Origin of the sequence: Vreelandella zhaodongensis, from assembly GCF_013415115.1 — a bacterium.
Classification (GTDB): Bacteria; Pseudomonadota; Gammaproteobacteria; order Pseudomonadales; family Halomonadaceae; genus Vreelandella; species Vreelandella zhaodongensis.
Genome location: NZ_JACCDD010000002.1, coordinates 115,344 through 173,014, shown reverse-complemented (window position 1 = coordinate 173,014; position 57,671 = coordinate 115,344). Strand labels below are relative to the sequence as shown.

The window sequence follows — 57,671 nt, the reverse complement described above, 5'->3', positions numbered from 1 at the left end:
GATGAATATTTGCTCGGTGACGGGAGGGGCGAAGAGAGGCTTCGCTTGCTGGCTGCAGCGGGTCAGCTCCCGTGACAGCAGGGTGAGCATACTGGTGTCTAGCCAGCAGGGTAGCGGGTCATCCAGCCGACCAGCAATAGAGTGCTGCACCGCTTCGAAAGACGTGCGCAAAAATATCAACGTTTGGCGAAGCTGGCGCTGCTCACTAGTCATCGTGCTTACCCCACCTCAAATAACGGCTACCTCAGATAAATGAGAAAAGATAGTGTTTCTCATTTGCATCTTATGTGACGATAGCGCTGGTTAATCGTACTGTCAATCCTGGGCTATTAGCGTGGTTATCTATGCGTTATTTACCCGTTACTTATCCGTTGCCTGATAGAGCTGCCAATCGTTGTTGGTGAGTGGCTCGGCGCCGTGCTGGGTAACCACTACGGTATCGCTTAGCCCTACGCCCCACTGACCAGGAACGCGCAGGCAAAGCGGCAGGTGAAAGACCATGTTCTCTTCGAATGGACGATGCAGACCTTGGGCAATATAGCCGGTGCCTTCAACCCAGCTAGGGGGAAACTGTGCGCCCACGGCGTAGCCAAACACCCCCGAGAAGAAGAGCTGATCGCGGGTGGGTGCCAGCAGTGCATCTGCCGCCTTAGCGGCATCATCAAAGGTGTTGCCCGGTTTCATATAGCTGCACAGCGACTCGAACAGCGAACGGCACAGGTCGCGGGTAGCGGTTAATTCAGCACTAGGTTTTCCAGTCACGGCGGTACGCATCATCGGGGCGGTATAGCGCTGGTAAGCGGCACCGAATTCTAAAAATATCGGTTCATTGGGCTGTATGACGCGGCGCTTATGGTTAACGTGAATCACCCCGATGCGGTGCCCGCTGGTCACGATAGGCTGCAAACTCATGAACTCGCTGCCGTTCTCGAGCAGTGCTTTAGCACCGATGGCAGCAATATCGTTATCGGTCATGCCTGGGCGAATAGCGGCCATCGCAGCCTCTAAACCTGCAGCAGTGATTCGTGCACTTTCGCTGAGCATTTCAAGTTCGGCGCTACTTTTCACAATGCGAACCGTATCCAGTAGGTCACCTGCTTCGCAGAAGTGTTCTTTGCCCACTGAGGTGGTTAGTGCGTCCATCACGCCAACACGCAGGCCGCTGCTCCAGCCATCGATGCCAATGTGCTTGCAAGAGGTGAGTAAGTCCGCTAGCGGCGTGATGATCTCATCCAGGTTTTCCCATCGGTAACCGATGATCTCATCCACTCGGGCAGTGACCACCGCCGCCCCTGTTTCAATAGATGCCACCTGCAACACCAACTGTGTAGGTGTGCACACTAAGCAGGCGTGTACCGATACCTCAAAGGTGTGATAGCCGGTCAGGTAGTTAATATCGGCAGGGTCAGTCAGCAGCAATGCATCTAACCCGCGCTGCGCCATGGCATGGCGCACCTTGTCGAGGCGTGTTTGGTATTCGGTGGGCGCAAAGGGCAGTTCACTTTGAGCCAGGGTCTCGGCAAGGGCGGTGCGGTAGTGTTGATAATCCATAGCGGCCTCCAGCATTCGTTAAGGCCAGTATAGGCGCCCATTTGCGTAGGGAGTCGGCTGTCTTCCTCAACGCAAGCCATAAATCTAAGTCGTTTCAGAATGGTATTTGATAGGCTCGCTAAACCGGCCTTGGTTGGGTGCCCTTTAATTGATTAGTGTTGCGTTTTAAGCAACATTGTTTTTTTGAAAATGCCGCGGGTTGCGAATTCATGCGGTGATAGATATGATCGATTGTTTAAAATAATCAACAATAGGAGCGGAGAATGCAATCTCAAGTGTCTTCTGGCCATGTGGCCTCTTACTACGCGGCATCGGCTAATGCTGGGCCGCAAAGGCCAGCGCTGAGTGGCGATGTTGAATGTGATGTCTGTGTGGTGGGGGCTGGATTTACGGGGATCTCAGCAGCGCTGCATTTGGCGGAGCGCGGCCATCGAGTGGTAGTGCTAGAAAGCGTGGCGATTGGTTTCGGGGCATCTGGTCGCAACGGGGGGCAGATCGTTAATAGCTATAGCCGTGATATGGATGTTATCGAGAAACAAAATGGCGCTGATACCGCTCGGGCGCTGGGTGCCATGGCATTTGAGGGTAACCAGATTATCCGTCAGCGCATTGAAAAGTATCAGATCGACTGCGACCTAAAAGAAGGCAACCTGTTTGCTGCCTGCAACAAGAAACAGTGGGAAGGCTTAAAGGAGCAAAAAGCTTTGTGGGAGCGCTACGGCCATCAGCAGCTGGAGCTTCTGGAAGGCAAAGAGGTCAGGCGAGAGATCGGCAGCGAACGCTATGTGGGGGCGTTGGTGGATCACTCTGGTGGGCATCTTCACCCTCTTAATCTGGTGCTAGGGCAGGCGGCAGCGTTGGAGGCGTTGGGTGGCAAGATTTTTGAACACTCGCCCGTGACACAAGTGGAACATGGCGAGCCGGTAACGCTGCATACCCCCAAGGGACGAGTAACCGCCCAGCGGGTCGTAATGGCGGGTAATGCCTATATGCAAGGGCTGCTGCCTAAGCTGGAGCAAAAATCCATGCCGTGTGGTACTCAGATCATTACCACTGAGCCACTGTCTTCAGAGTTAGCCGCGCGCTTGCTGCCTCAGGATAAAGCGGTAGAAGATTGTAATTATCTACTGGATTACTATCGCCTGACCGCTGATAACCGGCTGCTGTATGGCGGTGGTGTTAACTATGGTGGGCAGCAATCCGCCAGTATTGAGGCGGCTATTCGGTCTAAAATGCTGACGACTTTCCCTGAGCTTGGCGATGTCCGCGTTGATTACGCCTGGAGCGGTAATTTTCTGCTGACGCTCAACCGCTTGCCCCAGTTCGGGCGTATTAACAGCAATGTTTACTATGCCCAGGGTTACTCTGGCCACGGGGTGACTTGCTCTCATCTGGCGGGCAAGTTGGTAGCTGAAACGATTAGCGGCGAAGAGGCGCGTTTTGAAGCCTTTGCGCAGATTTCCCACCTGCCAATGCCTGGTGGACGTTTGCTACGCGTGCCACTTTCCGCGATGGGGGCTTGGTTCTACGCCATGCGTGACCGGCTGGCGGTGTAGCGCCGGTTAATTGGATGGTTGCTTGGAAGCGGGGGGCATAAGTGTGTCTGCCCGTTTTTATTTGCCACAGACGCTTACGGGGCACACGGAATAAAAAACGCATCGAAAGGCGAAATGCCAGGGCAAGGCAGCTAGAGATGACGAGAGAGATGACGAGAGAGAGATGACGAGAGAGAGATGACGAGAGAGAGATGACGAGAGAGAGATGACGAGAGAGAGAGGCGTGCGCCTCCCTCTTTTCTATCAACGGTCTGGCTGCTTATACGTGACGCAGGTACCAGTCGTATTCCATGGTGCTGACTTCACGCATAGCTTCCGCACGTTCGGCGTGGCGGTTGGCGGTGAATACATGGATGAAGTCAGTACCAAGTAGTTCGCCGAGTACGTGGCTGGTGTCCAAAAGATGCAGTGCTTGAGTCCAGCTATTGGTTAACTGGGGGGGGATCTGGTCATAGGCATTGCCGATAATAGGGGCGGCGGGCTGGCGTTGTTGGGTCAGGCCGTAGTGGATGGATGCCAGCACAGTCGCTAGTAGTAGGTAGGGGTTAACGTCCGCCCCAGCCACGCGATGTTCGACGCGCCGTGCGTCTTTCGAGCCGGCGGGAACGCGCACTGCCACGGAGCGGTTGTCATACCCCCAGGTAGGTGCCATAGGTACGTAGAGCCCTTCCTGAAAACGGCGGAATGAATTGAGGTTGGGTGCCAGGAGCGCCATGGAGTCCGGCATCAATTCGAGCAATCCGCCCACTGCGTGTTGCAGCGCTTTGCTTTCCAGTGGGTCATCACCGTTTTCGGCAAAGATATTTTTCCCGTTCTCATCCAGCAGGCTGACGTGAACATGGGTGCCGCTACCGGCTTCCTGGCCGTAAGGCTTGGCCATAAAGGTAGCTTCAAAGCCATGCTGCAATGCCACCCCCTTGATCAGCCGCTTAAGCAGCACCGAATAGTCACAGGCGCTCAGGGCGTCATCCGTGTGAATTAGGTTAGCTTCAAACTGACCCGGTGCGCACTCCTTAAGAATGGTATCCAGCGGCAGCCCCTGCGCCTGGGCGGCACTCTGCAAATCACCGATAAACTCGGCGTACTCGTCCAGCTCTAACACCGAATAAAGCTGGCTTTGAGTGGCCCTTTCTCCGCTACACGGGGAGTGCGGTGGCTGGATCAAGTTGCCTTCGCACCGCTGCCGATCGACCAGATAAAATTCCAGCTCTAGAGCAACGACTGGGGTTAAGCCAAGCGCTGAAAACTGTCCGAGAATACGCCGCAAAATTTGTCGCGGATCGGCAAAAAAAGGTGTGCCATCCATTTCTTCCATGGTCATTAAGAGCTGGCCGTAGTGCTTGTTATTTAACCAAGGAACCGCGTGAAGTGTGCCGGGAATAGCGTGACAAAGGCGGTCGCCATCGCCGCTGGATAGCCCCAACCCGGTTTCCTCTACGGTGTTGCCGTTGATATCCAGTGCAAACACAGAGGCAGGCAGGTAGATGCCTTTTTCGAATACCTTGCTGAGGTTGTCGATCGGGATGCGTTTACCACGAATGACGCCATTTAGGTCGCTGATCAACAGGTCAATGCTGGTGATATCTGGGTGGCGATCTAGAAAAGCGCAGGCTTCATTATGAGCATTATGGGCGGAAGACATACGTTAACCCTTGTTTTTGTGCTGTGTTGGTTGTGACTCAATGGTAGTGATTTCGCTAACAGTATCCTTGCCTCGGTTGTTGGAAGTGTCAAATATTTAATAACAAAAATGTTGTGTTTTTTCTTTCTTCATTTTTTGTAGATATTTTATATCTATATTTATCAACGTCTTGTTGTTTTTTTTCTACAAAAAACACGTTTTGGTGTTGGAAAATAAAACAAGCCGCGCTATGTTGAGGTGAGCGTTGAATAAAACATAACAACCGACAAAGTGTATTTACTATGCAAGCAATTCATTCTCCACGCCCATTGGTGGGTGTTATCGCCTGTTGTCGAGAAGTGGAAGGCCACTCCGCTCAGATGGTAACCGACAAATACCTGGAGGCGCTCTACCAGTACGGCGTCACGCCGGTGATTCTTCCTGTGTTAGCCGCCGATATGTTGACGCCTGAGCAGCGTGCCGAGCAGGCCGTCGCTCTGTTGGGCAGCTTGGATGGCTTGATGTTAACCGGCAGCTACACCAACGTTGCTCCTGGCCGCTATGGTGCCGAACGCGCACCAGAAAATACCCGTGACGATGCACGACGTGATGAAGTAGCACTTGGCTGGGTGCATGAGGCGATACGCCAGGCGTTGCCCCTATTTGGCATTTGCCGCGGGTTTCAGGAAATGAACGTTGCCTTTGGAGGCACGCTGCACCAAGCCGTACAAACGCTACCAGGTATGCTCGACCACCGTGAACCGACCGCTGACGATAAAGCGGGCCATTATGCACCTTCCCACAAAGTGACACTTCGCTCGGGTGGCGCTCTGGCGGCGCTGTATAGCGGTGAGCATACCGAGGTGAACTCGTTGCACCAGCAGGGTATTGACCAGCTCGCGCCAGGTTTGGAGGCAGAAGCTTGGGCGCCAGATGGGTTGGTTGAAGCGGTTTCCGTGCGCGATGCTGCAGCGTTCGCGCTGGCTGTTCAGTGGCATCCGGAGTGGCGCCCCAAAGAACACCCCTTTTATGACGCACTGTTTCAGGGCTTTGCGACGGCCTGTCGTCAGCACCGCACCCAACGCGACGCACAGTTTGCTGCCTGCTGAATGCTTGCGGCAACGACTTGATCAGGAACTGACCTATGCAGACCCAAGATTACCAAATGCTGGATCGCCAGCACCACCTCCACCCGTTTACTGATTTTAAATCACTCAGTGAAGAAGGGACACGTATCATCACCCACGCTGACGGGGTGTACATTCACGACAGCCAGGGCAATCGCATTCTTGATGGTATGGCAGGCTTGTGGTGTGTGAATCTCGGTTATGGTCGACAGGAGTTGATCGATGCCGCTACTGCGCAGATGCAGGAACTTCCGTACTACAACAACTTTTTCAAGACCACTCACCCGCCTGCAGTAAAGCTGGCTGCTAAGCTGAGTGAGCTGGCCCCTGAACATATTAACCATGTGTTCTTTACAGGGTCGGGTTCTGAAGCTAACGACACTGTGCTGCGTATGGTGCGTCGCTATTGGGCGATCAAGGGCAAGCCAGACAAGCAGTGGATCATCTCGCGGGAAAATGGCTATCACGGCTCTACGGTGGCAGGCATGAGTCTTGGCGGCATGACGCCCATGCATGACCAAGGGGGACCCTGCGTGCCGGGAATTACGCATATTTCCCAGCCTTACTGGTTTGGCGAAGGGCGTGATATAAGTCAGGAAGCCTTTGGCAAGCAGTGTGCTCAAGCGTTGGAAGAGCAAATTCTGGCGTTGGGTGAAGATAAGGTAGCTGCCTTTATTGCGGAACCGGTGCAGGGCGCAGGCGGTGCAATCATTCCGCCGGACAGCTATTGGCCCGCAGTGAAAGACGTGCTGGCCAAGTACGATATTTTGCTGATTGCTGACGAAGTCATTTGCGGCTTCGGCCGTTTAGGCGAGTGGTTTGGCAGTAATCACTATGGACTCAAGCCAGATTTGATGCCGATTGCTAAGGGATTGTCGTCGGGCTATCTGCCCATTGGCGCCGTGCTGGTAGGGGATCGTGTGGCTGATACATTGATCGAAGACGGTGGTGAGTTCTTTCACGGCTTTACCTATTCCGGTCACCCCGTTTGCGCAGCCGTAGCACTTAAAAACCTGGAACTGCTAGAAAATGAACGGGTGGTCGAAAACGTCCGCGATGAACTGGGGCCTTACCTGGCTAAACGCTGGCAGGAGCTAGCTGAACATCCGCTGGTGGGGGAGGCTCGTTCGCTGGGCCTGATTGGCGCGCTGGAGCTGGTGGCCAACAAGGCTACTGGCGAGCGCTTCGACAAATCCCTTGCCGCAGGCAATGTGTGCCGTGACTTGTGCTTTGACAACGGCTTAGTGATGCGTTCAGTGGGCGATACCATGGTGATCTCTCCACCGTTGATTATCACCCGCAATGAAATCGACGAATTGATCAGCAAAGCGCGCTTGGCGCTTGATAAAACCGCTGAAAAGCTGGCGATAACACACCCTATGGAGAGTGCATAATGGCGGCAGATACACCGAACACCCTGGCCGACTGGCAATCAAAAGCAGCGTCGCTGAGCTTTGAAACGCGCGCTTTCATTAATGGTGAGTTTGTCGCAGCCGCAGATGGCAGCACGCTGACCAGCATCAACCCCGCCACGGGCGAAACGCTAGCAGAAGTGGCTAGCTGCGATGCACCAGATGCCGAACGAGCCATCCAGGCGGCTCGCGCAGCGTTTGAAGGGGGGAGCTGGTCGCGTTGTGAGCCTGGCAAGCGCAAGCGTGTACTGCTGCGTTTGGCGGAGTTGGTGAGTGCTCACCGTCACGAACTGGCACTCTTGGACACCCTGGATATGGGAAAGCCGATTTCCAGCTCGCTTGGCGATTTAGCGGGCACCGTTGCCTGCTTGCGCTATCAGGCAGAGTGTATCGATAAGCTTTACGGCGAGGTGGCACCGACTGGCGATACTACGCTAGGGCTGGTGCTACGTGAGCCGATGGGCGTAGTGGCGGCCATTGTGCCATGGAATTTCCCGCTCATGATGACCTCCTGGAAGATTGCTCCAGCGCTGGCCGCGGGCAACAGCGTCATCCTTAAACCCTCAGAAAAATCTCCTTTGTCAGCGCTGCGCTTGGCGCACCTTGCCCAGGAAGCGGGTATTCCCGATGGTGTCTTCCAGGTGCTGCCGGGGTATGGCCATACGGTGGGCAAAGCGCTGGCACTGTCCATGGACGTGGATTGTTTGGCCTTTACCGGCTCCACTGGTGTGGGTAAACAGTTGATGCAATACGCTGGGCAATCCAACCTGAAACGGGTGTTTCTGGAGTGCGGTGGTAAAAGTCCCAACATCGTTTTTGCCGACTGCCAACAGCTTGATGCGGTGGCCAAAAATGCTGCCGTCGCGATCTTCCACAACCAGGGTGAAGTCTGTATCGCCGGTTCACGTTTGCTAGTGGAAAACAGCATTCGTGAGGACTTTGTCGCCCGTGTCGTAAAAGCCGCCGAGCAAATGCAGCCGGGTGACCCTCTCGACCCGGACAGCTTTATGGGCGCCATGGTCGATGAGGCGCAATACCAGCGTGTACTCGACTATATTCGCCAGGGAGTAAGCGAAGGCGCGACATTAAAACTGGGCGGTGAAGCCAGTGCCTCCAAGGGGTATTTCCTACCACCCACCATATTTGACGATGTTACCCCTGAGATGTGTATCGGTCGTGAAGAGATTTTTGGGCCGGTGTTAAGTGTGTTTGGCTTCGACAGTGAAGAACAGGCGATTGCCCTGGCCAACGACAGCGACTATGGCCTGGCAGCGGGCGTCTGGAGCCAGGATATCGACCGGATTATGCGTGTTTCTAGGCGTCTTCAGTCCGGTCAGGTGTATGTGAACAACTGGGCCGGAGTCGATCAAACGGTACCTTTTGGTGGCGTCAAACAGTCGGGCAACGGGCGCGATAAATCGCTTCATGCGCAGGAGAAGTACTGCGAAGTGAAAACGGTGTGGATGTCGCTGAACGCCTGATATGCCTGAGCTCGGGGCGAAGAGCAACGCCTTAACGTAACGTCTTCTGGATTTGATTCAACAGCTACGCCAAGCGTCACAGCAGAGCTGTGGGGCCTGGCGGTGGTATCCCCTTGTCTAAAAACCGTTGAGCAACACGCAAACAATAACAGCACAAATAGCATCGACAGCATCAATAACAAGCCAACATTAAGTGAGGACACTATGTCGACCGATAGTACCGCTAAGGAAGACCACGAAACACCACGCCCTAGCCTAAAAGCAGCCATGATACCCATTGTGTTTATGGCAGCATCACTGGGATTGCTTATCGGCTATTTCGAAACTGATCCGCACTTACCGCTATTTCTGAGTGCGGTGGTTGCGGCCGGTGTTGCACTGGCGACAGGCTGTCGCTGGAAACAACTTGAAACAGGCATCATGCGCTCGATTGGACTGACCACCCAAGCGATAGTGATCCTGCTGATTATTGGCACGATTATAGGCTACTGGATTGCAGGTGGGGTTGTACCCACCATGATCTATTATGGTCTCAGCATTTTGGCTCCAGGCTACTTTCTCGTGGCAGCCTGTTTGATATGTTGCGTGGTATCGCTGGCGGGTGGTAACGCCTGGACAGCTGCAGGCACCATTGGTATCGCGTTGATGGGGGTCGGTGAAGGGCTGGGTATTAACCCTGCCATGGTGGCTGGGGCGGTGATCTCAGGGGTGTATTTCGGCGATAAGATTTCTCCTCTTTCGGAAACCACTAACATGGCGTCGGGTGTTGTCGGTGTCGATCTCTTTGAACATATTCGGTACATGCTCTATACCACTGTTCCGGCAATCTCCGTGGCGCTGGTGCTGTACACCATTATCGGCCTGAACATGGCACCCTCCGGCGACGGAGTTACGCAAGTGGTCGAGTTGCAGCAGAACTTGAATGAGCTATTTATCATCAGCCCCTGGCTACTGCTAGTACCAGCGTTGGTGATTGTGATGATGGTGAAGAAGGTGCCAGCTATCCCCGCACTGTCAGTCGGCTCATTGATGGGGTTTATCTGCGCGATTGTGATTCAGGGCGTACCACTGAGCGATAGCTTCGCTATTTTTGTGGATGGTTACGCGGTAGATACTGGCAATGAAGCGGTGGATGAGCTGCTGACCAACGGCGGCGTTAGCGCCATGATGTGGACGGTTTCGCTGATCATTATTGCGATGAGTTTTGGTGGCATTCTTGAGTCAGCAGGCTTTTTCCGCACGATTGTAGAAAGTCTGCTCAAGCTGGCCAAGACCACTGGGAGCCTGATTGCAACGACGGTGACAACGGCCATGGCTGCCAATGTGGTCGGGTGCGATCAGTATTTGAGCATTATTTTGCCTGCGCGCATGTACGCCAGCGAGTTCAAACGTCGCTCGCTCAAACTGAAGAACCTATCGCGCACGGTGGAAGATGCGGGCACCATGACATCACCGCTGGTGCCCTGGAATACCTGTGGTGCCTTTATGTTTGCCACCCTTGGGGTCAGCGCTTTCAGCTACGCGCCCTATGCGTTTCTAGCATTGTTAAGCCCGCTGTTTGCCATCCTTTACGGCTTTACCGGTTTCCGGATCGCTTACGAAGATGAGCCCGAGCAGGATGTACCAGCTGCCGAGTTGACTGCCTCCAGAGCTTGATTAACCGTCAATGTGTGAAGGGGCATTGATTGAAAGCCTGTAGAGTGTGTTCGGATTGAAAGTTTGCCCCACCATGGTGGGGCTTTTTTTGCGCTATGATAGGCGCCGTTTTATCGATACATTGCATTGTCGGCAAATCGAATCATCGAATACTCACTGTAGGGGGTTAATCAGGCATGACGGATGACGTAGGCGAGCGACTGCGCTCCTTGCGCAAGCTGCGTGGGATTTCACAGCGTGAGCTGGCAAAGCAGTGTGGAGTAACGCACTCCAGTTTGTCGTTGATTGAACAGGGCAAGGTAAGCCCGTCTGTTAGCTCCCTGAAGAAAATTCTCAATGCCTTTGCGATTAGCGTCGGGGATTTCTTCACCATGGATCTTGATAATCAGGAGCAGATTTTCTACACCGCTGACGAGTTGGTGGATATTGGTTCAGGTGATGTCACTTTAAAGCTGGTAGGCGCTAATCGGCCTAACCGAGGGCTGGCATTTTTGATCGAGTGCTACCCACCAGGAACGGATACCGGCAAAGAAATGATCGCCCATTACGGTGAGGAAGCTGGTGTTGTGCTGGAGGGGGAAATCGAGCTGACGGTAGGTTCCTCGGTGCGGTGTCTGGGGGTGGGGGAGTCGTACTATTTCAAAACCAACGTACCGCACCGCTTTCGTAATATTGGCGACGTAGATTGCAAAATTGTGAGTTGTGCGACACCTGGTGAGGCGTTCTGACAGCGTTGGTTTGGTTATCGCTGCTCAAGCTGAAAGTGGCTGCACTTATTGCTTGTCTGATGTTGAGTGCAGCCTTGCGCTATAAAGCGGCTCCTTGCCAAGGCTTTATACAAAAAATAGTTTATTCAGTGTCAAGATGGCAGTTCAATTACTACGACAAAATGGCCAGACTTGATAAAACCTGGGGCACTGGAACTCAGCTTCGCAGCTATTGAGCTGTGCCTGGTAGCGATTGGCACGACTAGTGACTTGATTGGCGGCACGCAGTACATGAGGTTTGTTGCGATAGGTGCCCCGTTGATAGCCGCCTGCACCTTCATGGTAAGCGTAGTAGAGGTGTTCAGGGTTGCTGAGCGAGATGCCGGCCTGCTGCTGAGAGCGGCGGTTATACCAGCCAATAAAGTCAGTGGCATGTTTCATATGAGAGCGGCGTGCAAACATGCTGCCTGCTTGGTCACGATATTCGCCCCATACGGGGTCTTGTGCCTGGGCGTAGCCTCTCGCGGATGAGGGGCGGGGGCCGGGAATAAAGCCTAGGTAGTATTTGCGGTCTGGGCGCGCATGGCTGCGAAAGGAAGACTCCTGTTGGATAAACGACATCTGGGTAGCGATAGGCGTTCCCCACTTTTCCTCTGACTCCCGCGCGTAGCCGTACCAACTTGGCTGCTCACGAAAGATTTCACAAATATTACTTTGGTCTTCAGGTGGGCTTGGCGAGAACGTGGCGCAACCCGACAGCAGTAGCACGATGCCCAGCACCGTCCACAGGCGCAACGCTCTCAAGCTGGAAACCTTCAAGTGGGCAGAAACAGTAAAGCCATTAACAGGGCGGAACATGAAAAAGTCCTTGCGAATAGATTGTTGTAAGCCAATGGGTGGTTATGAATAGCGCTTAACGTAGCAGCCTTTCTAAGCAGCGACGCAGCCGCTGGGCTTCACGTACCAACGTTTCCCCTGAGAGCATGCCGACGCCCATCACCAAGCCAACTCGTGGATCTGTCTCAGTGCATACCGTGCTGAGTGGCCGCACTATCAGGTGCTCTTTGAGCAGCGCCTGGGCCAACGCCACATCATTAACCCCTGATTCAAACTCAACGCACAGGCTGATCGCGCTAGTCGGGGGTGACACACTCTGTACGTTGGGCAGTGAACTAAGCTGGTCGTGCAGCACCTGCTGCCGACCTAAATAGTCGCGCTGAATGCGGCGGCACCATACATCTAGGTCGCCATCAAAAATAAACTGCGCCAGTACAGCTTGGTCCAGCATACGGCCTTCGCGAAATAGCTCGCTGCGTAGGCGGTTCATTGGGCCTGCCAAATGGCGTGGCACCACCAAATAGCCAAGCCGCAGCCCAGGAAACATCATCTTCGAGAATGAGCCTACCAGCAAGTGGCGCTCCGAGTGTGGATCAAACAGCAGGTTGGGGTGATCGTCGCGGGTGAATTCATAATCGTCTTCAACGATGTAGGTGGGTGATAACGCATCGCAAAACTGCTGCTTATGGGCAGCGCGCGTAGGTACGCTGAGCGGGTAGTGATGAGAGCCGGTCAAATAAGTGAGGGAAATGTTGCCAGCTACCTTCGGTAAAGCATGTCCCTTATCAGGAAACCAAGGCACCATCTCAATCGTTAAGCCCGCGGCGGTAAACACATTGCGTGCCCCCCAATAGCAGGGCGACTCCATGGCTACGGTATCTCCTACATCGGCCAGTGCCATGGCACATAGCTCAATGCCGTTATGGGTGCCGTCGGTGATGATGATCTGTTCAGTATCACAATGGATGTTGCGCCAATGCGCTAGAAATTCACGAATAGCGCGCTTAAGCGGCCCATAACCGCCGGTGGAATAAGACAGCAACAAAGCATTTTGCGGCACGGTGACGCTAGCATAGAGCTGACGCCACTTGCGCATTGGAAACTGGGCAATATCCGGTATGCCAGGTACAAAGGCTCCGCTTTGCACAGTACTCGCCCCTGGCCAGCGCAACACTTGTTGGGCGCGTTTTGAAAGTTGAACGCTGGTTGATGTGGTCGCGACAGACGCCTCTTTCTTACAGCTCCAAGTGCCCTTGCCATGAAACGTCGTTAGTAGGCCTTCCTCAATAAGCGAGGCTATGGCACGGGACAGTGTGTGTCGCGCAACACCCAACGTTAATGCCAGCTGGCGGTGTGATGGCAGGCGAGTTTGGTTCGGCCACGCCTGGGTGACCGATTGCCTCAAGGCTTGCTCTAACCGCACCTGCTTACTCAAACGCTCAGGTTGCTGAGCATAGCGTTTTACAAGCTGTTGTAACACGTCCTGGCAATCCATTCGTATCCTCTTACCGTCACGATGCTCCCCGTTTAGCTAGTAAAACAGAAAAGTGGTCTGGTTGAACGTAAAAGTGGTGCATTCGCCTGCCAACACATTACTGCTAGCGTGCATGTCATGTTGTCAACCAGGAGAAGATGATGAGCTTTATCGAAAAGTGGTTACACGATGCAGTACCCACCCTGGTGGGTGGCGAGTGGCGCAAGGGCCAACAGACCTTTGCCGTCGATAACCCCGCTACCGGCGAGACGATTGCCCGCGTTGCCGATTTAGGTGCTGATGACACTCGCGACGCAGTGGCTGCGGCATATGCCGCTGGGCCAGCCTGGCGAGCAACGCCAGTAAAACAGCGCTCGGCATTGCTGCGCCGCTGGTTTGATCTGATCAATGAACACGCCGACGACCTCGCCCGCTTGATGACTCTAGAGCAGGGCAAGCCGCTGGCGGAAGCCAAAGGTGAAGTGACTTACGGCGCCTCATTTATTGAGTTTTTCGCTGAAGAAGCCAAGCGTATGGCCGGGGAAACCCTGCCCAGCCACGGCGCGGACAAGCGCCTAATGGTGCTGCGTGAGCCGGTCGGCGTAGTGGCAGCAATTACCCCGTGGAACTTCCCGCTAGCGATGATTACTCGCAAGTGCGCCCCGGCCTTGGCCGCAGGCTGCACCGTGGTGATTAAGCCCGCCGAAGCCACGCCGTTAACCGCGTTGGCAACGGCTTACTTGGCGCTTGAAGCGGGCTTGCCAGCCGGCACCATTAACGTGATTACCGCCTCAAAACCGGCAGCGGTGGGTGAAGTGCTCACCACCGACGCTCGGGTGCGTAAAGTCTCGTTTACTGGCTCGACCCCGGTGGGTAAACACCTGCTCGCTCAGTGCGCTAGCACAGTGAAGAAAACCGCTATGGAGCTGGGCGGCAACGCGCCGTTTATCGTCTTTGATGACGCTGATGTGGACGCCGCCGTAGAAGGGGCGATTGCCTCAAAATTCCGTAACGCCGGGCAAACCTGCGTGTGTACCAACCGCTTCCTGGTACAGGACGGTGTTTACGACGCGTTCGTCAGCAAACTGACCGAGCGAGTTAGCGCGCTGAAGGTCGGCGATGGTTTAACACAAGGCAGCACCATCGGCCCGCTGATTAACCAAGCGGCGGTGGAGAAAGTGCAGCGCCACGTAGACGACGCGGTGAATCAAGGCGCGCGACTGCTCTGCGGTGGTAAGCCCCACGCCGCAGGTGAGCGCTTCTTTACGCCCACGGTGCTTGCTGACGTAACCACCCGGATGGCGGTGGCCGATGAAGAAACTTTCGGGCCCGTCGCGCCGGTGTTCCGTTTCCAGCGTGATGAAGAAGCGATTGCCATGGCCAACGATACGCCGTTTGGCTTGGCGGCCTACTTCTACGCCACGGGTTATCGCCGTATCTGGCACACCATGGAGCAGTTGGAGTACGGCATGGTTGGCGTTAATGAAGGACTGATTTCTACCGAACTAGCGCCGTTTGGCGGCGTAAAAGAGTCCGGATTGGGGCGTGAAGGTTCCCATCACGGGTTGGATGAGTTTACTGAGCTGAAGTACGTCTGCGTTGGCGGTCTATAAGGAAAACGATGATGAATAACCAAGAATTGAACGAACTGAAAAATCGCTATGTGGCTAACGGTGCCGCCACGCCTACCACCCAGTTTGCCGAGCGCGCTGAAAACGCCGAGTTATGGGATGCCGATGGCAACCGTTGGATCGACTTCGCGGGCGGCATTGGTGTGCTCAACCTGGGCCATCGCCATCCAAAAATTGTTGCCGCCGTTGAAGCGCAGCTGAAAAAAGTCATGCACACCAGCGCGGCAGTGATCTCCTACGCCCCTTACGTGCAGCTGTGCCAAAAACTTTGTGAACTGACGCCGGTGCGTGGCCCCGAGCGTAAAGCAATGCTGGTGAATACCGGTGCTGAAGCGCTGGAAAACGCCGTGAAGATCGCCCGCGCGGCGACTGGCCGTACAGGCATTATCACATTCGATGGTGCTTTCCACGGCCGTACCATGATGACGCTGGCCATGACCGGCAAGGTACTGCCCTATAAGAATGACTTCGGCCCGATGCCGGGTGATGTGTTCCGCGCGCCGTTCCCCAACCCGCTGCACGGTATCAGCGAAGAAGCATCGCTAGACGCTATTCGCACGCTGTTCAAAACCGATATTGCCCCGCACCGTACAGCGGCCATCGTGATTGAGCCGGTACAGGGCGAGGGCGGTTTCTACATCGCCTCACCGGATTACCTGAAAGCGCTACGTGCGCTGTGTGACGAGCACGGCATTCTGCTGATCGCCGATGAAGTGCAGTCTGGCTTTGCCCGTACCGGCAAGCTGTTTGCGCTCGAACATAGCGGTATTGAAGCGGACATCCTCACCACCGCCAAGAGCCTGGCGAACGGCATGCCGCTATCGGCGGTTGTGGGTAGTGCCAAAGTGATGGACGCCTCTGGCCCCAACTCCCTGGGTGGCACCTACAGCGGCAACCCGCTCTCCTGCGCAGCGGCGCTGGCGGTCATCGAGGTGATCGAAGAAGAAGATATCCTGGCGCGCAGCGAACAGATGGGCAAAATGCTGGCCGAACGTTTCGCGGTATGGGAAGAACGCTTCCCTGCCGTTGCCCATGGCCGCCAGCTCGGCGCCATGGCGGCGTTTGAACTGCTCAATAGCGAAGGCAAGCCAGATACAGCGCTCACCGGCGCCCTTTGTGCCAAAGCCCGTGAGAAAGGCCTGATTCTTCTTTCGTGTGGTTTCTACGGCAACAGCATCCGCATTCTGGTGCCGCTGACGGTGTCGTCTGCAGTGCTGGAAGAGGGCTTGAGCATTATCGAGGAGTCTCTGGAAGCACTTAGTTAAGTCGCTCTTTTAGATACCTCCAAGCCCGCCTTCGTCAAACAGCGCAAGCTGTTGGTGATGGGCGGGTTTTAAAACGAATTATTCGTATAACTAAGACGTACTGGTGTGTCGGTTTGAATGGGCGAGCCAAAGAAAGCCTATGCTGGCAAGGGCTAATCCAGACAATAAACCAAAAACACTGGGATAGTTACCGAGCCAAGCGTGCAATGAGGCGAACAGAGGCAAGCCGAATAGCACGCCGCTATAGGTAAATACCAAGCAGCCCCCCGCTGCATCTGCTACGCGGTTTGTTGGCGAGAGTTGTGCAACCTCAGCCATAAATACACCATTCCAGCCTAAGCTGGCAAAGCCCGTTAAGCACAGAATAGTAACGACCAGAATGTTTGGCCAAGACGCTGACATAGAGGCAATCAGCATACAGCCTAGAGCCGTCGTGGCTGCAATGATAAGAAGCGTCAGAAAACGGCTTCCCAACTGATCACCTAGCCACCCCCAAGTAATACGTCCCAGTACTCCACTGACCTGAAGCGCCGACATTACCAGCCCCGCATCCACTAAACTGAACGCGATATCCTCTACCAGCAGAGCGACGGTAAAGGCGGATATTGAAAGCTGAATTGTCGCGAAACAGAGGCTCAATAAAGCCACATAGCGTAATGAAGGCTGCTGCCATACTAACGCGACCCCAGTAAATGGTCGTGAAAGCCATGGTGTTCCAGGCGTTCGCTGATCGTCCCAGTAGGAGGTGTTGGGTTGTAGTAACAAAATACCGACAACAGCCAGTGCGCCATACAGCCACAAACCGGTCTGCCAACCTAACGTGACAGCGATGAGCGGTGCCGTTGCGCCTGCCAGCACTCCTCCTAAAGGAACACCTGTCTGTTTGATAGAAAAGATAAGCCCACGATGCTGGCTGGGTGTGAAGCGGACAAGCAGCAATGAGGCCGCAGGGTTTGTCAGCCCATAGCCAAGGCCAGCCACTAACGAAGCGATAGCAAAGGAGGGTAGTGTGGGTACCGAGAGAAAGAGAGCGCCGCTGCCTAACAGCCCAAGCGACAGCTGGCTTGTTCGGCAGGGCCCCAAGCGTCTTGTGAGGGGGCCCCCGATCAGGGATGACAATATAGCACCGCCGAAAATAAGGCTAAGCTGAAGCCCGACTGCCGAAGACGATACTCCCAGAGACTGAGCCAGCTCGGGCGCGATGGCAGCCGGGTAGAGTGCTATCAATGAGGCGTAAGCGAGAACCAAGGTAGTCGAAAACATCACTGCAAACGGATGATGTGCTATCTCTCCTGGGGTCTTCACATTGCTTACACCTCGTTCAGATTGCGCTTATTCCCGTTTGCTAAAATAGCAGGGGCGTCGGTAATGTCATGCCGATTAACTTGATAAAAAGTAGCCACACGACAAGGCCAACCAGTGGCGGAACAATCAACACTGTTTTTAATGAAGCATTAGGGGCCAATACAGCAACTAATATTGCATTAAACAGCACGGTTGAAACCACTAGCCCAATGTTAAGCACTGCCAGGAAGTAAAACACTGCGCCTATTAGCATCACCGACACGGATACTCCTACGGCTATCAGGTCATGTTGCTCTGCGTTAGGTGGTGCTAGGTTGGCTAAGCGCTTGCGGATAGCGAACAGGCCGATGGCACCTAATATCCAGACGCCCGAAGCAATCAAGAAGTAATAAGCGGTTTGCGGCATGATGTAGGAGGGAACCAAGGGCGCTGGTCTCCAAGCGCCTAGCTGTATATGGATCAGTCCAGCGATCCCGAGCGATAAAACAACAGCCGCGGCCAGTAGCTCCTTAATGAGAGTATGGTTCATTTTTTAGCCCTCAATGCCAACGTGAAGAGCAGAATCAAAGCGAAAGCAGCGATATAGAAGCCAATCGCAATGGGGCTTTTCACTAACACCCACCAGTCGCCACCCCCCATAATCATTGACTGACGAAGCGCTCGCTCTGCGCCTGGGCCGATAATAAAGCCAAGCACCAACGGTGCTAACGGGAAGCTCAACAGCTTCAAGGTAATACCTAGCAAACCGGCAAAGAGTAATACCCAAACATCCATCGTCGAATTATTGGCAGCGTAGGTACCCACAATCGCTAAAATAAACACGGCGGGGATCATATAGCCAGGCTGGATCATGGCAATGCGCGAGTAGTAAGGCAGTAGCAGTTTGCCGAGAACCAAGTTGACTAAGTTTGCAAAAATCAACGTGAAGAATAGCGCATAAATAATCTCGGTATTATCACTCAGCAGGCTTGGCCCGGGTGTCATGCCCATCAAAATGAAGGCGGCACCGAAGAGAGCTGCTGTCGCACTACCGGGAATCCCGAAGGCAAAAAGAGGAATAAACGTGGAGCCTGCGGTAGCACTATTACCCGATTCCGCGCTGGCAATCCCCTCTAAAGACCCTTTGCCAAACTCTTCTGGGCGCTTGGAAAAACGCTGTGCCAAGCCGTAACTCATAAAGGCTGCAAGCGATTGGCCAGCACCAGGGAGTGCTCCAATAAAGGTACCCACCGCTGCACCAATATAGGTCGCTTTCAGCGTTGACTTAAACTCAGCCCAGGTTAATTGGTCTTTGCTAATGTCATAACCTTGAAGCAAGCTGGCCTGTTCGGCGACATCGTCCATAAGCTTGTCAACTTTACGCCGCCACAACTTAGCGCCTTGGAAAACTACTTCCGAAATCGCAAAGATACCGATCAGTACAGGTATAAGACTTAACCCGCCAGCAAGCCCTGGAATACCAAAGGTCAAACGAACCGCACCAGTGATGGGGTCGCGCCCGATCATCGCCAATAAAATACCAATGGCAGCAACGGCAAGCCCTTTAGCGACCATACCTTGGCTGAGAGCAGCAATGAGAATTAACGAAAACGCATAAAGAGCAAAAAACTCAATGGGGCCAAAGGTCAGTGCAATGGCAGCCAGAGGCACAGCGATAAAAATTAACACTAAGTCACTGGTGGTATCGCCAATGACAGAGGAATACAGCGCTGTATGCAGGGCTTTGCTGGGTTTACCTTTGAGTTTTGCTTGATAGCCATCAATGCTTGTTGCAGCCGCTCCTGGCGTACCCGGCACGCCAAAGGAAATAGCTGAAATTGAGCCACCAAATAAGCCGCCTTTATAAATACCTACCAGCAACCCCATTGCCATGGCAGGCTCTAAGAAAAAGACAAAAGGTAGCAGTAGTGCGATGGCCATATCGCCTGAAAGGCCAGGTATTGCACCTAGGGTGATGCCAAGCAGAACGCCTAGAAAAACATACATCAACACGTAAGGATGAAAGGCCAACTGACTGGCCTGAATAATAAGATCAAGCATCAGCGCTCTCCGGCGAGACTCTTGTAGAATGAAATAGCCTCGGCAAGTTACCGAGGCTGGGGCCAGGGACAGGCGTTATTCTTCGTTAATAGCTGCCAATACTTCTTTAACGCGCACGGTTGTATCGCGATAAATAGCTTGAGCGCTTTCCAGCCCTTGCACGTTATTCAAGCCAGCGGATGCTTGGGTGCTCATGGTTTGTGCAGTATCCGACTCAAGGCCCTTCATGATGCATTCGGAGAGCTCTTGCTGAATAGACTCAGGCACAGAGGAGTAGGTGTAAACCAGAAGAGGAGCCTCAAACGATACGTCGTAACCCGCCTCTTTAAAGGTCGGAACGTCAGGTAATACGTCGGAGCGCTCGTCTGCAAACACACCTATTGCGGTAACTTCGCCAGAATTTACATTAGAAACAATAGACGGCGGGAGCGTCATGCCTAAATCAATGTGGCCACCGAGGATCATTGTGCGTGTCTCGCCACCACCGGTTGTGGGTAAGTGAACATTTTGAATGCCGGTTTCCATCTCAAGCAGTACGAGCGGCAAGTGAACCAAACTAAGAGGGTCGGCATGGCCAAACACTAACGAATTCGGTTCTGCTTCGGCCAACGCTACCCACTCTTCTATGCTTTGAATCTCGTGGTCGGCTTTTACGTAAACAGTCGGTTTCCAGTCGGTGAGATGTACGATCGGTGCCCAGTCCTCAACTTCCCAGTCAGTTTCTTCTGTTAGCGTTTGGGTAATGGTTGCTGAGTAATCGGCCATCAAAATGGTGTGGCCATTAGGCTCTGCATCGGCGACAAACTGTAAGCCTTCCATGCCCCCGGCTCCAGGCATGCTAACCACGTCAATACGTGTGCCGCAGTGCTCAGCCGCATTAGCCGCAATAATACGGGCAGTGATGTCGGTACTACCGCCAGCTCCGTAGGGCATTACGATGCGAATAGGGTCATTTCCAAGGCTGGGAGTGTTATCTGCGGTAGCAAAACCAGCGGCGCATGTCAGGAAGGCAGCGCTGACAGCAGTGGCAATTTTAGCTCTTTTAATGTGCATGTTAGTTTCCCTGCTTTGTTCGATTTATCATTGTGCTGCGATTAACACGTTCGTTGAGTTGTCGTTGAAAAGGCAACACGTGCCTAATTACCATAGAAGTTCGTCAAGCCAACTTTTTGTCAATTCCTACGGTTTTGATGTCAATAGCGATGCTTCTGAGCGCGGTGCTTATTCGCTCAGATCAGGTATTTATCAGATATAGTTGATGTTTAATCTACGTTAACTGCGGTGGTGGTGATTATTTTGCTGTGACCTTGGGCTTTTGTAGTGTTATGTAATATTTTTGTGATGTGAAAATGGCACGAATTAATTGGCTATAGTTATTTGCTATTTGTTTAACTAGATAACTAGCTGGCTAATAGCTCTTATGCTCTATTGTTAACGCTGCCATCATCAAACAGGGAAAGCTGCTGGCGGGCTTTCTGCCAAGCCACGCCGTTGGCTTGGCACCCCGTATGGACTCGTTTGTCCCGTTCAAAACTCTAGGCATTGCCAGCTTCCTGGTGAGAGTGAAGGGCAATGTGGCCGTAATGAGGCCGTAGCGAGGTTAACAATTCCGGGGTATCGCCTTGCCAAATGCACAATGGCAGTCCCAGTGTTGCCAGTACCTTGGCAAGGTCGATGAGTGAATCAGCGGCAATACAGGCCCTGCTGCAGCCGCGTTGGAAAGCGGCGCATGATCATGAATGCGCATATCACGTTTAAACCAAACGACCTGGATGAGAGCCTTAGCCATGCCGTATCCTGACGGTTGAGGACTATTCGTCATAAACTATTTTTCATCAAACCATGACGTTACCATCAAGCGATAATCATCGTAAGAGGCAGGCCGCTGTGCTGTCGTTTTAGACAACCCAATAGGAGAGAGTGCATGTATATCGCTATGAACCGTTTTCGGATTGCCCCAGGTCGCGAGGAGGACTTCTTGGAGGTGTGGCGTAACCGCGATTCTCACCTGGATGAAGTGCCAGGCTTTAAGCAATTCCAAATGCTGCAGGGCGAAAGCCAGGAAGATCACACTGTGTTTATCTCCCACAGCGTATGGGAATCGGAAGCTGCCTTCCGCGCCTGGACCAAGTCAGAGGCGTTTCGCAAAGCCCACGCCAATGCCAAGTCACCCGAAGGTATTTACCTTGGTCCACCCAAATTTGAAGGTTATGAGGTGGTGCTGTAAGGCTCGTGTTGGTCAACGTTTGGAGGTTGTCAGCGGGGTGGTTACCCCGCTGAATACTTGACAGAGCACTGCTTTAAACACCGACTAAAAAAGCGCTAAGCCAATGGAGAGCAATACGCTGTAAAGCAGCGTCGAGAGGGCTGTTTTCTTTAGCATCCCAGTCAGAGTCGCGCCATCGCGGGTATTACTTAATGTTCGTGCGGCATCCGTTAGTGGCTTGGCCACCAGCAGGCAGCTCCAACTCAGCAACGGCACCGGCAGAACAACTAAGTAGATCACGGTAAGCAGCAGTGCCAACCCCAGCAACGTCCAGTGGTAGTTGATCGCGTTAGCGCGGCCCAGCCGCACCGCCAGGGTAATCTTGCCGTTACGTGCATCGCTTTCGATGTCTCGAATGTTATTCACATTGAGTACCGCGGTGGCCAGTAGCCCGCAAGCTGCGGCAGGCAAAAACGGCAGCCAGCTTAGTTGCTGTACGTGGAGATAATAGGTGCCTAATACACCCAGCACCCCGAAAAACATAAAGACGGCAATATCCCCCAGTCCACGGTAACCGTAAGGGGTTCCACCTAGCCCAACAGTATAGGTCACCGCTGCCAGCAACGCGGCAGCGCCTAAGAGTATGAAGGTGAGAATCTGTCCCCACTGGTTCCCAAAGGCGGCAAACAGCAATAAAAGACCGAATAGCGCGGCGACCACTGCAGTCATCATCATTCCTCTACGCATGGCTTCGGGGCTTAGTAAGCCGGAAGAGACCGCTCTCGCAGGGCCTATGCGCTGCTCGTCGTCAGCACCCGATGCGGCATCGCCGTAATCGTTGGCTAGGTTAGAGAGTACCTGAAGTGCAACGGCTGTTAGCAGGGCAAGCAAAAGCACCACACTATTAAAAGCGTCCGCACTAGCCGCAAGCCCACTGCCCAGTAGAATGGAGGCACACGCCAGCGGTAGCGTGCGGGGGCGTGCAGCTAGCACCCAAGCTTGGTAGTGGCGGCGCTTAGCGAGTTGTTCCATTGCGTTGACATTCCTGTTGATGATTAACGTTTAAATAGCGGCTAGCGGTGCAACGGCCAAACATTCAGTATTATATAAGAAAGTGCTAAAAAATAGATCTGCATCAAAGCAAACAGCGTTGCCTTACCCCACACTTAAGCTACCCTACACTCGGAGCTTACGTGATGATTGGTGACTTATTTAGACATAACAAATATATGGCGGTAGTTTGGTTATTGCTACGGCTCTACCTAGGCTTTACTTGGTTGACTCTTGGTATTGGTAAGATGGCCGGAGGCTTTAGTGCTGAGGGCTTTTTAAGCAATGCTGTCGCAAATCCTGTTATGCGCGAGGGCAGCATGGTTTACCCTAATTATGTCGCCTTTCTGGAAAATTTCGCGTTGCCCTATGCGGAGTTTATCAATTTCATTATACCGCTGGGAGAGGTGTTGGTCGGCCTTGGTTTGATCGTTGGCGTGTTGACCTCGTTTGCTGCGTTTTTTGCCATTGTCATGAATATGTCTTTCTTGATGGCAGGCACAGTTTCCACTAATCCTTGGATGATTGGGCTGACTTTCTTTTTGCTGGTGGCAGGCGCCAATGCGGGTCGCTTTGGCGGAGATCGCTGGGTGTTGCCTTTTATTAAGCAGAGGTTAGGTTGGAAGTAACTGGGTGTAAGTCACTGGTACCCGACATTGTAAACGCGGGTTTAATAGGCGAATTATGCAATCTACAAACCCTATCGAAGCGCTTAAGCACCAGCTTGATACGCTTAATGAAACCGCTAGGAAGGGGTTTATACGCCTAAGCACATCTTGTCAGGTGGGTAACCTAGCTGGGTGGCTAAACGCGCAGCAGCTGTTCCCCCGGCTTTATTGGAAGGCGCGTGATGCAGGCGCAGCTGAGTATGCGGCGCTAGGTGCCGTTAAAGCGTTTGATTCGCTAGCCGCGCTGCAGGCAGACCTTGCCACGTTGGCCGATATGGGGGGCGAGCAGCCAGATTATTTCGGCGGCACGGCTTTCGATCCCCGCGCGCCCGAGTGGCAGCATTTTGGCGGCTGTCATTTTTTACTGCCGCGTATAGAGCTCAAGCGTCATCAAGGCAAGGCAGCGCTGTCACTCAACCTGCGTTTTGATGACCGCTGCCCTGATGCAGAAATAGCCCAGGCCCGTGCCTGTTTGGCTGCGCTGGAAAAGGAGCAACCGCTGCCTCGCCTGTTGTCTCGCACCTACCAGCGCGAAGACCATCCCTCACAAAAAGAGTGGGCGTCGTGGGTAGGGCAAGTTACCCATCCTGAACATCTGCGCCACACTCCCAAGGTAGTGCTCTCCCGTGAGACGAGCTTGGTCACAGCTGAAGTCCCTAGCCCCTGGGCGCTGCTATCACGCTGGCAGGGCAGTGCCACCGACTGCTTTCACTTTGGCATCCAGTTTGCGGCGCAAGCGGCGTTTATTGGTTGCCCGCCGGAGCGGCTTTATAAGCGCGAAGGTCGCCATTTAATTACCGAGGCTCTAGCGGGCACAATACGCCGCGAGCGTGATGCCCTACAAGATCAGGCGCTTGCTGCGGAGCTACTGGGTGATAAGAAAAACAGTTTGGAAAACCGATGCGTATATCAGCAGCTTCTGACCCAGCTTGAGCCGCTTTCACATCACGTCCACATGGGTGAGGCGCATATTGTTAAGCTGCGTTCAGTGCAGCATATCCGACGCCTCATAGATGCCGAGTTGCACCGCGAAGTCACCGATCAACAATTGTTGGGAGCATTGCCTCCAACGCCCGCGGTAGGGGGCTTTCCTCGTCATTTGGCGCTGGCGTTTATTCGTCAGCATGAGCGCCATCAACGCGGCTGGTATGCAGGCGCCTTCGGCAGAGTTAGTCACGCAAGCAGCGAACTGGCGGTGGCTATTCGTTGCGCTCATGTTGGCTCAGAAACGATTCGCCTCTATGCCGGTGCCGGTATTGTGGCGGGCTCCCAACCAGACGAAGAGTGGCATGAGCTGGATAGTAAAATTGCAGATATTATGTCGCTATTAGGAATGGGATAACGGTCATGACGGCACCTGTATCGAGCGACGTTGCGACGAACAGTTTCGCGAAAAACGATTTTGTGAAAGAGCACGCCACCTTTAACCATGTTTGGGCGGCGTTGATGCTAGAGGAGCTTTATCGCCTGGGCGTGCGCGATGTAGTAGTGGCGCCGGGCTCCCGCTCATCTCCTTTGACCATGGTGGCCAGCGAGCATATTGGGCTGCGCTGCCACTGCCATTTTGATGAGCGGGGTCTGGGGTTTATGGCACTGGGTATTGCTCGGGGCAGTCAGCGACCAGTCGCGATTATCACTACTTCGGGCACTGCCGTCGCGAATCTCTATCCAGCAGTGGTAGAAGCCAACTTGCTCGGTGTGCCGCTGATAGTGCTCTCCGCTGATCGTCCCATTGAGTTACTGGATAACGGCAGTAACCAAGCGATCGACCAGCGGGATATTTTCTCCCACCACACTAGTGTTTACCACGACCTGCCACCGCCAGATGCTGAGATAAAAGCAGCATTTCTACTCAGTACCCTTGATCAGGCGGTTGATCAGCAGCGCCGTACCCCGGGCCCCATCCACCTTAACTGCCGTTACCGCGAACCGCTTTACCCCAGTAATAGCTTGGTGGATGCCAGTGACTACCTCACCCCGTTAGGGCGCTGGCTGACGACGTCCGCCCCGTGGAGTGATTGGCAGACCAGGGCTGCGATTCCCCCCCTCAAGAGTGATTGGAAAGCATTTTCCCAGCAGCGGGGTCTGATTGTTATTGGCAGGGTTGAGGACAGCGTTGAGGGCCGTGTTGATGCCTCCCATCAGGCGCAGCAAGTGCTTGAGCTATCCAAGCAGCTGGGCTGGCCTCTGCTGGCGGATGTGCAAAGCCAGGTTCGGTTTGATTCCCACAACCTGATCCATTTTGATCTAGCGCTCCATGATGAACGTTTCAGCGAGGAGCTTGCTAAAGCCGAGGTGCTGCTGCAGTTTGGCGGCCGACTAATTTCCAAGCGGTTAACGCAATTCATTGCTCAGCAGCCGTGGCAGGATGTCTGGTTGGTTGACCCATTGCCCCAGCGGCTAGACCCCGACTACTGCGTTAAACGGCGGTGGATATGCCAGCCAGCCGATTTGATAGCTGCTTTGCCAACGCTACCTGAACAATCGCCTTGGCATCAGTTGGATAACCTTCAACGTCGAACCAGTCACGTGGTTGAAGAGCGATGTAATAGCTTCTCGGAAATTGGGGTTTGCCACCAGCTAGCGCAGCTAGCTACAGGCCAGCTGTTTATAGGTAATAGCCTACCCGCACGGCTAATGAATATGCTGGGAACGCATCGAAAGATGCCCTTGCGGATATTTGCTAACCGCGGCGCTTCCGGTATCGATGGCTTAATCGCCACGGCCTACGGCATCAGTTGCACCCATCCACAGCCGACTACCATTTTGCTGGGAGATACCAGTGCACTGCATGACCTCAATAGCTTGGCATTGTTAAAGCAGGCGGCTCAACCGCTAGTGGTGGTTATTCTTAATAATGATGGCGGTAGCATTTTTCACATGTTGCCAGTGCCAAAAGAGAGGGAGCTGCTAGAGCGTTATTACCGCCAGCCCCATGGCTTGAGCTTCGAACATGCGGCGCAGATGTTTGGGCTTAGCTATGCAGCACCCGATTCACTGGATGCCTTTGTGACCGACTACACTCAAGCCCTGCAAGTAGGTGTGACGTTGATCGAGATTCACGTCCCCCATCAGCAGGTGGCTGATGACCTTAACGCCATGGGGGCAGCGCTTAGGGAGGGGCGGCGTGAGCCGGGAGTCTAAGCAACAGGCGCCGACCCTCGTCATGCTGCACGGCCTGCTGGGCAATCGCCACGATTGGGCAGAGGTCATTGCTGGGTTAGAAGGCATCGATTGCCTCGCGCTCGATTTGCCAGGGCACGGCGAGAATCACCAAGTACAGGTAGCCTCGTTTGAGGCGTTTCACCATTGGCTCAGTGACACCTTGATAAATTGCGGCGTTCGTCGCTATTGCCTGCTGGGTTACTCCCTGGGTGGTCGTTTGGCGCTTTATCACGCCAGCTGTCAACCACTCGGCCTTGAGGCACTCTGGTTAGAGAGTGCCCATCCTGGGCTGCCTGCAGGCGAGCGTCCTGACCGAATTGCCCACGATGAGCGCTGGGCGATACGCTTTGAGCAGGAGCCACTGGAAAACATACTTGTCGACTGGTATCAGCAACCGGTATTTGCTGACCTCACTGAGGCCCAACGGATTCGGCAGGTTCAACGACGTTTGAATAATGATGGGTCTGCCGTTGCTAAGATGCTAAGGGCGACGTCGCTAGGCAAGCAGTCTTCTCAATGGCAGTGGCTGGAAAACACCTCACTACCGGTCAGCTATTTTTCAGGCCTGCGGGATGCCAAGTTCCATGACTTGGCCTCCCGTTTGGCCGCTGGCGCTCCCCGCTTGCGTCATATCATTCTAAGCGGGGGGCACAATTTGCATGCCGAGCAGCCAACGGCCATTTCACAGCAGCTAAACGCTTGGTATAGATAGCACTCTTGGTTTAACAAGCGCTTAGCTAAGCCAGTTTCAGTTAAGCCAGTGTTAGTTAAGCCAGTGTTAGTTAAGCAACATTAGCCAGGGCAGGCCAATGACTAGCCACGCCACGAGGAAGATCAGCCCGAAGATTGCTCCCAACCGCCAGAAGAGTGCACTGGGCAAGTAGCCGCTACCGTAGTAAACCGGGCTTGGCCCTGTGCCGTAAGGTGTGAGAATGCCCATAAAGCCGAGCGTGGGCAGCAGCAGTAGCACAAACATCTGCATATCCAAGCCTGGAATGCCAGACGCCGCCGCCAAAATAACCGGCAGTAGGGCGGTGACGTGTGCCGTGATACTGGCAAAGAAGTAGTGCAGAGCGTAGAAGAGCACGGTCAAGGCTACCATGGCCATCAGCGGGTTAAAGTGACTTATTTGTCCGCCCACTACGTTGCCAAACCAGTGCACGAACCCCACTTGGCTAAGTCCGCCTGCCAGCGCCACCAAGGTGGCAAACCAGACAAAGGTATTCCAGGCGGCATTGTTCTTGAGAATATCATCCCAGGTGATGATTCCTGTCAGCAGCATGCCGCAAATCACAACCAGCCCAACCAAAGATGCGGAGATAATGCCGCCGCCAAAAATCCACAGTAGTAGCGCCGTGACAACCATTACCACCAGTACTATCTCTTTACGAGTGAGCTTGCCTAATTGTTTTAACTCGTCTCTTGCCCAGTCAGAAATTTCATGGCCCGCTTTCACCTCAGGGGCGCATAGCCAGTAGCAAAGCAGTGGCACTAACAGCAGTAGCAAAATACCTACTGGCGCAATGGCCATAAACCACTGCCCCCAGTTGATCTGGATACCGGTCGTGCTTTCGGTCAGGGCAACGGCTAACAAGTTAGGAGCCATGGCTGTCAGAAAAAGCGAGCTGGTCACGCAGGTAGAAGCCAGCGCTGTCCACATCAAAAAGCTACCCATACGCTTCATGCTGGGGTCATTGGGGTGCGAGTCGTAAAGCGGTGGGAGGTTGCGAATCACCGGATAAATGGTGCCCGCACTGCGTGCAGTGTTGGAGGGCGTAAAAGGGGCAAGAATCGAGTCGGAGATCATCACCGCGTAGCCAAGCGTCAGGGTGCGCTTGCCCATGGCGTTTACCAGCCAGAGCGAAATGCGTCTGCCAAGGCCGGTTTTCTCGTACCCTAAGGCAAACATAAAGGCACCGAAAATCAACCAGACGGTGGCGTTAGTAAAGCCTGACACCGCCCAAGCAAAAGCTTGGTTGGCAGGATTAAAGCCCTCAGCGGCTAGCTGCTCTGGAGAAAACAACACCCAGGGCGATAGCAGCGCGATGAGGGTAACCCCTATCAGCCCTATGACTGCGCCGGGTAATGGCTCAAGAATTAAGCCCACCACGCAACCAAGAAAGATAGCAAAGAAGTACCACGCATGGGGTGCTACGCCGTCAGGGGTAGGTATTAACGCAACAATGATGGCGATGATAAGTGGTGCGAATAGCTTCCACCGAGGCGATGGTTGAGTAATGCTGTTCATACTGCCTCTCTCTTTCTCTTCAGTTGTTTTTAAGTTCTTCTATTTTCTAAGTATTATTTCGGCAGTAAAGCCACACCGGAATATTGACCTTGTCTTTAAAAGCTTTGCCTTTAAAAACTTTTTCTTTAAAAACAACGCCGAAAACACCTGCCGATGGCAGTGAGTTATTTGAAGAGTAGATGGTATGGCACTAGGGTAAAAGCAACGCCAACTCGATTTCTATCTTTCTTGATGTACATCAATAGTCCTTTGGACTAATGAACAGAGCTCGCCACGGGTATGGTAAGTTCAAATAAAGAAGACGACGCCGCAGAGTGTCGCCACTAACGCGCTTTGGCCTGGCTAACGGAAGGAAGTGTTATGCAGCAGCGAGATTTCGATATCGTCATTGTAGGAGGCGGTGGGGCAGGCTTACGTGCGGCTATTGGCGCTGCTGAGCATGCCAAGGAGCACAAGACACCTCAACGTATTGCGCTGCTGTCTAAAGTCTACCCGATGCGCTCCCATACCGTGGCCGCTGAAGGGGGCGCTGCCGCTGTTACCAGTGCTGAAGACTCCCATCAGGCCCACTTTGATGACACGGTGTCAGGCGGTGACTGGCTAGTTGAACAGGGCGTCGTCGACTACTTTGTCCATCACGCCTATCAAGAGCTGGTGCAGATGGAGCGCTGGGGCTGCCCATGGAGCCGCAAAGACGATGGCCAGGTGCAGGTGCGCCGCTTTGGCGGCATGAAAACGGCCCGCACCTGGTTTGCTGCCGACAAAACCGGCTTCCATATGCTGCACACGCTGTTTCAGACCTCGCTGAAATACCCTGAGATTGAGCGTTTTGATGAGTATTTCGTGCTTGATCTGGCGGTTCACGAAGGTGCAGTGATAGGTGTGATTGCGCTGCAGGTAGCCACTGGCGAATTGACGCTGCTACGTGCTAAAGCGGTGATCCTGGCCACCGGTGGCGCGGGGCGCTTATTTCGTTTCAATACTAACGCGGGCATTGTGACTGGCGATGGCATGGCCATGGCTTATCGTCACGGTGTGGCGCTGCGGGACATGGAGTTTGTTCAATACCACCCCACCGGTTTACCCGGTTCCGGTATTTTGATTACCGAAGCGTGCCGGGGGGAAGGCGGCATTCTGCTCAATAAAGATGGTTATCGCTATCTGCAGGATTATGGACTTGGTCCGGAAACACCGCTGGGCAAGCCGGAAAACAAATATATGGAACTGGGGCCGCGGGACAAACTCTCCCAGGCTTTCTGGCAGGAGCAGCAGGCGGGCCGCACTGGCAAGTTTGGTGACAGCGACGTGGTCTATCTTGATCTGCGCCACTTGGGTGAAAAGTACATCCTAGAGCGCCTGCCGTTTATCTGCGAGCTGGCTAAATCCTATATCAATGTTGACCCTGTGAAAGAACCGATCCCCATTCGCCCGGCGGTTCACTACACCATGGGGGGAATTGAGACCGATCCTCTGTGCGAAACGTCTATTGCTGGGCTCTATGCTGCTGGGGAGTGCGCTTCTGTCGGTTTGCACGGAGCTAACCGGCTGGGCTCCAATTCTCTGACTGAGCTACTGGTGTTTGGCCGCTTGGCGGGTGAGCAAGCCAGTAAGCGGGCGGCACAAACCGAGTGGGCTGATACGCGCCTGCTGGAAGCCCAAGCCGAGCGTCAGCAAGCGACTTTGGCGCGCCTGTGTGATGGTGAAGGCAGCGGCGAATCCTGGGTAGAACTTAAGCACGCCATGGTGCAAGCCATGGAGAGTGGCTGTGGTATTTATCGCACCGAAGAAGGCATGCGCCATTCGCTTGAGACCATGCGTCAGTTGCGTGAGCGCTATGCCAAAATTCGCGTTAACGATACCAGCAAGATATTCAACACCGAGCTGCTGGAGTGCATCGAATTGGGATACGGCCTGGATATTGCCGAAGCCTCTTGCCTAGGAGCACTTGAACGGCGTGAATCCCGCGGTGCTCACCAACGCTTAGATGAAGGCATGCAAAAACGCGACGACGTTAATTATCTCAAGCACAGCCAAGTCTTTTACCAAGGCGAAGCACCGGCCGAACTGCGCTGGCAGGACGTTGATGTTCGGTTTTCCGCACCGGCTGAGCGGGCTTACGGCGATGCGGGCAAGGGGGGCAAGGTATGAGTACCGAGCAGATCACTACCAAGAGTGTCAGCACGAATAACACCAGCATCAAGCACATTAGCGTTAAACGTTACCTTCCAGACAGCTCGGCTGAAGCTTACTGGCAGCAGTACGAGATGCCGGTGGATGACAGCACCTCGCTGCTGGATGCCCTGAATCATATTAAAGAGCAGCTTGATAGCACCCTGAGCTACCGCTGGTCGTGCCGCATGGCGATTTGTGGTTCGTGTGGGGTGATGGTCAACGGCATTCCAAAGCTCGGCTGTAAAACCTTCCTGCGCGATTATGAAGGCGAGATCCGCATCGAGCCACTATCCCACTTCCCCGTGCAGCGGGATCTAGTGGTGGATATGGAAATATTCCTTGAGCACTTAGCGGCGGTTAAGCCCTACCTGATAGATGACAATCCGGTAAAACCCTATGACCCGAAGGCACCGGAAACCTATCAGCAGACCCCCGAGCAGCTTGCCCGTTACAAGCAGTTCGCTAACTGCATAAACTGCGGACTTTGTTACTCCGCCTGCCCGCAGTTTGGGCTGAACCCTGAATTCCTGGGCCCGGCGGCGCTAACACTCGCCCACCGTTACAACCTGGATAGCCGCGACCATGGCAAAAAACAGCGCATGACCGAGCTTAATCGACACGAGGGTGTGTGGAGTTGCACCTTTGTCGGCTTCTGTTCGCAGGTATGCCCAAAGCATGTCGACCCCGCCGCTGCCGTTAATCAGGGCAAGGTCGAGGCTGCCAAACATACCTTAATTGCGCTGTTTAAAGGGTGAGGGGAGAAAAGATCATGCATAAATCATCATCACAACGTCTGCCACCACTGAAACGCAACTGGTGGCTGAAACACCGGTTTTTTAAGCTCTATATGCTGCGCGAAGCCACGGTACTGCCGCTGGTGTTTTTCACGCTGTGTTTACTGGCCGGTATGGTTGCCCTACTTCAGGGGGCGGATAGCTGGCAGGGGTGGATTGCCTTTATGGGCTCCCCCATTGTGCTGCTGCTGAACCTTTTAGCGCTGGCCGCTAGCCTGTTTCACGCCGCGACCTTCTTTGTGCTGTTTCCTCGTGTAATGCCGCTACGCATCGCTGGACATAGCCTGCCTGATAAGGCCATTGTCGCTGGTCAGTGGGCAGGTGTAGTGGCTGTTGCACTGCTATTTTTCTGGCTATTGGGGAGGGCGTAATGATGGAAAAACTAGCTATAAACGAACACGGTCCCCAGCATAAACAAGCTTTTGATGAACCACTCTGGTGGAGCCTGTTCAGTGCCGGCGGCGTATGCTTTGCGGTTATCTTGCCCGCCGTCATTCTATTTATTGCCATTTGCCTGCCCCTTGGCCTGCTGCCTGCTGGGGCGCTGAGCTATGAGCGGGCGTCCAATCTGCTGTTTAGTGTGCCGGGCTTTCTGTTTGTTGGCGCGGTGGTTTGCTTGCCGTTATTTCATGCCGCCCACCGCCTGCGCCACGGGCTGTTTGATATCAGCGTGGGCAATGACATACTTAATAAAAAACTGATGTACGGTGCAGCCGCCTTACTGAGTGTTTTGGCGCTAGGTTTAGTGGTGGCTGGCATGCTGCGTTAAATGCGCTTCTAGATCTGGTATCACACAGTAGAACATTATGCCTCTAAGCAATCGCACTTGAACCATTAATAGAGCCTAACTAATAGAACCTGACAAAGAAAAAGAGATTGGCATGATCGACGGACTTACAGAAACGGAACTTTACGCTCCTATCGAGTGGCAGGATCGCTCAGAGGGCTATCAGGATATTTTGTATCACACGTCGAGAGACGGCATTGCGCGGATCACTATCAACCGCCCCGAGGTGCGCAATGCCTTTCGCCCACTAACGGTTAGCGAGATGGCTCAAGCGCTGAGTCGTGCGCGACACGACAGTGCTATTGGCGTCATTTTGCTTACTGGCGCGGGTGAAAAAGCATTTTGCTCTGGCGGCGACCAGCGCGTTCGCGGCGACTACGGTGGTTACCAGGATGAAGAGGGCACCCACCATCTCAATGTGCTGGATTTTCAGCGCGATATTCGCACCTGTCCTAAGCCGGTGGTCGCCATGGTGGCAGGCTACGCCATTGGCGGCGGCCATGTGTTACATCTAATGTGCGACCTGACCATTGCCGCTGATAACGCTATTTTCGGCCAAACCGGTCCCAAAGTCGGCTCCTTTGATGGCGGCTACGGCGCCTCTTATATGGCGCGTATTGTAGGCCAGAAAAAAGCCCGGGAGATCTGGTTTCTGTGCCGCCAGTATAGCGCCGCTCAAGCGCTGGAGATGGGGCTGGTCAACCATGTAGCACCTCTGGCAGAGCTGGAAAAAGAGAGTGTGCGCTGGTGCCGAGAGATGCTACAGAATAGCCCGATGGCGCTGCGTTGCCTGAAAGCCGCACTTAATGCCGACTGCGACGGGCAGGCCGGTCTGCAGGAACTGGCTGGCAATGCCACCATGCTCTTCTATATGACCGAAGAGGGGCAGGAGGGGCGGAACGCCTTCAACGAAAAGCGCCGCCCGGATTTTTCCCGCTACCCCCGTAACCCTTAATGCGGCCAGTTTTCAGACACAGTTCCAGGCATAGCCTAGCGCTCTATCGCTACTGCCTGCCATTTCGCCAGCCGTTGATGTTTAAAGGCAAGTGGCTGGCGAGCAGAGAAGGGCTAGCGGTGTTTATCAACGGGCAGTGGGGAGAAATAGCCCCGCTGCCTGGCTTCTCACTAGAAACGCTAGCAGAAGCTGAAGCGGAGAGTTTGGCCTGCATGGCTGCATTGAAACGCGGTGAGAAAGTTAGCCCAGCACTTGCTTCGGTGCAGTTTGGGTTCGACTGCGCCCAGCGCTCGTGGCCAGCGTCTCTTGCTGTTCTCGAACCGCCCTATCCGCTGCTCCAGGGCGCGCCTGTGGAGCTGATGGCGTCTCTTTCAGCCACTCATTGGCAAACGTCACCGCCAACTAGACTCAAACTGAAGGTGGCACGCTATGCCATGGAAGAGGAGCTAGCGCTAATCGAACAGCTTGGCGAGCGGCTCCCCACCACCAAGCTGATTCTGGATGCCAATAGTGGCTGGACGCGGGAAGAAGCCCAGCGTTTTTGTGAGCGCCTGACCCTTGAGCAAATCGATTACCTGGAAGAGCCTTGCGCTGCTTTTACTGACACCATCGCCGTGGCAGAGGCTACGGGGGTAGCCGTTGCGCTAGATGAGACGCTATCCCGCCAAGAGAAATGGTACTGCCACCCGCAGCTCAGAGCTCTGGTGATCAAGCCAACGCTGATTGGCTCGCTAAGCGCCTGTGAGGCGCTCGTCCAACGGGCACGGGCGTGCCATCTACGTGTTGTGATCTCCTCTAGCTTTGAATCCGACCTGGGTCTTGGCCTACTTGCCCGACTGGCCTGCGAGTGGGCGCCCAATGAGCCCCCAGGGCTGGATACAGGGAATTGGCTGACCGAGCATGTGATGAACCCCGTAGGCGAAGTGAAGACTGACTCACTGCATCGCCTTTATTGACCGGTTTGGATAATTCAGCATGAGTAAACAGGAGTGCCCAGCGTGATAGACACCTGCCCCATTCACTACTGGGCCAAAGAGGCACCTGAGCATATAGCAATAGACGCAGGCTCGGTGAGGATTAGTTACCGCACGCTTAATCGCCGCGTGGCGTCTTTAGCGCAGCAATTGGCTCATGATGGCTTTGTGACAGGCGATCGATTAGTTGTTCCCGCCAAAGGGGCGCTTGAATCTTTGCTACTGGCCTGGGCTTGTCTGCGAGCCGGGGTGATTTTCTGCCCGCTTAATCCTGCTTTCCCTGTTCCACAGCAAGTTGGCTTGGCCAAGCGCTTGCGGGCTGGTCGCGTTTGCCAAACGGAAAGTGATCACCATGACTCGTCAGAACTAACGCCAATCACCCTCGATTTCTTGGCGGAAGCCGATGTTGGTGAAGCGCCGGTGCTTGAGGGTAGTCAGCTATGCAACACGATTTTTACCTCCGGTTCCAGCGGCACACCAAAGGCAGTGCTACATCGTGTGGCCAATCATTTGGCCTCTGCCCGTGGCTCGGCGTCGTTTATTCCGCTTGACCAAAACAGTGGCTGGCTGCTGTCACTGCCGCTGTTTCATATCGGCGGTTACGCTATTCCGTTTCGTGTTTTTATGGCCGGTGGACGGGTTATTCTTGATGACGATCCGAAGACGCTGCCTGCACGGCTTGAACAGCAGTCGATTACCCACCTTTCACTGGTGCCTACTCAACTATGGCGGTTGCTGAGAGCGGGCTTTACGCCCCAGCGAACTCAGTTGCGCGAGTTGTTGTTAGGCGGCGCGGCCATTCCCGCGCCACTGGTGGCGCAGATGACATCGCTGGGGCTAACACCGAAAGTTAGCTATGGGCTATCCGAGATGGCCAGCCAAGTCTGTACTGGCATCCCCACCGCACCGGGTGTTGTGGGTAGGCCGCTACCGGGAAGCGACGTTAGCGTAGTCGATGGGGAAATTCAGGTGCGCGGTGAGACATTGTTTTGCGGCTATTTGAATGATGGTGAGATTGATCCAGCACTTAATGACCAGGGCTGGTTTGCTACCCGTGACAAAGGGCATTTCACCACCGACGGGGCGCTGGTGGTTGAAGGGCGACTCGATAACGGCTTTATCTCCGGTGGTGAAAATATTCAGCCAGAAAGTATTGAGCAGCGCCTAGTCGATCACCCCAGCATCGCCCAGGCGCTGGTGGTGCCAGTATCCCACCCTGAATGGGGAGAGCGCCCAGTGGCATTTGTCGATTGGCATGGAGAGGCCGTGACACAGCAGGCGTTAAAGGCCTGGGTAGGTGAAGCGTTACCCGGCTTTATGGTACCCGATGCCTGGCTGGCTTGGCCGCCAGGAGGTGGGTTTAAGCCCTCTCGAAAGCAGTTTGCTGAATTGGCGCAAACGCATATGTGCTGCGCTATACGGCCAGCGGCGGCGTGTCCTTAGGCGCTACTTGGGCTTCAACCCCCAGAATCTCCATCAGCAGCTTCCCAATTGTTTGTGCGGCGCATTGGTAAAGTAAAAAGCGTGTATTACGTATTAATTCTCTAACGTGAACAAAAGAAAAACGTGATTTTATAAACGTGTTCGGTGACGCATGCTGAGATCAGGTCTTATCGTGATGGAGCTGGACACCATGTTTGGAATAAAAAGCAAAACAACCTCCCACGGTTCAGAGCACTCTACCGGCGAAATCGCGTCGGTCGCCGGGCTCAATCAACACTACTGGATGCCGTTTAGCGCGAACCGTGATTTTCGCACCAACCCGCGCATGATTACCGGCGCGGAAGGGCGCTATTACATCGATGACCAGGGCCGTAAGCTATTTGATTCACTCTCTGGGTTATGGACCAGCGGCGCGGGGCATAACCGTGAAGAGATTCAAAAAGCCGTGGCGGCACAGCTGGGTACCCTCGACTTTGCTCCAGGCTTTCAAATTGGCCACCCGCTGGCGTTTAAACTCGCGGAAAAGGTTGCCAGCCTCACGCCAGCTGGGCTTGATCATGTGTTTTTCACTAACTCTGGTTCAGAAGCTGCGGATACCTCGGTGAAAATGGCCAAGGCCTACTGGCGATTAAAAGGGAAGCCTGAGAAAACGCGCATGATTGGCCGTGCCAAGGGCTATCACGGGGTGAATATTGGTGGTACCAGCCTGGGCGGAATTGGTGGCAACCGCAAACACTACGGTCAGTTGATGGATGTAACGCACTTGCCGCATACACTTCAAGTTGGTCATGCCTACACTCGTGGTCAGGCTGAAACTGGTGCCGAGCTTGCCGATGCCCTACTTGATCAAATTGCCCTGCACGATGCCTCCACCATTGCAGCGGTAATTGTTGAGCCGATGTCTGGCTCTGCAGGGGTGATTGTGCCGCCCAAAGGCTATCTGGATCGGCTGCGCAAGATCTGTACTGCCCACGATATTCTGCTGATATTTGATGAAGTGATCACCGCTTTTGGGCGCAGCGGTGCGACCACGGGTGCCGAAGCGTTTGGCGTTACGCCGGATATCATGAACGTCGCCAAGCAGATCACCAACGGCGCTATTCCCATGGGCGCGGTGATTGCTTCCAGCGAAATTTTCGACACCTTTATGCACGCTGGCGGCGCCCAACACGCCATTGAATTTCCCCACGGTTACACCTACAGCGCCCACCCTGTTGCTTGTGCAGCTGGCTTAGCGGCGCTTGAGCTGATGGAGCGTGACAACTTCCCTGCCCAAGTAAGTGCTATCGCGCCCGCTTTTGAACAAAAGCTGCACGCTCTAAAAGGCCGCAATCACATAGTTGATATTCGCAACTATGGCTTAGCGGGCGCGATTCAGCTAACGCCACGGGATGGCGATCCAACGATTCGCCCTAGAGATGCTCATTTAGCCTTATGGGAAGCTGGGTTTTACGTGCGCTATGGCGGTGACACGCTGCAGTTCGGCCCTCCATTTGGCTCCACAGAAGCTGAGTTAGAGCGGCTGTTTGATGCAGTGGCCACCGCTCTAGATTCGCTGGCATAAGTGACGCTGACCTAACGACTTCGGCGCTTAACATATTAGGTAGGGGCGGTGAGTTACGCCCCATTCACCTATAGAGCCTTATTATCTTCTCGATACCTCAATATTTTGCTGAAACACAAACGCCTCGATTAGCTGTAATGGCCGACTACCCAGTCGTTTGTCGCCGTCATAAGCTTCAATTTGGTAGTCGCCAGGGGGCAATCCATCGGCACGCCAGTAGCCAAAAGCGTTTGTTTTAACATCTGCAATTGGCTGCTCAAAGGCATTAATAATACGTATGTTAACGCCTGCGATACCTTCTTGATTTGTTCGATCCGTTACTTGTCCCGCAGCACCGAGAAGGATCTCGCTATCGAATGCGACCGACGTTATTGCGCCTGCAGCCACTTCGGCATTGATCACCTGATGTTGCGCTGATAGCGCTAGAGGAAGCCCCTCTTGATCTAAATCAACCTGGTAAATGCCGGGCTCGAGATTGGCAACATTAAAGCGGCCGTGTGCATCCGTTCGAGAACGAACTTGTCCGTTTACTCTTACGGCGATATCGGATAAATCGAAGTGCCCCGTTGGGGCATGCAGTTGACCGCCGAGTGAGCCACGGCCTGGGCGGCTAGAGCCAAAGCGAGCCAACCCGCCGCCTGTTAAACCAAAGTCCCAAGCGACAATTAGGCTAGCCGTTGTATCCTGAGGGGGCAGTGATCGATGGTTATCAACCGGTGTGCGCTCTGCTTCTGCACGAAAGCGTAACCCTGGTATTAACTCGCGCCCAGCCTGCATGAGAAATCCTGCTTTATTATCCCCATGAAGGACGTTCAGGTTCAGAACCCATCCAAAGGGGTTTTGTTCTTGCCAGCGGGTGCCAATACTGCTCTGTGTACGTGATGAAGGGCGCGAGTGCGAAACAGACGCTGAGCTACTCCACTGAGATGACCAACGATGAGTAAGGCCGAGTTGATTAGAACTGCTGTCGTTACGCGCTCTTAACCGGGTATTACGCTGAACTATCCAGTGAGCTTCATGTTGGTAGTCACCCACAATGTCTGGACGGCTCGTCAGTGTTAGGTTGGAGGTAGGCCGAAAGCGCGCAGCAGGTAGCACATAAGAGGTTGCGCTACTTGTGCCAAAACGCTCTCGACCGAGTAGGGAAAGCTCCCAGTGAGACCCGTGGCGCATGCCAACTTGGCCATAATGATCGCGCTGAGCAGCCTCAGTATGATGATAGAAGCCATCACTGCTGTCTCTTAGGCTTGTGCGCCAAAACCAGTTTTTTTGATCACCCTCCAGTGTTATCAGTGTGGCTTGTTTTTGATTGCTTTCCGCAATTGACGCGCTGGCAATGCCAAGTGGCCCGAGTGCAGCGATAATGCCAGCGGCTGCCTGATCCCCGTGTTGGCTGTTTTGAGCAGCACCCTCAAAGGTGAGCGAAGCCCCTAGCGCTTGTCGTACATTGAAGACGCTACCACTTCCCTGGCTGGTTATTTGGTCGTCAAGGGGGTTTCCTTCCTGTCCCAAGCCGGCATAAAGCCGCGTGGCGCCACTAGGAAGGATACGTTGGCTTGCTCTCGAGCTGACATCGAGTGTTTTTACGGGGCTATTGGGCTCAAATGGCTCAAATAAATTAATTTCCACTTGATTCAGCCCAGCCCCAATCTCGATATCGGTAAACTCAAACACCCCATCCAATGAAATGCGCTGTCTTTCTATCGTTGCGCCATTGATAAGCAGTTCGGCAGTGCCGCCCGGTGGCCCTTCTCCTGTATACGTGCGTATGGGGCTAAGGCTGTCATTAAAAAGTTGTGTTGCGCCGCTGTGTGTTAGTAAATCAGGCCGGTTAGACCAAGCTGCCTGCACACCCGTTAAATGAATGGCAGGCAGTAATGAATGGCTAGAGACCTTCTGATGGCCGATTAAACTTGCCCAGTTATTTGAGCGGGTCTGAAAATGGTAGTTCGTCAGGCGGTCTAGCCCTTGAGAGTTATGCTCATGGCGAGCCTGCCAGGTGGTGCGTTCGGCGCGACCGGAAAGCTCAGTAAAACTCCAATGCTGAAGCTCCTCATTGCTATGCCTGAATCGAGCCTCTCCGCGAATCCGAGAAAGGCTAAAACGAGGCGGCAGTACGTCGGGTTCAAGGGTTTCAAAAGGCGTTGTCGCTATATTTCCGCTAGCGTCCCAGACTAATTGAACAAACCAAGCGAATTCGCTTGGATTCCATGTGATGCGTGCAGAAAGGCGTTCTGCTAGTAACGCGGGGTCTATATAGCCAGTGTTGTCGTATTGATATATTTCATTAGGGTTGAGTGTCACTCGGCCTTGTGGGGTTGTGAGTTTGACTGCCTGCCCTACAGCATCGGCGTCTATCGCCAACAGTGTTAACAGGTCATCCAAGGGTAACAGCCGTGTGTTGTCGTCAAGCTTGATGCCCACAATGCCCATTGCATGCTCTTTGCCATTAATAAATAGGCCAGCAAGTTCAAGGGTAATGCCGTCTGGTAAATGATTAGATGCAGGTGTGGTGAAGTGATTGTGGGAGTCCACTTCACCGACCCAAGACAGGGCAGAGGTTGAATCGTTAGCTATGACGTAGGAGTGCGGTGCCAGAAAAAGCAAAACATAGCCACACCTTTTAGCTATCCGCGTTGCCCAGCATCGAATAACTTGCTCCACATCGATGGCCATGGTGCTATCGAACGGCTGGACCGACGTGTAGCGGGGCGCTGAGCTGTATGGGCGAGTCGCTGAGTTGACCCTTGAGTTCTAGGTGGTATCGGCCGGGCTGAATGCCCCCTGGAATGGGAATTCGCAACCAGCGCTTGGCATAAGGCATCACAGGATTTGCTGACAACCGCCCATGATGCTCTGGCGGTGAAGTTAGTGGATTAGCCTGTCGCTCACTATTTGTCAGCTCCAGCCAATTAAGCCACTGATTACCCTGAGTTGCGTTATATTGTGAGCTTGGCCATAAAGCCCAGTCACCGGAAAGCCGAATATGGCCGTTGCCAGTGTTTTCGACCTGAACCCATAGGCTATCTTCTGACAACCGCACGTCATGATGATACCCAGTACGTTCTATATGACCGACGGTGGCGTAGATAGCACTCTGTAACCTGAAGAGTGATTTGAACACCATACTGGCTCCACCTGACGATGCGCTCGGCAGCTCTTCTTCTGTCGTCGGTAGCTGCTGAAAGATTATGGCGGCTCTATGCTCGCCATCTGGCAACTCAATTGCTGGCCGGATAGAAAAACGCACTACCTGGGAATCGCCAGGAGGGATCGTTAACTCTAATGGGTTGACGATGATCCAGTTTTCCAGCGATGCTTCGGTAGGGACTGTGGGAACCACTCGGTTATTTTCATTGAGCTCGAATGACATTAAATCAACTTTAATGCGGACGGGGCTCTGGCCCATGTTCATCAAGCGGTAAGCATGCACTTTGCTGGGGCTATCTAAGTCAACGATAAAGTTTTGTGGGCTGATACCCACCTGTCCCTTCAGCGTATTGCCAAATAACAAGGCTGAATAACAGAAAAAACAGAAAGCTATGCCTGAAAGCGCTAAAAAGCGTCGAATAGTCATTGGATTAGCTCGATACGCAGTTCACCAGAAATGGATGCGGCGTGATGTAATGCATCAGTGGGCAGACGAATAGCAGCATGGCCTTCCCAAACTTCACCAGACTCGCTCGTACTCACCCGCCAGGGTTCAGTTAATATAATGTCGGGGGTAGGCATCTCATGAGTTCGAGAGAGGGTGTTCAACGAGTGCCAGCTAGCTTCTAAACGAACATCTTGAATATACTCATGCGGTTCAAGGTGTAAGCGCCACACCAGCGGGAGTTCTCGCTCGATATAAAGAGTCAGCGTGGTGATTTCAGGAAGAGGCATATTGACACGCAGCTGATTGCCTTCCATATATGCGTTTCCTTTTGCGTGTGCCGAGGCAGCTGAGACGAAATCATCACGTAAGGTCTGCTGTGTCTGCACTAATTCTGGCAGCGTAATATCTTCCAAATAAATAACTGAGCTAAGTTGCCCAGTGTGATGCGAGATTAAACTAAGTTCAGCTGTTGTTGCTAAGTTAGAAAAACCTAACAGACAACATAATGTTGACATCTTAATGAGCAGGCTAGATTTTAGCTTGCTCATTAAGCAACTCTCCAATTACAGCAAATAAAACGCCAGGGCATTATTCGCATTGACAGTTCACTTAAGCTCTTAGTTATTTAGTTGCGAATTAAAGAAGATTGACCGTAAGAGTGTAAGTGCTTTGGCCTCCACCGTCATAATTCCCTACGGCAGTCGCATTGCTCAAGTCTAGCGCTAGTCTAACGTCACCGCTAACGGCGTTATTAGGATTCATCCCTGGGGCAGCGAACGCTGCTTGAGGTACTTCAGGGTTAGAAGTCACAATGCTGGCAGCACCATTGGTAAGTGTTTGCTGATCACCAGCGCCTGCGACGACTTCCATGTCTCCATTATTAATGCCTCGAACAGACCAGACATTCTGTAGCAGCAGGGGAATGTTAGTAAAGTCGATGTTGGTGGGCTCGGTTACATTAATTGCAAAGTCAGCCTCAAGCTCTCCAGCATTTTCAGCTGCAGTGGCATTAGCTTGGCCCTCTTCAAAAGCCATCGCATCACCTGCGGCGGTTCCGCCAATTAAGGCAGTCAGTGCAGCGGCAGGAATGTCAACTTCAACCACTTCATGGTAATTAAGAATTGCTACCCCAGGCATACCAATAATAACTTCTACACCCACCTGAGCTTGGCTATTGATAGGAAGCATAGTGCCTAGGGCAACAAGCGACGCCAGAGCGATCTTATTTAATTTGGTTTTCATATATTGTTACCTATAGTTAACCGAAGTCTGCTCTTTGTTTAAGTATTAACTTTATCCTTGTTATTTTGTTTGTGGAAGATGGGTTTTTAAAAAACAATATTAAGGAACGTTAATTTTGGGGTGGGTAAGTTTGTTTAATAGTTGGCGAGTGCAAACTCTGACTGCAACACACACTCATTGAAGGGCAGATGTGCTCTCATGATACCTAGTCATCAGTTCGCTTATCACTTCTATCGGACATTTAAAATCAAAGCGTTTTCGAGAACATGAATTAAGAGCGAGTAGGCGACGTGGATCGATCAGTGCTCGCAATGGATGGTTGTCGAGCTAGTTTTTCAGCATTTTGGTGTCAGGTTCGCTACCCCGCTGTCTGGGTACTCGCTGATACACCTTGGTGGTGCACTGTTTTTCCCTACGGCTTGATCAGGTAATGGCGAGTCATAAATATTGAGAAGGCTGTGTTTCTGGGGAGGGTCAAGTAGTGGCTTTTGAACAGCTAAAAAAGTGCTATTCGAACCCTTGAAAGTCGACGGAACGCTCCTATTTAGAAAAGTGCGGAGGCACTGAGCCTCTGGTGTGGCAGCCTCTTTGTTCAACCTGCCTAACGTAGGAGGTGTTCGATATGTTCGATGATCTCAAGCGTTTTGAAACTGGTTCGCCTCGGCAGTTTGACTGGTTTAGTCAGCTGCTGGACAGCTTCTTTCCCGATGGTAATGCAATGGATATTCGCGCAGTGCCGCGGGGAAGCTTTCCCATGATCAATGTGGCACGCAGCGACGATGCTGTGCGAGTTTATGTGTTTGCAGCAGGGCTGACACCTTCGGACCTGATCATTGATGTCCAAGACAATGTGCTGACGCTGCGTGGCAAACGCGAATCTTTGACGGGTAGCAATGAAGATGGAAGCGCGCGCCCGGTATTTCGTCGTGAGCGCACTAGTGGTGAGTTCGTGAGGGCGATTGCGCTCCCCGACGGATTGGATGCCGAACGGGCAGAAGCACGCCATGCCCATGGTGTGTTTGAGATCGTGCTGCCAAAGCGCGAGGAACTCAAGCCGCGCCGTATTGATGTTCAGGCAGCATAAGTCATGTTTATTAACCTTGGTAAGGAGGAATAAATCATGAATAACGTTGTTCGTTCATCCAACCATTCCCCACTTCAACAACGTGGCGAGGAAAAGCGTGAGCGGGACGCCTTGCTACCGGCGGTAGATATTATTGAGGAGTCCAGCGCGCTCAAATTGGTGGCGGATATGCCGGGCGTTACGCACGAAACGCTCAAAGTCGAGCTCGACAACAATGTGCTGAGCTTGGAAGGTGAGATAGCGTTGGATATGCCTGAGGGTTTGAGTGCACTTCACGCAGAGATACGTGGTAAGCGCTTCGCGCGACGCTTCAATCTCAGTCATGAAGTGAATAGTGATGCCATTACCGCCACTATCGTTAATGGTGTACTGACACTAACGCTGCCCAAGAAAGATAACCACCGCACGCGGCGTATCGAAGTCCAGGTGGCATAAGCAACGCCAAAAGTAGAGTGCCTGCGATACTGTGGGCACTCTTATTTTGTCAGTCTGCTGGTTTACTGCTCTAGGTAAAACTCTCCTCTGCCTACTATCGTTGCATCACCGCCGACTTGGACAAGCCCTGGCTCTATATTGCCATTGGCGGCGGTGTGGATAACGCTGGGTCGCCCCATTTCAACACCCTGATGGATTTTCCAGCGTAAGGTGGTTGGTTGGGTAGAGGCCAGGAAACCGGTCAGAGCCGCCGCAGCACTGCCTGTGGCTGGGTCTTCGCAAAGGCTGGCGTGCATGGAGAACATACGGCTCCGTACAATCGTCTCTTCGCTGTCTCGTTGTTCCACCACATAAAGGTATATCTGCTCAGTGCCGCTGGTAGTAACGGCATCCGCCCATACTGCTCCGGCGATTTGTATGTGCTCAAGGGCTGCTAGGTCGGCTAGCTCAATGAGATGAAAAGGTAGGCCGCAAGAGGCCATCACGGGATCAGCAATAACCTGGTGGATATCTAGTCCCAACAGCTCAACGGCAGTGAGGCGATCAATAGTGCTGCCCGTGACGCTAGCGGGCATGGCAGTGGTAAACGTAGCTTTTCCATCTATGTAACGGACGTGTAGCTCACCGATGGGCGGCTGAAGTACCAAGGTCTGCTCAGGGTTCACTAGGTGCAGCCCCGCTAGTAAATGCGCAGTGCCTACCGTGGGGTGGCCAGCAAACGGTAGCTCTTGGGTTGGCGTGAAAATTCGCATGGGGTAGTGATTCGCCTTCGTCGCCGCGCCTAAAAACACCGTTTCAGCTAGGTTAAGTTCATTGGCAATTGCCTGCATGGTACTGGTTTCCAGCTCATCGGCATTCAAAAATACTGCCAGCTGATTGCCTGAAAATGGCTTATCGGTAAACACATCTAGCAAATAGTGCTCAGTGGCTTTCATGGGGCCCCCTTTTGAATGATGCGTGCCGCCAAAACGGTTTATGCCCCTCTTTGCACGCCTGGGCACGGGTGATACCGATATCCTCTAACAGTCGGTCATCGAGGGTTAGCAACTGGCAACGGCTGCGGCGGCGCTGATGATATTGACGTAACTGACAGCGAATCTGGGCGAGACTGAAGCGTGGCATAACGGTTCTCCTTAATGACGATGTGCTCAACCAGATTACGCAGCCGTGCCAAAGCAATACAGATATAGAGTTTTCTATTTTTAAGATACAGATGGTGTATGTTATACCTCTGTATGCTGGCTAATGCAGGGATCTGTATTGCTTGGAAGCTTATATTTAAAACTGTACTGGAGCTGTTTTTAAATAAACAGGAGGCAGAAGCATGACTCGCTATGAGGAGGTTGCTGGCATTTTGCGGGAGCGAATTGAGCACGGTATTTATCGCGTGGGTGATCGCTTGCCTTCTATTCGAGCGGTATGTCAGGAGCTGGATGTCAGTATCTCGACCGCTCAGGAGGCCTACCGGCAACTGATGGACGTAGCGATGATCGAGTCACGGCCGAAATCGGGCTACTTCGTACTTCCAAGCCGGGTGCCTTCGGTGCTGCCTTCTGTCTCTCGTCCTGCGCAGTGCCCACTAGATGTATCCCAGTGGGAGCAGGTATTAGAGCTGGTCGCCACACAGCGTGACGATAGTCGGCTGCTGCTCGGGCGTGGTGTGCCGAACCTAGCCTATGAAACGCTGAAACCGCTGTCGAAAATATTGGCAGGGCTGCATCGAAAGAATGATCTGAATGGTTTCAACTACGACAAGCTAGGTGGTAGCTCCGAGCTACGTCAGCAGGTAGCACGGTTGGCCATTGCGTCCGGTTGTTTACTGCACCCAGACGACATCATGATCACAACCGGTTGTCAGGAAGCATTATCGATAGCGCTGCGCACTCTTACTCAGCCTGGCGACGTGGTGGCCGTAGACTCGCCCAGCTTTTACGGCACCATGCAGATCCTGAAAGCCAACGGCCTAAAAGCGTTGGAAATTCCCACTGATCCGCAAACGGGTATCAGTTTGGAAGCGTTGGAAATGGCGCTGGAGCAGTGGCCAATCCGTGCTATACAGGTCACCCCGACGTATAACAATCCGCTGGGCTACACCATGAGCGAGGCGCGCAAACAGGCGCTGTTTCAACTCGCCCAGCGCTTCGACGTGGCCATTATTGAAGATGATATCTACGGTGATCTTGCCTATACCCAGCCAAGGCCACGTACAGTTAAGTCCTTTGATGATGATGGGCGGGTGCTGTTGTGCAGCGGATTTTCCAAAACGGTGGGGCCTGGGCTGCGGGTTGGCTGGCTGGCGCCAGGGTGTTATCGGGACAAGGCGCTGCATATGAAGTATGTCTCTACCGGTGCTTCGGCCACATTACCGCAGCTGGCGGTGGCGGAGTTCGTTGCCAAAGGGCACTACGAGCGCCATCTTCGCTATGCGACCCGCCAGTATCAGTGCCAGCGGGACATCATGATCAGTTGGGTGCAGCGCTATTTCCCAAAAGGCTCGGGCATCAGCTATCCGCAAGGCAGTTTTTTGCTATGGGTAGAGCTACCCGCAGCAGTGGACTGCGTTTGCCTTAATGAACGCTTGGCCCAGCGCGCCATCCATGTAGCACCTGGCTCGCTATTTTCAGCCTCGGGAAAGTTTCGCCAGTGTTTGCGACTTAACTACGCATTTACGCTAACACCGGCCATTGAAGATGCTGTGCGCACTGTGGGAGAGCTTGCCGCCGAGATGGTGGAAGAAGCGCAGAAGCCTGATGAAGTAGCGCTAAAGTGAGTACTGTTTGCTATCGACGAATTAAAACGCTTCCTGAGCGGTACGCCATACGCACATACCCATAAAGTAAACGGATGCAATGCCCCACCCCCATAGTGCCCAAGCGGCGTGCTCGGGGCTGGTGAGCACCAGTGACGTTGTACAGGCGCACCACACCAGCGTGATGGCGATATTGAGCGGCATGAACTGGCGCACACGAAACGGGTGGAGGAACTTCATCTTAGTCACGGTAAGAATGGCCAGAAAAACGATAGACGCAAAGGTGATGAAGGGCGGTAAATCGAGAATATAAAAATAGGCCGCAGCAATGTTCCAGGCAGCAGGAAAGCCAACAAAGTAATTATCCTGGCTTTTCATATTGGTGTTGCAGAAGCAGAACATCGATGACAGCAGGATAATGAACACGGCAAGCAGTGAAAAATTAGACGGCAAGTCAATAAAGTAGTAGATGAAAAGGGCAGGAATAAACGCCCAAGTAAGGTAATCGATGACCATGTCGAGCGTCGAGCCATCGAAGTGAGGCAGTATCGTTTTTACTTCATATTTGCGTGCTAAGGTGCCGTCGACCCCATCGATCATCATCGCGGCGCCCAGCCAGAGAAGGCAGGCAACTGGATTGTTGTCGATCAGTGAGAGCAGCGCCATCGTGCCGAGCAGTACGCCACTGGCCGTAAAGACATGCACGCTCCATGCTTTGTATAGCGAAGCGCGGGATTCTGTGTGCGAAGAGAGCGATTGAACCACGTTAACCCCATTGGGAACGTGTTGTCCCCTGGCTGTTTGATGTATAGATGAGTGTGTGAAAAAGCATACCCTACTACAAGTGGGCACCCATCGAATACGCAGACCGGCCATCTGGACATGGCGCGTTCGTGCTAAAAGTATAGTGTCTTGTGCCCCTGTTGCTACACAGGTCGCTGAAATTGCTGCCACGCTTGTTCCACCCGTTCTCGAGTGATGCACGTTAGCGCGTGATCATTGAGTAGCCCCATGGCCTGCATAAACGCAAACGCAGTGGTAGGTCCAACGAATTTCCAGCCGCGCTTTTTCAAATCTTTAGCAAGTGCGATGGATTCAGGCGAGGTGGTTTGGGATTGTGGTGGTGCTAATTCGGTAGGTTCATAGCGCCAAAAGAACGCAGCTAGCGTGCCTTCCTGGTCGACCATTTCCTGTGCCCGCTGAGCATTATTAATCACCGCCTCGATTTTGCCACGATGGCGAATAATGCCTGCGTCCTGCAGCAAGCGCTGCACATCCTCTTCGCCAAAGCGGGCTATCTGATGGAAGTCGAAGTGATGAAAGGCGATACGGAAGTTCTCGCGCTTGTTGAGAATAGTGCGCCAGCTCAAGCCTGACTGAAAACTTTCCAGACAGAGTTTCTCAAATAGCCGCTGGTCGTCAGCTACCGGAAAACCCCACTCGTTATCATGATAGGGCAGAAATTCGGGGGCACCGCCACACCACTGGCAGCGTGGGTGTCCATCAGGGGCTATAAAGTCGGGCATTGTGAGCTCCTTAACGTGTATTCCTTAGCATAAGCTTAACCATGTGTGGCTAAGCCACGCTCCTGCTTTTATTAGTTCGCTCTCCGTTGAACCTGCATAGCCGAGAACTAAACCAGGGCGCTTATTCTCACCAAGGTAATAGCGGGAAAGAGGAGAAAGCGTAATACCCGCTTCATGAGCACGTCTCACGAGTATCTCTTCTTTTTCGAAATTATCGAGCTCAGCCAGTAGGTGCATGCCTGCATGACCGTCAGAAAGCCGAAGCCCTGCGGCTACCGCAGGCGCTAATGCAGTACGCAGGCAGGCTTGGCGTTGGCGATAAGCGGCCCGCATGCGAGCGATATGACGAGTAAAGTGGCCGTTGGCAATAAGTTCAGCAAGTGCAGATTGTATGGGATAGTTGCCTTCGCGGTGCAGTCGCGCATGGGCGCGCATAAAATCTTCGGCAAGCATGTCAGGCAATACCAAATAGCCTAAGCGTAAGCCGGGGTAGAGCACTTTACTGAAGGTGCCCACATAAATCACCGATGCCTGTTCGGCGAGGCCTTGTAGAGAGGGAGTAGGCGGCGTGTCGTAACGAAACTCACTGTCGTAATCATCTTCGATGATCCAACTGCCAGCATGAGAAGCATACTCTAACAATGCTAGTCGGCGGGGTATTGGCATGGTAACGCCACTAGGATATTGGTGAGAAGGTGTTACATAGATTAGCCGGGGGGCGGGGGCGCTCGCAGGCGCTAGTGCAGGGTTTAGTCCCTCTCTATCTACGGGTATGAGCGTTGTCGTTAAGCCTGAAGCTAGGAAACATGCCTGTGCACCGCGGTAACCAGGTTCTTCCATCCAAACCGAATCACCGTTATCGGTGAGTAGCTGGGTAGTCAGCTCAAATGCCTGCTGTGCTCCTTGGGTAATCACAATCTGTTCTGGCTGGCAGCGCACCGCTCGAGAGAGCCTTAGATAGTCACAGAGAGCCGCTTTAAGCTCAGGCAGCCCGCCGCTGGCTTGATAATCCATCCATGATGTCTTTGCGAGATAATAGTGGCGACGCAAAAGGCGTTGCCATAGCTCGCGGGGAAAAAGGTCGAGTGCTGGGACGCCAGGTGCAAACGCCCGATGGCCGTGGCTTAGCGCTCCACTTAGCGTTAATAGTGTGTTGCCTCGGTTTGAATAGCGAACAGGCGCAGGCGGGGGACGTTCGGTTCTGTTTAATCGTTTGGGTAGTTTTGCTACATAGAGACCTGCTCCCTGGCGAGCGATCAGCAATCCTTCCGCCAGCAGCCGATCCATAGCGGCCAGCACCGTATTGCGACTAATACCTAAAGCGCGGGATAAATAGCGGGAAGAGGGAAGCGCATCACCGGCCGTCAGTTCGCCATGTTGAATCCATTCTTTAAGCGAGCGGTAGAGCTGTTGGACCAGCGTGGCTGCTTCATTCGCTGTTAGCCTTATCGCTAGTGCTTCCGTAATCCAATCGCTAGCAGCGTTACGTCGTTTCACTGGTTCCCTCAATTTAGCGATAAGTGGCTCTTTGTTATAGACCACTATAGCGGCAAGCTGAGTTTGTTCACCATCTTAATGGAGTAGTTGCCATGGTTAATATTCGTTCAGCGGTACTGTCTGACTTAGAGGCACTTAGTGGATTACTCGACGGCTATCGGCAGTTCTATCATCAGCCGAGTGATATCGGTGCGGCACGTGATTTCTTGCGTCAGCGCTTTGGGCAGGCGGACTCTCGTATTTTAGTTAGCGAAAATAGTGACGGTAACCTCACTGGTTTCGTGCAACTTTATCCTGGGGTTTCCACGGTGGGCTTGAATGCTCGTTGGACGCTAAATGATCTTTTTGTGTTGCCGGAGTGTCGCGATAAGGGGACGGGGAGGGCGTTGATGGAAGCCGCCACCCAGCTGGCTCGTGAGCATGGTGTCGCGCGCTTGATACTCATGACTCAGGTAGAGAACGAGCGTGCCCAACAGCTATATGAATCATTAGGCTGGCAGCGCAACACAGCGTTTTATGGTTATCTGCTGGATATCAAATAACGGAAAGGATGACTAATGAGCAGTCATCTTCTGAAGTATTAGCACTAATATATCGACGAGGCGTGCCGAGCCCGGCGTTTAGCCAGGCTCAAACGACAGAGACCTAATTGCAATATAGGTTTAATTGCAGCTGCAACATAGGCTTAAGCGTTGCTTAGTTTGCGCGCTCGGTGCAGGTTTTCCATTGTATTCAGACACGCTTGGGCGGCCTCTTTCCCTTTAGTAACAAAGTGCTGGGTGTAGAAGTCGTGGTGAGTGCTGTGCTCATGGAAATGGTGTGGTGTTAAAACGACCGAGATAATCGGTACTTGCGTATCTAACTGCACGCGCATTAAGCCATCAATCACCGCATGAGCGACAAAGTCGTGGCGATAAATGCCGCCGTCCACCACAAAGCCTGCCCCGACAATGGCGCCATAGCGGCCACTTTCGGCGAGTACCTTTGCCTGGAGTGGGATTTCGTAAGCACCTGATACGGTGAAGATGTCCACTTGCTCGGCGTTAAGACCGCAGCGTTCTACTTCAGTGATAAACGCTTCATAAGCTTTCTCAACGATATCCTGATGCCAGTGGCCTTGAATAAAGGCAATGCGCTGAGCCGTGGTGTGGGTTGAAAGCGTTAGCGGAAATGTCTGATTCATGGTCATTCTCTTGGATAAGTTGTACCAGAATCAGGGCATGCGGAACCTGTCGTCAGGCAACCGCAAAAAGGTGGCTGAAGCCACTTTTTAAGTTGCGTGTCTAAGGTGCCGTTCTCTTTCATCCGGACTATCACCGTCGGCTTCGGTTTTTCACCGAATCTGCTGACCTCAAGAAATAAAAAATCACCTTGAGCGCTCGCGGGCTTAGATGACAAATGTTCATTAAGTCACCATCACCGCCGGTGGGGACTTTCACCCCGCCCTGAGAACTTTGCTGACTATCAGCTCGACCATTTTACGCGGATTGTGCGTACCCAGCTAGCGCGTTTGTGAGCTTCAGTGTGAGGTGCTTAAGCGCTACTCTCCACCAACAATCCTCGCATTAGAGTATCGACCATGCTCTCGTACTCGTCTGCCAAAACAAACTGTTCTGGATCTTGCAGCCAATTGAAAGATATACCCAACAAGAAACCGTGAAACTGACGGCGGGCGCTTGCAGGGCTGAGCCCAGGGCGTAAATGACCGTTTTTCTGGACCTGTTCGAATAATTGTTCTACCTCTGTTTTTGCATGCTCAGAAAGCTGAGTAATCACACTGATACGCGGGTGGTGATCCTCCAGCTTTTCACAGCGATGCAGCACGATGGTTGCTGCGCGCTGTAACGGCAGATTATGGCAGATAGCGCTCAATGCGCATTGGGCTATTGCATGCAAACACTGAGTGGGTGTGTTACCTAGCCGGAGGATGGCATCATCGACAATTTCATCAAGTGGCACGCGCACACGCTCTAGAAGGGCATGGAATACCGCTGCTTTGTCCTCGAAATGCCAGTAAATTGCGCCACGGGTAACGCCAGCCTCAGCGGCAATGTGAGCCAGAGTGGTTCGCGACACGCCCTGGGTGAGAAACTGAGTTTCTGCAGCATCGAGGATAGCATCCCGGGTGCGTTCAGCCTCGGCTTTGCGGCGTGACATAGCAGCTCCTAGCAATAAAAGTGACCATATTTTGGCATTACTGGATGGCAAAGTCCCCAGTAGGTCATTAGTATACATGTATACTGACATTCATGAATGTCAGTGAAAGTTTTCACTGACACGTTTTTTAAACACCGCCGAGGAGTCTGCTGTGCATAAGACTGTGATTCGATTGTTGCCAGCGTTGCTGGTTCTGCTGCTAGTGGCGGGTGCTGTTCATGCTGAGAGCAAGAGTGAAACCTCGCCTCGGCCAGTGAAGCTGATGACGTTAGAGGCTGCTGGCGCAACGCTACAGCGCCAATTCCCAGCACGTGTTGAAGCTACCACACGCAGCAATCTATCGTTTCGCACGGCAGGCGAATTATTAGAGCTCAATGTGAGTCCCGGCCAGCGGGTGGAGAAAGGAGCATTAATTGCGCGTATTGATGACCGCAACGCGCGCAGCGAGCTAGATAGTGTACGTTCGAGGCTGGAATTGGCGCGCGCAACGCGGGAGCGAATGCGCTATACCTTGGAGCGTGGCGCGATCAGTCAGGCGCAGTTTGATGAGTCGGATGCTGAGTTGCGCGCGGCCCAGGCGACCTTTGAGCAGGCTGAAGAGCAGCTAGAGAACACTCGGCTACGCGCACCTTATGACGGCGTGATTGCTCGAGTGCCGGTCGATAACCGGCAGATTGTGCAAGTGCAAGAAACGGTGGCGGTGATTCAGCAGCCAGGAGAGTTAGATGTCGTGTTTCATCTGCCAGAGCAGATTGTGCAGCAGATACCTCGACAGGACGAGACCACTCCCTTTGAAACGGCGATGGCCTTCGAAGTGCGCTTTGGGAATAGCGAAAAACCTTACCTGGCACGGTTGGCCTCTTATACCACTCAAACCACGGCTCAAAGCCTCGCTTACGAAGTGACCCTGCGACTTGCGCAGCCGGACGATATTACCCTGCTGGATGGAATGAGTGCGACAGTGCGGCTCGATTTGGGCCAACTGCTGCCAGCGTCAGAGAACCCCGTTTGGCATTTGCCCCCCAACGCCATTAGCTATCTTGGCGAAAACCCTGAGCAAGCGGTGGTGTGGCGTTTCCAAGCGCCCGACCGCGTTGAAGCGGTGCCGGTCGAGGTAGGGCGCTTGACCTCGGATGGGCTAGAAGTGAGTGGCCTGCTGGACGCAGGCGATCGTATTGTGGCTGCTGGTGCACCGCGTCTCAACGCCGATATGCGGGTAACACCGTGGGAAAAGGAACAGGGGCTCTAAGATGGTTGATTACTTCTTACGCCACCGCGCGGCGAGCTATCTGCTAACGGTGGTGCTGCTGGTCGGTGGGTCACTAGCCTTCACTGGCATGGGGCAGCTTGAGTTTCCTGAGTTTACCATTCGTAATGCGCTGGTCACGACCCAGTATCCAGGAGCGACACCAGAAGAGGTAGAGCAAGAGATCACCTCGACACTGGAAGAAGCCATTCAGGAAATGCCGTCGATTAAGCGTATTAGTTCGGTGAGCTCTGATGGTCTATCACAGATTACCGTTGAGCTAAAAAGCACAGTTCAAAACGATGAGCTTGAGCAGCTGTGGGATTTTTTACGCCGTAAAGTCGGTGATGCTCAGCCAGCCTTGCCGCCAGGTGCTCATGAGTCGCGGGTTAACGATGACTTTGGTGATGTCTTCGGCCTGATGATCAATCTCACCGGTGATGGCTACGAAATGCCTGACCTAAAAGATCATGCCGAATTTCTTAAACGCGAACTTGCGCTGGTCGACGGTGTTGAAAAAGTATCGTTGGCTGGGGTAAGAGGCGAACGCATTTTTATTGAAGTGGACCGTGAACGGCTGCGGGCGCTGAATATCCCGCTCACTTCATTACAACAGCTGCTGGATACCCAAAATGCCGTGGTGGACTCTGGGCACTTAAAGCAAGGTGGCCAGCGGTTTCGGATTACGCCCTCCGGCAGTGCTGCGGATATCGAGGATTTGCGCGCGTTAATCGTCAGTGAAGGCAGCGGTGAGTTGGTGAGGTTGAGCGATATCGCCGAAATTTCCCGTGGCTTGGAAGAGCGTCCCCAGCAGCTGTATCGCGATAATGGGCGGCATGCTATTTCCCTTGGGATTTCGTTTGAAAGTGGCGTGAACGTTGTTGATGTCGGGGCGCGTCTAGAGCAGCGCTTGGCTGCGCTGGAGTCGCGTTCGCCGCTGGGTATGGAGCTTAACGTTGTTTACGACCAGCCCAAGGTGGTGGATGAGTCGGTATCGGGGTTTCTGGTCAGCCTGATTCAGGCGGTTGCTATTGTCATTGTGGTGCTCATGCTGTTTATGGGCTGGCGCAGTGGCTTGCTGATGGGCTTTATTCTGCTGGTCACCATTGTTGGCACGTTCATGTTTATGCGCATTCACGGCCTGCAGCTAGAGAAAATTTCGCTAGGTGCCCTGATTATTGCGCTAGGCATGTTGGTGGATAATGCCATTGTGGTGACAGAAGGCATGCTGGTTGGCCTAAAACGTGGCCAGAGTATTCGTGAGTCAGCGCAACAAGTGGTTCGGCAAAATGCTTGGCCGCTGTTGGCAGCAACGTTAATTGCGGTGGCTGCCTTCGCACCGATTGGTTTATCGCAGGATATGACGGGTGAATTTATTGGCTCGCTTTTTTACGTGCTGCTTTATTCACTGCTGTTGAGCTGGTTTGCTGCGCTCACACTCACGCCCTTTTACTTCAAGTTGCTATTTCGTAATGTGGCACCTAGCAGCGGTGACGAAGACCCGTACCAAGGGAGAGTATATCGCCTGTTCAGCCGAGTAATTGTCGAGGGTATACGGTGGAAGTGGATAACGCTTGGTACTGTTGTCGTCATGCTGGCGGGGGCTGTGTTTGGCTTTGGCTATGTGAAGAACGCTTTTTTCCCAGCCTCGAACACCCCCATTTTCTTTGTTGATTATCGTACTCCTGAGGGTACTGATATTCTCGAAACCGAGCGTCGGGTGACGGCGCTGGAAGAAAGTGTCATGGGGATGGAAGGCATCCAGCAGCTGACCACCATTGTGGGGGGCGGTGCCCAGCGTTTTACCCTCACCTACGCGCCGGAAGATCGTTTTGCAAGCTATGCACAACTGATCATCGAAACCGACGATAAGGCCACGCAGCAAGCGCGCATGGCGGATGTCGAAGCAATGCTAGCGCGTGACCATAGTGACATCGACTACAAAATAGCCCCGCTGGAGGTTGGCCCTGCCCCCAAAGCCAAACTTGAGGCGCGGTTGTACGGCAGCGACCCAGCGGTATTACGCGAGTTAGGTGATCAAGTTGCGGCGCTGTTTAATGATACTCCCAACCTAACCAGTGTGCGCACTAACTGGCGTAATCGAGTGCAGTCCATCGTGCCAATCTTTGCTGAAGATGCAGCACGGCGGTTGGGCGTTACCCGAGAAAGCCTGGCGGCAACGCTGGCGCTGAGTACTAGCGGTAGTCAGGTGGGCGTTTATCGCGATGGCAGCGATCTGATCCCCATTGTAGCCCGGGCGATACCAGCGCAGCGCAACGATATCGATAACATAGGATCGTTGAACGTGTGGAGTGCTGAACAGGGGCGCTATATCACCGCTGATCAAGTAATGCGTGATGTGACGACCCAGGTAGCCGACCCGCTGATTATGCGCCGTAACCGCGAAAGGATGCTGGCTGTATATGGTGAGCCGCACCCTTTAAGTGGCGTAACAGCGGCCAGTGTATTGGACAAGGTGCGACCACAGGTTGAAGCACTGGAGTTACCCCCTGGGTATCGACTGGAGTGGGGTGGCGAGTTTGAGACGTCGGGCGATGCACAACGGGCGCTTTTTGCCTCGTTGCCGTTGGGGTTGGCCGTTATGTTTATCATTACGGTGGTGCTGTTTAATAACTTTCGTCAAGCCTTGGCAGTTTGGTTCCTGGTGCCGCTGACCATCATTGGGGTTGTGGCAGCGTTGTTAATAACCGGTATGCCATTCTCGTTTATGGCGCTGCTTGGCACGCTGAGTTTGATTGGGATGGTGATCAAGAATGCCATTGTCCTGGTAGAGGAAATCAATGTGCAGCTACCGTTACATAAAGACCGCTATCACGCGGTGGTGCAAGCAGCAGTCAGCCGCGTTCGGCCGGTTGCCATGGCGGCGCTAACTACTATGTTGGGGCTGATACCACTGATTAGCGATGCGTTTTTCGCCAGTATGGCGGTCGCATTGATCGGTGGCCTGGGGGTGGCGACACTGCTCACCCTAATTGTCCTGCCTGCCGTGTACTGTGTTCTCTACCGTATTCAGATTCACTAAGCGCTGCGGCAATGGTGTTTCGAACAGGCCACGTCATGCATACTGGTCGTTGAATAAGTGCGGCGCTCAATGAGTTAGCCGCAGCAGGATTAATGTTAGCGCAATGACAGGAGACACTTATGCAACCTAGTTGGCGGGAATGGATTCAAGGCCATGTAGAAGAAATCCTGACCGCGGTGCTCGCCGCGTTTTTCACCGCACTGATGTTTCGTGTTGGGATGGGCATGCTGTTTTCGATTATCGGCGGCCTGGTGATTGCCTATGTTATCCGCCTAGTGGCGGTCCCTAAGGCGGCCCAGGCGATCAAGCGTCGTTTGCCTGGGTTCAATGATGCAAATGACCATTCGCTATAATCAACCGCTCATGGATTAACAGTTAGCGCTACCCCGCGCTTATTCGTGACTGTTGTTGGCGTTTAGACGTGTGTCAGTCAACGGAAAGCTCGGCTAAGTGCCGAGCTTTGTCGATTTTAATGAGGGTAAGCTGCGTCACTTACGCTGTGCCTTTCACAAACCCCAGAAATGCATCCACGACCCGGTTGGGGCGCCGGTCACGACGAGTGATCAGATCAAATGGGATTTGGTAGTACAGGGTCGTTGGATGGATTGCCCGCATCTTACCTGCGTTAACCCACTGGGCGGCGACATGTGCAGGGAGAAAGCCAATAAAACGTCCGGTAAGGATCAGAAAAGCAGCGCCTTCCCGATCAGAAGCAGAGGCTTGTAAATTTAGCGCATCATGCGCTTTTAGAGCATCCCTAGGCAGTGGGTAGCGAGGAGTTATTGCTGGGTATGTGGCGATCTGTTCAGCCGTTAGCGCTTCGTCGGTTTCAGTAAACAGTGGATGGTCGACGGAGCAGTAAAGAAAGGAAGGTTCATCATATAAGAGGTGTGTTTCTAAGCTGGTGGGTAAGTTGACGGCGGGCACCACGCCGACATGCAAATGGCCATCCATCACGCTTCGAATAACGGCATCCGAAGGCTCCATGTGAATATTAACGGTGACTTCATGGTTTGGGGCTGTCAGCTTGGCGAGCGCATGGGTAACATCCATGGCAGGCAAAGTGACCAAGTTATCGGTGATGCCGATATTCAGTTCGCCCTTAATGGTATGATGTAACGCGTTAACATCGCTTTTGAAGGCTTCCAGTGCGGTCAGTAGCGTTAAGCCCGCTTGGTAAATGACTTTGCCTTCTTCGGTTAAACTAAACCCGCCTCGGCCACGCTGGCAAAGTGAAAAGCCTAGCCTGTTTTCTAAGTCATTCATGTGCTGGCTGATGGCTGAGCGGCTTATGCCTAAAGTGGTTTCTGCTGCGGTAAACCCGCCGCACTCTACCACCGTTTTAAAAATACGCACTAAGCGTATTTCGTAGTCGCTCATTTGGCCTAACGATGCCATAACAGCC

Annotated in this window: 52 protein-coding genes and 1 riboswitch (1 of these 53 only partly in view); of the genes, 28 read left to right on the top strand and 24 right to left on the bottom strand. The window is 53.3% G+C overall.

Annotated features, from left to right (window positions below; all coding sequences use genetic code 11):
• Both HZS79_RS04265 and HZS79_RS04260 read right to left on the bottom strand, forming a co-directional pair.
• Positions 1-213, bottom strand: partial view of a hypothetical protein gene (locus HZS79_RS04265; RefSeq protein ID WP_162217083.1) — the 5' portion only. 159 nt of this gene lie to the left of the window's left edge; the window shows 213 of its 372 coding nt (coding positions 1-213); the start codon lies at positions 211-213; the stop codon falls past the left edge of the window.
• 147 nt (positions 214-360) lie between these two features.
• A complete protein-coding gene (locus HZS79_RS04260; RefSeq protein WP_179927136.1) occupies positions 361-1,551 on the bottom strand; it encodes a M24 family metallopeptidase in 1,191 nt (396 codons plus the stop codon).
• Positions 1,552-1,814: 263 nt separating this feature from the next.
• Here HZS79_RS04260 and HZS79_RS04255 point away from each other — a divergent pair, with 263 nt between their 5' ends.
• Positions 1,815-3,107 carry an NAD(P)/FAD-dependent oxidoreductase gene (locus tag HZS79_RS04255; RefSeq protein ID WP_179927135.1) on the top strand — a complete coding sequence of 431 codons (1,293 nt, stop codon included), beginning with the start codon at positions 1,815-1,817 and terminating at the stop codon, positions 3,105-3,107.
• Positions 3,108-3,366: 259 nt separating this feature from the next.
• On the opposite strand, the gene HZS79_RS04250 is transcribed toward HZS79_RS04255, so the two are convergent.
• Positions 3,367-4,749: a glutamine synthetase family protein gene (locus HZS79_RS04250; RefSeq protein WP_179927134.1), complete on the bottom strand. Its 1,383-nt coding sequence runs from the start codon at positions 4,747-4,749 to the stop codon at positions 3,367-3,369.
• Positions 4,750-5,030: 281 nt separating this feature from the next.
• Between HZS79_RS04250 and HZS79_RS04245 the strand changes: the two genes are divergently transcribed.
• The 5 genes from HZS79_RS04245 (at position 5,031) to HZS79_RS04225 (ending at position 11,132) form a co-directional block, all read left to right on the top strand.
• A complete protein-coding gene (locus HZS79_RS04245; protein WP_162217087.1) occupies positions 5,031-5,837 on the top strand; it encodes a gamma-glutamyl-gamma-aminobutyrate hydrolase family protein in 807 nt (268 codons plus the stop codon).
• A 35-nt stretch (positions 5,838-5,872) separates the two neighbouring features.
• A complete protein-coding gene (locus HZS79_RS04240) occupies positions 5,873-7,249 on the top strand; it encodes an aspartate aminotransferase family protein (protein ID WP_162217088.1) in 1,377 nt (458 codons plus the stop codon).
• Complete coding sequence (locus HZS79_RS04235) at positions 7,249-8,748, top strand: aldehyde dehydrogenase (RefSeq protein ID WP_162217089.1); 1,500 nt, start codon at positions 7,249-7,251, stop codon at positions 8,746-8,748. Before HZS79_RS04240 ends, HZS79_RS04235 begins: the two co-directional genes overlap by 1 nt.
• Positions 8,749-8,952: 204 nt before the next feature.
• Positions 8,953-10,404: a Na+/H+ antiporter NhaC gene (gene nhaC, locus HZS79_RS04230; protein ID WP_162217090.1), complete on the top strand. Its 1,452-nt coding sequence runs from the start codon at positions 8,953-8,955 to the stop codon at positions 10,402-10,404.
• Between the two features lie 176 nt (positions 10,405-10,580).
• A complete protein-coding gene (locus HZS79_RS04225; RefSeq protein ID WP_162217091.1) occupies positions 10,581-11,132 on the top strand; it encodes a cupin domain-containing protein in 552 nt (183 codons plus the stop codon).
• Positions 11,133-11,276: 144 nt separating this feature from the next.
• On the opposite strand, the gene HZS79_RS04220 is transcribed toward HZS79_RS04225, so the two are convergent.
• Both HZS79_RS04220 and HZS79_RS04215 read right to left on the bottom strand, forming a co-directional pair.
• A complete protein-coding gene (locus HZS79_RS04220; RefSeq protein WP_238401337.1) occupies positions 11,277-11,969 on the bottom strand; it encodes a transglycosylase SLT domain-containing protein in 693 nt (230 codons plus the stop codon).
• Between the two features lie 55 nt (positions 11,970-12,024).
• Positions 12,025-13,443, bottom strand: a complete 1,419-nt coding sequence (locus tag HZS79_RS04215) for an aminotransferase-like domain-containing protein (protein ID WP_179927133.1) — start codon at positions 13,441-13,443, stop codon at positions 12,025-12,027.
• Positions 13,444-13,583: 140 nt separating this feature from the next.
• On the opposite strand from HZS79_RS04215, the gene HZS79_RS04210 reads away from it, so the two are divergent.
• Both HZS79_RS04210 and gabT read left to right on the top strand, forming a co-directional pair.
• On the top strand, positions 13,584-15,035 hold the full coding sequence (locus HZS79_RS04210) for an NAD-dependent succinate-semialdehyde dehydrogenase (protein WP_179927132.1): 1,452 nt from the start codon (positions 13,584-13,586) through the stop codon (positions 15,033-15,035).
• A gap of 11 nt (positions 15,036-15,046) precedes the next feature.
• Positions 15,047-16,318, top strand: a complete 1,272-nt coding sequence (gene gabT / locus HZS79_RS04205; protein WP_162217094.1) for a 4-aminobutyrate--2-oxoglutarate transaminase — start codon at positions 15,047-15,049, stop codon at positions 16,316-16,318.
• A 90-nt stretch (positions 16,319-16,408) separates the two neighbouring features.
• Here gabT and HZS79_RS04200 read toward each other — a convergent pair whose 3' ends face one another.
• The 5 genes from HZS79_RS04200 to HZS79_RS16800 form a co-directional block, all read right to left on the bottom strand.
• Positions 16,409-17,623, bottom strand: coding sequence for an MFS transporter (locus HZS79_RS04200; protein ID WP_162217095.1), 1,215 nt, complete (start codon positions 17,621-17,623; stop codon positions 16,409-16,411).
• 40 nt (positions 17,624-17,663) lie between these two features.
• Positions 17,664-18,152: a hypothetical protein gene (locus HZS79_RS04195; protein WP_162217096.1), complete on the bottom strand. Its 489-nt coding sequence runs from the start codon at positions 18,150-18,152 to the stop codon at positions 17,664-17,666.
• Positions 18,149-19,663 carry a tripartite tricarboxylate transporter permease gene (locus tag HZS79_RS04190; RefSeq protein WP_162217097.1) on the bottom strand — a complete coding sequence of 505 codons (1,515 nt, stop codon included), beginning with the start codon at positions 19,661-19,663 and terminating at the stop codon, positions 18,149-18,151. The genes HZS79_RS04195 and HZS79_RS04190 overlap by 4 nt, the downstream gene beginning before the upstream one ends.
• A gap of 75 nt (positions 19,664-19,738) precedes the next feature.
• Positions 19,739-20,716 carry a Bug family tripartite tricarboxylate transporter substrate binding protein gene (locus HZS79_RS04185; protein ID WP_179927131.1) on the bottom strand — a complete coding sequence of 326 codons (978 nt, stop codon included), beginning with the start codon at positions 20,714-20,716 and terminating at the stop codon, positions 19,739-19,741.
• Positions 20,717-21,263: 547 nt separating this feature from the next.
• Positions 21,264-21,410: a hypothetical protein gene (locus HZS79_RS16800; protein ID WP_246311416.1), complete on the bottom strand. Its 147-nt coding sequence runs from the start codon at positions 21,408-21,410 to the stop codon at positions 21,264-21,266.
• 177 nt (positions 21,411-21,587) lie between these two features.
• Here HZS79_RS16800 and hmuQ point away from each other — a divergent pair, with 177 nt between their 5' ends.
• Positions 21,588-21,890 (top strand): heme-degrading protein HmuQ, encoded by a 303-nt coding sequence (gene hmuQ / locus HZS79_RS04175; protein WP_162217099.1) that lies wholly within the window; start codon positions 21,588-21,590, stop codon positions 21,888-21,890.
• Between the two features lie 84 nt (positions 21,891-21,974).
• Here hmuQ and HZS79_RS04170 read toward each other — a convergent pair whose 3' ends face one another.
• The gene (locus HZS79_RS04170; RefSeq protein WP_179927130.1) at positions 21,975-22,901 is read right to left on the bottom strand and encodes a 1,4-dihydroxy-2-naphthoate polyprenyltransferase; all 927 of its coding nucleotides are present in this window, start codon (positions 22,899-22,901) and stop codon (positions 21,975-21,977) included.
• A gap of 164 nt (positions 22,902-23,065) precedes the next feature.
• On the opposite strand from HZS79_RS04170, the gene HZS79_RS04165 reads away from it, so the two are divergent.
• The 4 genes from HZS79_RS04165 to menH are packed head-to-tail and all read left to right on the top strand — an operon-like array spanning position 23,066 to position 27,464.
• A complete protein-coding gene (locus HZS79_RS04165) occupies positions 23,066-23,548 on the top strand; it encodes a DoxX family protein (RefSeq protein WP_179927129.1) in 483 nt (160 codons plus the stop codon).
• Positions 23,549-23,603: 55 nt separating this feature from the next.
• Complete coding sequence (locus HZS79_RS04160; RefSeq protein WP_179927128.1) at positions 23,604-24,929, top strand: isochorismate synthase; 1,326 nt, start codon at positions 23,604-23,606, stop codon at positions 24,927-24,929.
• Positions 24,930-24,934: 5 nt separating this feature from the next.
• On the top strand, positions 24,935-26,731 hold the full coding sequence (menD, locus tag HZS79_RS04155; protein ID WP_179927127.1) for a 2-succinyl-5-enolpyruvyl-6-hydroxy-3-cyclohexene-1-carboxylic-acid synthase: 1,797 nt from the start codon (positions 24,935-24,937) through the stop codon (positions 26,729-26,731).
• Positions 26,715-27,464 carry a 2-succinyl-6-hydroxy-2,4-cyclohexadiene-1-carboxylate synthase gene (gene menH / locus HZS79_RS04150; RefSeq protein ID WP_340159011.1) on the top strand — a complete coding sequence of 250 codons (750 nt, stop codon included), beginning with the start codon at positions 26,715-26,717 and terminating at the stop codon, positions 27,462-27,464. Before menD ends, menH begins: the two co-directional genes overlap by 17 nt.
• Before the next feature lie 66 nt (positions 27,465-27,530).
• Here menH and HZS79_RS04145 read toward each other — a convergent pair whose 3' ends face one another.
• Positions 27,531-29,000 carry an anion permease gene (locus tag HZS79_RS04145; protein WP_162217104.1) on the bottom strand — a complete coding sequence of 490 codons (1,470 nt, stop codon included), beginning with the start codon at positions 28,998-29,000 and terminating at the stop codon, positions 27,531-27,533.
• Positions 29,001-29,360: 360 nt separating this feature from the next.
• On the opposite strand from HZS79_RS04145, the gene frdA reads away from it, so the two are divergent.
• The 8 genes from frdA (at position 29,361) to aptA (ending at position 37,689) form a co-directional block, all read left to right on the top strand.
• A complete protein-coding gene (frdA, locus tag HZS79_RS04140; protein WP_179927125.1) occupies positions 29,361-31,148 on the top strand; it encodes a fumarate reductase (quinol) flavoprotein subunit in 1,788 nt (595 codons plus the stop codon).
• Positions 31,145-31,927, top strand: a complete 783-nt coding sequence (locus tag HZS79_RS04135) for a succinate dehydrogenase/fumarate reductase iron-sulfur subunit (protein ID WP_162217106.1) — start codon at positions 31,145-31,147, stop codon at positions 31,925-31,927. The genes frdA and HZS79_RS04135 overlap by 4 nt, the downstream gene beginning before the upstream one ends.
• 14 nt (positions 31,928-31,941) lie before the next feature.
• A complete protein-coding gene (locus HZS79_RS04130; protein WP_009724670.1) occupies positions 31,942-32,337 on the top strand; it encodes a succinate dehydrogenase/fumarate reductase transmembrane subunit in 396 nt (131 codons plus the stop codon).
• Positions 32,337-32,735 (top strand): fumarate reductase subunit FrdD, encoded by a 399-nt coding sequence (gene frdD / locus HZS79_RS04125; protein WP_238401339.1) that lies wholly within the window; start codon positions 32,337-32,339, stop codon positions 32,733-32,735. The genes HZS79_RS04130 and frdD overlap by 1 nt, the downstream gene beginning before the upstream one ends.
• A gap of 112 nt (positions 32,736-32,847) precedes the next feature.
• Positions 32,848-33,708, top strand: a complete 861-nt coding sequence (menB, locus tag HZS79_RS04120) for a 1,4-dihydroxy-2-naphthoyl-CoA synthase (protein WP_179927124.1) — start codon at positions 32,848-32,850, stop codon at positions 33,706-33,708.
• Positions 33,708-34,664, top strand: a complete 957-nt coding sequence (gene menC / locus HZS79_RS04115; RefSeq protein ID WP_179927123.1) for an o-succinylbenzoate synthase — start codon at positions 33,708-33,710, stop codon at positions 34,662-34,664. The genes menB and menC overlap by 1 nt, the downstream gene beginning before the upstream one ends.
• Before the next feature lie 42 nt (positions 34,665-34,706).
• Entirely contained in the window at positions 34,707-36,125 is a 1,419-nt protein-coding gene (locus HZS79_RS04110; RefSeq protein ID WP_179927122.1) for an AMP-binding protein, read from the top strand.
• Positions 36,126-36,315: 190 nt separating this feature from the next.
• On the top strand, positions 36,316-37,689 hold the full coding sequence (gene aptA, locus HZS79_RS04105) for an omega-aminotransferase AptA (protein WP_218927934.1): 1,374 nt from the start codon (positions 36,316-36,318) through the stop codon (positions 37,687-37,689).
• Between the two features lie 81 nt (positions 37,690-37,770).
• Here the strand turns inward: aptA and HZS79_RS16940 are convergent, their stop codons facing one another.
• From HZS79_RS16940 to HZS79_RS04085, 4 genes are all read right to left on the bottom strand, one after another.
• Positions 37,771-40,224, bottom strand: coding sequence for a carboxypeptidase regulatory-like domain-containing protein (locus HZS79_RS16940; RefSeq protein ID WP_179927121.1), 2,454 nt, complete (start codon positions 40,222-40,224; stop codon positions 37,771-37,773).
• A gap of 145 nt (positions 40,225-40,369) precedes the next feature.
• The gene (locus tag HZS79_RS04095) at positions 40,370-41,266 is read right to left on the bottom strand and encodes a fimbrial biogenesis chaperone (protein ID WP_179927120.1); all 897 of its coding nucleotides are present in this window, start codon (positions 41,264-41,266) and stop codon (positions 40,370-40,372) included.
• Positions 41,263-41,835, bottom strand: a complete 573-nt coding sequence (locus HZS79_RS04090; RefSeq protein WP_179927119.1) for a hypothetical protein — start codon at positions 41,833-41,835, stop codon at positions 41,263-41,265. Before HZS79_RS04090 ends, HZS79_RS04095 begins: the two co-directional genes overlap by 4 nt.
• 88 nt (positions 41,836-41,923) lie before the next feature.
• Positions 41,924-42,529, bottom strand: coding sequence for a hypothetical protein (locus HZS79_RS04085; RefSeq protein ID WP_179927118.1), 606 nt, complete (start codon positions 42,527-42,529; stop codon positions 41,924-41,926).
• A 622-nt stretch (positions 42,530-43,151) separates the two neighbouring features.
• Between HZS79_RS04085 and HZS79_RS04080 the strand changes: the two genes are divergently transcribed.
• Positions 43,152-43,613 carry an Hsp20/alpha crystallin family protein gene (locus HZS79_RS04080; RefSeq protein WP_162217116.1) on the top strand — a complete coding sequence of 154 codons (462 nt, stop codon included), beginning with the start codon at positions 43,152-43,154 and terminating at the stop codon, positions 43,611-43,613.
• A gap of 36 nt (positions 43,614-43,649) precedes the next feature.
• Positions 43,650-44,048 (top strand): Hsp20/alpha crystallin family protein, encoded by a 399-nt coding sequence (locus HZS79_RS04075; protein WP_162217117.1) that lies wholly within the window; start codon positions 43,650-43,652, stop codon positions 44,046-44,048.
• A 62-nt stretch (positions 44,049-44,110) separates the two neighbouring features.
• Here HZS79_RS04075 and HZS79_RS04070 read toward each other — a convergent pair whose 3' ends face one another.
• Together HZS79_RS04070 and HZS79_RS04065 are read right to left on the bottom strand one after the other, a co-directional pair.
• Entirely contained in the window at positions 44,111-44,983 is an 873-nt protein-coding gene (locus HZS79_RS04070; protein ID WP_162217118.1) for a PhzF family phenazine biosynthesis protein, read from the bottom strand.
• Positions 44,970-45,170: a DUF1127 domain-containing protein gene (locus HZS79_RS04065; protein ID WP_162217119.1), complete on the bottom strand. Its 201-nt coding sequence runs from the start codon at positions 45,168-45,170 to the stop codon at positions 44,970-44,972. The genes HZS79_RS04070 and HZS79_RS04065 overlap by 14 nt, the downstream gene beginning before the upstream one ends.
• Before the next feature lie 202 nt (positions 45,171-45,372).
• Between HZS79_RS04065 and HZS79_RS04060 the strand changes: the two genes are divergently transcribed.
• Positions 45,373-46,818, top strand: coding sequence for an aminotransferase-like domain-containing protein (locus HZS79_RS04060; protein WP_179927117.1), 1,446 nt, complete (start codon positions 45,373-45,375; stop codon positions 46,816-46,818).
• 21 nt (positions 46,819-46,839) lie between these two features.
• Here the strand turns inward: HZS79_RS04060 and pcsA are convergent, their stop codons facing one another.
• The 3 genes from pcsA to pdxR all read right to left on the bottom strand — a co-directional run bounded on the left by pcsA (position 46,840) and on the right by pdxR (position 49,820).
• Positions 46,840-47,562, bottom strand: a complete 723-nt coding sequence (pcsA, locus tag HZS79_RS04055; protein WP_371829562.1) for a phosphatidylcholine synthase — start codon at positions 47,560-47,562, stop codon at positions 46,840-46,842.
• Between the two features lie 161 nt (positions 47,563-47,723).
• Positions 47,724-48,323: a DNA-3-methyladenine glycosylase I gene (locus HZS79_RS04050; RefSeq protein WP_179927116.1), complete on the bottom strand. Its 600-nt coding sequence runs from the start codon at positions 48,321-48,323 to the stop codon at positions 47,724-47,726.
• A gap of 24 nt (positions 48,324-48,347) precedes the next feature.
• On the bottom strand, positions 48,348-49,820 hold the full coding sequence (pdxR, locus tag HZS79_RS04045) for a MocR-like pyridoxine biosynthesis transcription factor PdxR (protein ID WP_179927115.1): 1,473 nt from the start codon (positions 49,818-49,820) through the stop codon (positions 48,348-48,350).
• Between the two features lie 92 nt (positions 49,821-49,912).
• On the opposite strand from pdxR, the gene HZS79_RS04040 reads away from it, so the two are divergent.
• Entirely contained in the window at positions 49,913-50,362 is a 450-nt protein-coding gene (locus HZS79_RS04040) for a GNAT family N-acetyltransferase (protein WP_179927114.1), read from the top strand.
• A gap of 143 nt (positions 50,363-50,505) precedes the next feature.
• Here the strand turns inward: HZS79_RS04040 and HZS79_RS04035 are convergent, their stop codons facing one another.
• Both HZS79_RS04035 and HZS79_RS04030 read right to left on the bottom strand, forming a co-directional pair.
• Positions 50,506-51,003, bottom strand: a complete 498-nt coding sequence (locus HZS79_RS04035; RefSeq protein WP_009722890.1) for a 6,7-dimethyl-8-ribityllumazine synthase — start codon at positions 51,001-51,003, stop codon at positions 50,506-50,508.
• 106 nt (positions 51,004-51,109) lie between these two features.
• Positions 51,110-51,277, bottom strand: a riboswitch (FMN riboswitch).
• Positions 51,278-51,353: 76 nt separating this feature from the next.
• Positions 51,354-51,977 (bottom strand): TetR family transcriptional regulator, encoded by a 624-nt coding sequence (locus HZS79_RS04030; protein WP_162217124.1) that lies wholly within the window; start codon positions 51,975-51,977, stop codon positions 51,354-51,356.
• Between the two features lie 151 nt (positions 51,978-52,128).
• Here HZS79_RS04030 and HZS79_RS04025 point away from each other — a divergent pair, with 151 nt between their 5' ends.
• From HZS79_RS04025 to HZS79_RS04015, 3 genes are all read left to right on the top strand, one after another.
• Complete coding sequence (locus HZS79_RS04025; protein ID WP_162217125.1) at positions 52,129-53,226, top strand: efflux RND transporter periplasmic adaptor subunit; 1,098 nt, start codon at positions 52,129-52,131, stop codon at positions 53,224-53,226.
• Position 53,227: 1 nt separating this feature from the next.
• Positions 53,228-56,266 (top strand): efflux RND transporter permease subunit, encoded by a 3,039-nt coding sequence (locus HZS79_RS04020; RefSeq protein ID WP_179927113.1) that lies wholly within the window; start codon positions 53,228-53,230, stop codon positions 56,264-56,266.
• 119 nt (positions 56,267-56,385) lie between these two features.
• A complete protein-coding gene (locus tag HZS79_RS04015; RefSeq protein ID WP_162217127.1) occupies positions 56,386-56,619 on the top strand; it encodes a hypothetical protein in 234 nt (77 codons plus the stop codon).
• 139 nt (positions 56,620-56,758) lie between these two features.
• Here the strand turns inward: HZS79_RS04015 and HZS79_RS04010 are convergent, their stop codons facing one another.
• Positions 56,759-57,664, bottom strand: coding sequence for a LysR family transcriptional regulator (locus tag HZS79_RS04010; protein WP_179927112.1), 906 nt, complete (start codon positions 57,662-57,664; stop codon positions 56,759-56,761).
• Positions 57,665-57,671: the final 7 nt, after the last annotated feature.

Coding starts and splice junctions, on each gene's coding strand:
- HZS79_RS04260 (WP_179927136.1), bottom strand. CDS start 1,551: ATGGATTATCAACACTACCGCACCGCCCTTGCCGAGACCCTGGCTCAA.
- HZS79_RS04255 (WP_179927135.1), top strand. CDS start 1,815: ATGCAATCTCAAGTGTCTTCTGGCCATGTGGCCTCTTACTACGCGGCA.
- HZS79_RS04250 (WP_179927134.1), bottom strand. CDS start 4,749: ATGTCTTCCGCCCATAATGCTCATAATGAAGCCTGCGCTTTTCTAGAT.
- HZS79_RS04245 (WP_162217087.1), top strand. CDS start 5,031: ATGCAAGCAATTCATTCTCCACGCCCATTGGTGGGTGTTATCGCCTGT.
- HZS79_RS04240 (WP_162217088.1), top strand. CDS start 5,873: ATGCAGACCCAAGATTACCAAATGCTGGATCGCCAGCACCACCTCCAC.
- HZS79_RS04235 (WP_162217089.1), top strand. CDS start 7,249: ATGGCGGCAGATACACCGAACACCCTGGCCGACTGGCAATCAAAAGCA.
- nhaC (WP_162217090.1), top strand. CDS start 8,953: ATGTCGACCGATAGTACCGCTAAGGAAGACCACGAAACACCACGCCCT.
- HZS79_RS04225 (WP_162217091.1), top strand. CDS start 10,581: ATGACGGATGACGTAGGCGAGCGACTGCGCTCCTTGCGCAAGCTGCGT.
- HZS79_RS04220 (WP_238401337.1), bottom strand. CDS start 11,969: ATGTTCCGCCCTGTTAATGGCTTTACTGTTTCTGCCCACTTGAAGGTT.
- HZS79_RS04215 (WP_179927133.1), bottom strand. CDS start 13,443: ATGGATTGCCAGGACGTGTTACAACAGCTTGTAAAACGCTATGCTCAG.
- HZS79_RS04210 (WP_179927132.1), top strand. CDS start 13,584: ATGAGCTTTATCGAAAAGTGGTTACACGATGCAGTACCCACCCTGGTG.
- gabT (WP_162217094.1), top strand. CDS start 15,047: ATGAATAACCAAGAATTGAACGAACTGAAAAATCGCTATGTGGCTAAC.
- HZS79_RS04195 (WP_162217096.1), bottom strand. CDS start 18,152: ATGAACCATACTCTCATTAAGGAGCTACTGGCCGCGGCTGTTGTTTTA.
- HZS79_RS04190 (WP_162217097.1), bottom strand. CDS start 19,663: ATGCTTGATCTTATTATTCAGGCCAGTCAGTTGGCCTTTCATCCTTAC.
- HZS79_RS04185 (WP_179927131.1), bottom strand. CDS start 20,716: ATGCACATTAAAAGAGCTAAAATTGCCACTGCTGTCAGCGCTGCCTTC.
- HZS79_RS16800 (WP_246311416.1), bottom strand. CDS start 21,410: ATGCGCATTCATGATCATGCGCCGCTTTCCAACGCGGCTGCAGCAGGG.
- hmuQ (WP_162217099.1), top strand. CDS start 21,588: ATGTATATCGCTATGAACCGTTTTCGGATTGCCCCAGGTCGCGAGGAG.
- HZS79_RS04170 (WP_179927130.1), bottom strand. CDS start 22,901: ATGGAACAACTCGCTAAGCGCCGCCACTACCAAGCTTGGGTGCTAGCT.
- HZS79_RS04165 (WP_179927129.1), top strand. CDS start 23,066: ATGATTGGTGACTTATTTAGACATAACAAATATATGGCGGTAGTTTGG.
- HZS79_RS04160 (WP_179927128.1), top strand. CDS start 23,604: ATGCAATCTACAAACCCTATCGAAGCGCTTAAGCACCAGCTTGATACG.
- menD (WP_179927127.1), top strand. CDS start 24,935: ATGACGGCACCTGTATCGAGCGACGTTGCGACGAACAGTTTCGCGAAA.
- HZS79_RS04145 (WP_162217104.1), bottom strand. CDS start 29,000: ATGAACAGCATTACTCAACCATCGCCTCGGTGGAAGCTATTCGCACCA.
- frdA (WP_179927125.1), top strand. CDS start 29,361: ATGCAGCAGCGAGATTTCGATATCGTCATTGTAGGAGGCGGTGGGGCA.
- HZS79_RS04135 (WP_162217106.1), top strand. CDS start 31,145: ATGAGTACCGAGCAGATCACTACCAAGAGTGTCAGCACGAATAACACC.
- HZS79_RS04130 (WP_009724670.1), top strand. CDS start 31,942: ATGCATAAATCATCATCACAACGTCTGCCACCACTGAAACGCAACTGG.
- frdD (WP_238401339.1), top strand. CDS start 32,337: ATGATGGAAAAACTAGCTATAAACGAACACGGTCCCCAGCATAAACAA.
- menB (WP_179927124.1), top strand. CDS start 32,848: ATGATCGACGGACTTACAGAAACGGAACTTTACGCTCCTATCGAGTGG.
- menC (WP_179927123.1), top strand. CDS start 33,708: ATGCGGCCAGTTTTCAGACACAGTTCCAGGCATAGCCTAGCGCTCTAT.
- aptA (WP_218927934.1), top strand. CDS start 36,316: ATGTTTGGAATAAAAAGCAAAACAACCTCCCACGGTTCAGAGCACTCT.
- HZS79_RS04095 (WP_179927120.1), bottom strand. CDS start 41,266: ATGACTATTCGACGCTTTTTAGCGCTTTCAGGCATAGCTTTCTGTTTT.
- HZS79_RS04090 (WP_179927119.1), bottom strand. CDS start 41,835: ATGAGCAAGCTAAAATCTAGCCTGCTCATTAAGATGTCAACATTATGT.
- HZS79_RS04085 (WP_179927118.1), bottom strand. CDS start 42,529: ATGAAAACCAAATTAAATAAGATCGCTCTGGCGTCGCTTGTTGCCCTA.
- HZS79_RS04080 (WP_162217116.1), top strand. CDS start 43,152: ATGTTCGATGATCTCAAGCGTTTTGAAACTGGTTCGCCTCGGCAGTTT.
- HZS79_RS04075 (WP_162217117.1), top strand. CDS start 43,650: ATGAATAACGTTGTTCGTTCATCCAACCATTCCCCACTTCAACAACGT.
- HZS79_RS04070 (WP_162217118.1), bottom strand. CDS start 44,983: ATGAAAGCCACTGAGCACTATTTGCTAGATGTGTTTACCGATAAGCCA.
- HZS79_RS04065 (WP_162217119.1), bottom strand. CDS start 45,170: ATGCCACGCTTCAGTCTCGCCCAGATTCGCTGTCAGTTACGTCAATAT.
- HZS79_RS04060 (WP_179927117.1), top strand. CDS start 45,373: ATGACTCGCTATGAGGAGGTTGCTGGCATTTTGCGGGAGCGAATTGAG.
- HZS79_RS04050 (WP_179927116.1), bottom strand. CDS start 48,323: ATGCCCGACTTTATAGCCCCTGATGGACACCCACGCTGCCAGTGGTGT.
- HZS79_RS04040 (WP_179927114.1), top strand. CDS start 49,913: ATGGTTAATATTCGTTCAGCGGTACTGTCTGACTTAGAGGCACTTAGT.
- HZS79_RS04035 (WP_009722890.1), bottom strand. CDS start 51,003: ATGAATCAGACATTTCCGCTAACGCTTTCAACCCACACCACGGCTCAG.
- HZS79_RS04030 (WP_162217124.1), bottom strand. CDS start 51,977: ATGTCACGCCGCAAAGCCGAGGCTGAACGCACCCGGGATGCTATCCTC.
- HZS79_RS04020 (WP_179927113.1), top strand. CDS start 53,228: ATGGTTGATTACTTCTTACGCCACCGCGCGGCGAGCTATCTGCTAACG.
- HZS79_RS04015 (WP_162217127.1), top strand. CDS start 56,386: ATGCAACCTAGTTGGCGGGAATGGATTCAAGGCCATGTAGAAGAAATC.
- HZS79_RS04010 (WP_179927112.1), bottom strand. CDS start 57,664: ATGGCATCGTTAGGCCAAATGAGCGACTACGAAATACGCTTAGTGCGT.